Raw genomic sequence first — 57671 nt, 5'->3', positions numbered from 1 at the left:
TTAATTATTATTTTTTTACAATGAACATTTTTATTGCAGGGTTGAGCTACAGCATCAACGACAATGATTTGAGAGATCTATTCACAGAATATGGAGAAATCTCTTCAGCAAAAGTTATTATGGATAAGGCTACAGGCCGTTCAAAAGGCTATGGCTTTGTTGAATTGGCTGATGATGCAGCTGGCCAAAAAGCTATTGAAGAACTAAATGGTGCTGAATACGACGGAAGAACTATTTCCGTATCTGAAGCTCGTCCTCGTACAGAAGGTGATCGTCCTCGTAGAAACTTCGATAACAATCGTGGTGGAAACGGCGGTGGATTCAGAAGACGTGAGTATTAATCAGAATCACAGATAAAATAGAAAAAGAGTTGTAATTATGGATTACAACTCTTTTTGTTTTAGACTGTCTGTAATAATACTTGCTGCATGTTCGGATGCGCCGGGTTCCCCTAATGTGTTAATTATACAATCATAATTGGATAACATATTATTCCGGTATGCTGCGTTATTTAACAATTTATCCGTTTCGTTACGGATTGCTTCTATAGAGAAAAATTTAGCGAAAAGTTCCTGTACTACAACTTTATCAGCAATTAAATTTACTAGCGATATATATTTGGTATGTAATAGATTCTTAAATACCCAATAAACTACATGGGGAATAGGGGTTTTGTAGCATACTACTTGTGGAACTCTGAATAAGGCTGTTTCAAGAGTTGCCGTGCCCGATGTTACTAAAGCTGCTTCTGCATATTGGAGAACACGATACGTTTGGTCAAAGACTATTTTACAGGGATTTGTACCCATGTATTTCTTATAATAGTCCGCTTCTATAGCCGGAGCACCTGCAATTATCGGTTGATAATCAGTGAATTGTTCTATCGCTTTTAGCATGGCAGGGAGATTATCTTTTATCTCTTGCTGACGGCTACCTGCCAATAAGGCTATGATTGGTTTATCATCCAGCATATTTTCTGTTATAAATTTCTCCCGCGAATCTTCTTTGTTTTTTTCTCTGAAATTTGCGACAGCATCTACCACCGGGTTACCTACATAGTCGATTTGATAATTGTGCCTTTTATAGAATTCAACCTCGAAAGGCAGTATTGAAAGCATCTTATCTACATACTTCTTAAATGATTTAACCCGATACTCTTTCCAAGCCCATACCTTTGGAGATATATAATAATATACGGGTATCTGTGTATGAGTTTTTATATATTTAGCGACTTTCAGATTAAAACCGGGATAGTCGATCAGAATAAGAACATCAGGCTGAAATTTAATGATTTCTTCATTACACATTTTCATATTGCGAAGAATAGTCCTAAGATTAAGCAATACTGGTATAAAGCCCATGAATGCCATTTCCCGATAGTGTTTTATCAGTTTGCCGCCTTGAGCCGCCATGAGGTCTCCTCCAAAAAAACAAAACCCAGCGTCAGGATCTTGTTCCTTTAATGCTGCCATCAGGTTAGACCCATGTAGGTCGCCTGAGGCTTCTCCTGCAACTAGAAAATATTTCATATTTATACTAAACTAAATTTTCCCATCTTTTTATAGGCTCTATAAGGTCATGATTGGTCATATCAACTTTTACCGGAACTACCGAGACATAACCATGAGCCAAAGCCCACTCGTCTGTATTTTCATCATGAGGCTCATCGTTCGAAAACTCACCTGTAAGCCAGTATATTTGCTTGTTTGCACCATCTTTCGATTGCACAAACTCAGCAACCCATTGCCCTAAAGTTTGACGACAGATCCGAAGACCTTTTATATCGTTTCCTTTTGGTATATTTACGTTGAGACAAGTTCCAGCAGGCAAACCTTCTTTCAGTACTTGTTCTGTAAGTAATCTTATGTATTTATGAGTCTCCGTGAAATCCGCATTGTGACTATGGTCTAAAAGAGAGAAGCCGATAGAAGGAATCTTAAATACTGCACCTTCTATTGCAGCTCCGATTGTTCCCGAATATAGAACAGATACAGCTGCATTCGAGCCATGATTGATACCCGAAAGAACTATATCCGGCTTTCGTTTGCAAAGTTCATTTATTCCAAGTTTTATACAATCGACCGGAGTGCCGGTACAGGTGTATATCTTCAGATCGGGTTCTTCTTCGATCAAATGTACGCGCAGTGGTTGTAAAGATGTTATGGCACTCGACATACCCGATCGTGGGCCGTCAGGTGCTACAACTATTACTTCTCCTAATCCTCTTACACTTTCTATGAGTGCTTTAATTCCTTTAGCCAGATACCCGTCGTCGTTTGTTATCAGTATCAAAGGCTTTTGATTCTCCATTATTTTCGTTTAAAGGTCTGAACCTATTTTATTAATTATTCAAGTAAATATAAAAAAGCTATTGTATTTTGCCGCTTTGGAAGTATAATTAAATAGCCTCAATAGCTTGCTCTTGTAACTTTTTTGTTAAGAAGCAAAGATACATGAATAATTTTAATTCTCTTGCTGTACTTTTGTGTTGTCAACTTAATAATTTGTAACTTTGAGTTCCTAAATTAACAAAATCTAAAAACGATGAGAAGAATATATTTGAGCTTGTTGCTCTTCTTTGTATTTTCGGCAGCCATGTTTGCGCAGCAATATCGCAGGCCGGTAAAGCCGACCAAGAATTTGATAGTGATGATTCCCGATGGAACATCTATAGGTGTAGTTTCAGCTGCACGTTGGTATCAGATTTATAATAAATTAGGAGGGGATAATCTGGCAATTGATCCTTATCTCTGTGGAACAGTAAAGACTTTCTCATCAAATGCCCCTATTGGAGATTCGGCCCCTACAACATCTTGTTATATGACTGGGATGCCTCAACGTTCGGGAAATGTATCTATTTATCCGGAAGCTGATCCTGAAAAGGATTTAGTTCCTGTTGATCCGGAAATGGCATATCAGCCCTTATCTACAATCTTGGAAGCTGCTAAATACCAGCAAAATAAAGCAACAGGTTTAGTTGTCACAGTTGAGTTTCCTCATGCAACACCTGCCGATTGCTCTGCGCATCATTATGCTAGAGGACGATATGATTATATTGGTTCTCAAATGGCATATCAAAATCTGGATGTAATGTTTGGTGGCGGAAATTCAATTTTGACAGACGATATAAAAGAACATTTCAAGAATACAGGTACTAAGCTTTTTCAAAATGATATAAAGGCTTTTAAAGAATTTAACGGAAAAGAGAAAGTTTGGGCACTGTTTGGTGAAAGAGAGCTACCTTATGATTTAGATAGAGACCCCAATATAGTTCCCTCTTTGCAGGAAATGACAGAGAAGGCATTAGACCGATTGTCTCAAAATGAAAACGGCTTTTTTCTAATGGTTGAAGGCAGCAAAATCGATTGGTCGGCACATGGTAATGATGCCGTTGGTTGTATTACCGAATACTTAGCATTCGATAAAGCGGTAGCTTCTGTAATGGAGTTTGCCAAAAAAAATGGAGAAACAACTGTTGTTATTATGCCCGATCATGGTAATAGTGGATTTACCATCGGACGTCGCGATCTTAAAGGTTATGATAAAGCTTCTTTATCTGACCTGTTTAAGAATGTATCTAAATTTAAGAAAACAGGAGAAGGTTTGGAGCGTATATTATTAAAATCTAAACCGGAAGATTTTAAGGCTATCTTTAAAAAATATACAGATATAGACCTGAATGAAGAAGAATTAAATTTGCTATTAAGCTCGAAAAACTATAAAGAGGCCGATTATATGAAAGTGAGCAATAGTGTAAATATGGGATCTAGTATTATAAATATTATGGATTCTCATACATATTTTGGCTTTACTACAGGCGGTCATACCGGTGAAGAAGTATTTTTGGCTGCTTATCATCCCAATGGAGATATTCCGGTTGGTATGAATACAAATGTGGAAATCAATCATTATCTGCGTGCGGCTTTAGGTTTATCTACATCGCTCGAGGAAATGACAAGTGAAATCTTTGCGAAACATACAGATGTTTTTAAAGGAATGGAGTATACAATAGATAAATCAACTGATTTTCCTGTTTTGAAAGTGAAGAAAGGAAATACCACATTAACTATTCCGGCATTTAAATCGGTGGTTTATCTCAACAATCAACCAATTGCATTGTCTTCTGTAGTCGTATATATCGATAAGAATGATACATTCTATTTGCCAAAAAGTCTGGCTAATAAACTTTGATAATTGAAATAATTCTTATTAGGAATAAAAAAAAGGACTGATTTACTCAGTCCTTTTTTATTATTTTCTTTATTCTATCGCCCAAGGCTTATCATATTTACAGAATCGAGAACAGTAGCCATCGTTCCTTTATGCAAATAGTACCATACAGGGTTTTTTGCTACGGGTTTTACCGAAGGATCAGGCTTATAGAATGTTCTCTCTATTTCGTTGTCACATGAGAAATAATCTCCAAGATCTATATCAGAATCATCTTTACTGGTTGCAATAAACATTCGACCGTCTACTACAAAATAGCCATATGGCTTTTCTCCGGCACAAAACATATTACTCCATGAATTATCTATAGCAGTAACATCGAAATACAGTTGGCCTCCTTTCTTAAAAAAGGCTATTTTAGTTGCCGGCCACAAGAAACCCTTGTTTTTACGCAATATCATATTGTGTATATCGAAGGCTACAAATTTGACAGCTTCATCTTTGATTTCAATATAAGTAAGAGTTACATTCTTATCTTCTATTTTTGTTTTAGGAGGATTAGCAAACACTTGTAATGTGCTAAATATTATGAAAATAAAGAGGATTTTAATTTTAATCATATTTAATATAGGCTAGTTTGGATGCAAAAATATAAAACTTTTTAGTTTAAGCAATGAGAGACGTAAATTTAAAAGGATGTTTAAGGAAGTTTTATAGTCAAGTTTATCTATATATGGATGATAAGGTCGGATATATTTTATGAGACATTTCAATAATAGATTAAAAAGAGTACAAGTTTGTCATTTTTTAGTTAAAAAAGGAATGGCCGAAATATAATAAGTTAACTGATTTCTTTTCTTCAAACTAATATTTTAAATTTGTGGCGAATAAAAAAAGGGAATCGTAACTACTTAATAATATGGTTGAAATATGACTGATTTTATACAAAATATAAAAAAAATTATACTTTTCCTATTCGGAGTCATTCTTATCATTTGGGGCTATAAAGCTAATGCCACAAATAATGAGGCAAAGATTGAAGATGAGAAAGAAAATACGTCTCAGGAAACTGAAATTGTTCCTCTTGTTCCAATAGAAGAAGAGATAAATATAAAAACAGAATCAGAGCCAGAACAATTAGAGAAAAAAGTAGTGGAGGAAACAAAGCAAACTACTCCGCTGCAAACATCTCAACCTGTTTCTGTTAAACCTTCACAGAAGAAGACTGCTGAACCAAAAACTGAAGAGCCGAAAAAGGTTGAAGAGACTCCACCGATAGTGATAGAGACTGCTACACCAGAGGAATCTTCCGGAACTGAATAAGAGGGAATGGATTTGTTATACAAGGCTCAAACACGATTTTTATTCCATGCACATATAAAAATAAAGATATCAGCTTTTTATAGTGATGATATCTTTGACGAACTGTTTGCTGTATTGGAGAATATCGATAAAAAATACAATTCATATCAGGCAGGATCATATTTTGATCTGATAAATAAACACTCTGGCATCTTTGTAGATGTAGATGATGAAACTATAAGGATACTAGATAAAGTTATCGAACTGTCTAACTTTTTTGACGGTAGATATGATATCACCATTATGCCCTTGATTCGGTTGTGGGGATTTTATAAAGATGTTCAGCGTACCATTCCTGCAAGTCACGAAATAGAACGAGTGAAGCCCTTGGTCAATTATCAAAATATCGAGATAGAACAAAATAAAGTACGTATTGCTAAAAATCAGGAAATAATAACCGCTTCATTTATTAAGGCGTACGCTGTAGATCGGTTAGTAGAAAAAATGATACAAATGGGTATTTCTGATGCGATAATTAATGCAGGAGGAAGCACAATAAGAGCAATTACTAATGAGTTACATCCGACTTGGTCGGTTATAGTAAGAAACTCAGAGGATGATGAACACCTATTCAGCCTGGATATTAGTAATCAGTGTTATTCTACATCATCGCAAGTGAAAACATTTGTAGATATAAATGGTCATAGATATGGCCATATATTAAATCCTAAAACAGGATTTCCTTCCGAAGTAAAGCAAGTAGGTATAATAAGTGACGATTGTATGATTGGAGACATTCTGTCTACAGCATTATTTAATGAAACAAAAGAGGGCTTTATTAAAAAGATGAATCTTTTATCTGCAAATTATCATGTCGGAGGCTTTATGATTGATAGAGATAGTGAGATAGTGTATACACAAGGTTTTCTAAATCCATAATATAAAATTATGATGCACATTTTTTCGATGAAGAGGAAGACGAAAAAGATGAAGATTCGATCTGTCGAAGATGCTCCCATTTTTTATATTCCTCTACAGAAATATTACGGAAGTTTGCCGGAGCCTGTAATAAAGGTGGGTGATAGAGTAAAAAAGTATCAATTGATTGGACGCAGCAGCAATCTCATCCCTGCTAATGTGCATTCGCCAGTGTCAGGTACAGTTATGGATATAAAGGAAATGTTACAATCGGATGGACTCTTGACCCTAACAATTATAATCAGTAATGATTATCAAGAAGAGTCTATTATACCCCCCAATGATACAGTAGAAGACTATTCTGTTAGGGAATTGATACAACTGATAGAGGATGCAGGAATAGTAGGAGAGGGTGGTGCTCAATATCCGGCTTCATTGAAATATAAGCTTGAGGGAAAGGCAATTCATACATTTATAATTAATGGAACGGAATGTGAACCCTATCTGACCGCCGACTATGCTCTGATGGCAGAACGGACAGAAGAATTATTTAAAGGTATCAATATTGTAAATAAAATACTTTGTGCAGATGATGTTGTGATCTCCATTGAAGAGCAGAATAAAGACCTGCTAAAAGTATTTACACCTTATTTGCACAAAGAAGAATATAGGCACTTTCGTGTAGTTATACTACCAAACGAATATCCGCAAGGAGGGGAGTTACAATTGATAAAATCTGTAACAGGTATAGAAATGCCACGTGTGCAACGGCCTCGTGATGTAGGAGTTATTGTAAGTAATGTAGGTACTGTTTATGCGGTATATAATGCAGTCGTTAATCGTTACCCGGTTATAAGTCGTATAATAACAGTCTCGGGAGAACAAGCCGATAATACCGGTAATTATGACGTTAAAATAGGAACTCCTATAAGCCATTTGGTAAATATACTTGGAATATCTCTCTTAGATAAAACGGTTGTACTTGGCGGTCCGATGATGGGGCGCAATATTGCAGATTGGAACATTCCAATATCTAAAGGTTCATCAGGCGTTTTGCTTTTTCGGAAGGAGAAAGTAAAACGCAGCAATTGTATTTCGTGCGGATACTGTGTCGATGTCTGTCCAATGAATTTAATGCCGATGAAGTTTGAAGAAAATTTTCGGCAGAAGAAATATTTCAATCTAGAGAAGTACAGCATTAGTAATTGTATCGAATGTGCTGCATGTGAATATATTTGTCCAAGTAACGTCTCTTTGATCGAAAGTATAAAAGAGGGAAAAATAAAACTAAAGCAATTAGCCGATGCAATACAATAAAATAGTTTATGCTCCTTTTGTAAGAAAAGGTATTAGTACAAGTCAGATAATGACAGATGTAATAATTTCATTATTACCTTGTGTTGCAATATCGTATCTAGCTTTTGGTTTTGTACCCTTGATGGTTATTTTAGTTGCTGTAGGCAGTGCAGTAGTCGCCGAATTCTTTTTTTCTACAATATTCTTCAAAAATACCGATTCTATTGCAGATGGCTCTGCTATTATAACAGGAATATTGTTGTCTTTTACTATTGCTCCTTTCACGCCACTCTATGTTGTTGCATTTGGAGGTGGGATGGCGGTTATATTCGGTAAATTGTTGTGGGGAGGCTTGGGATTAAATATTTTCAATCCAGCCTTGGTTGGTCGTGAGTTTATGGCTGTGTTTTTTCCTGCAATAATGACCTCAAGAACAATCTGGTATGATAAGACCGCTATTAATGTGAGTGAAATTAATTTGTTTGGAGATAAGTTTTTCGATCAGTTAATATATAAAGCATCGGGTGCGATAGGTGAATATTCAGTATTGTTATTGATATTAGGAGGACTGTTCCTTTTGATTCGCAGGAGAATTAGCTGGCATATACCAACAAGCCTATTAATTGCTTTTTCGGTTCTGTTATTGTTTTTTTCTTATTTCACTGATTATAAAATTCAATTTTCTCTCGGAGGATTGTTATTGGGGGCAATCTTTATGGCGACAGATATGCCTTCGAGCACATCTACAAAGTATGGAAAATTATACTATGGGGCTATGATCGGTATTGTGGCTATTATTTGTATACTCAATGATGTTAAATATGAATATATGTCTTATTCTATTTTACTGCTCAATGCTTTTGTTCATCCTATAAACTGGGTGTTTCGGCCGAAGGTATGGGGCGAGAAACTGGATATATATGCTCGTTTGTGGCAGGGAGTGTCTGTAACGGGAGCAGTTTTGATTACAACTTTCTCTGTGATATATTTACATCATCTCGGAGCTATCATGTATTTGCTATTTATTTATATTCTATATTGTATTATTCGTTTTATCGCAAGGAGTAGTAAGGTTGATAATTATTAATCAGCTCAAATATTCTTAAATTTATAGGTGATATATTTGTCACGTCTATAAAAAGTGATATATTTGTCACGGTATAACAATAAATAAATATTATTATGAAAAATACAGATAAACAAGTAAGGTATCCAGCCAGATGGATGTGGATCTTAGGTTTCTGGGGATTTGGCGGATTAAGCTATTTTCAAACGGGTGATACTAGCAAATTATTTATGCTATCATTTTTTGCATTTTTCACTTACTACTTTATAAATAAGATTACAAAGGAGAAACATGATGAAAGAATGTTAGAAAATCATAATAAGGCTGTTTCTAGATCAAATAAAATACCTTTACTCGCTTTGTTTATAATAGGTATAGCTCCTTCTTTTTCTAATTCTGTTTCAGGAGAATTCTTCATATGGATCAGTGCTATAGGGATCGCTGTCTATGTGCTTACTTATGCTAGCTTTTTCTATTATTATGAACGTTATACTTAAAAAATGTCAGAATTTATAAGTCATCTCAAAGAATACCGTTTAATAGCAGGATTAACTCAGGAAGAACTTGCAGATAAGGTGAATGTCCGCCGCGAAACGATTATTCGTCTCGAAGCGGGAAAATACAACCCCTCGCTTAAGTTGGCAATTGATATTTCCCGTATTCTAGAAACTCCGATAGAAGAAATCTTTGAATTTGAATAAATGAAAAAGAGCAGACTTATTAGCCTGCTCTTCCTATATTTCTGAAGATTGTTAGTTATAAACTCAATCCCATAATAAGATCAGGGAAGACTCCTAGCAATATATTAAGAGCAATTGCAATAACTCCAACAGCTTTATATTCGAAAGGAACTCTTAATCGCTCAGTGGTTTCACCCTCTTTAGTAATCATTACATTGGCCACTCCAAGATAGTATGTTACTGCTATCACAGAGTTTAATATACCAAATATAACCAGTATCAAATGACCTGTTTCTAACATTTGGTTGAATACAAAGAATTTGGCGAAAAATCCGGCAAAAATAGGAATTCCACTTAATGAAAGAAAAGCACATATAAGTGTTCCTGTTAGAACCGGCTGACGTTTTATCAGGCCATAGAAATTGGAAATGTCTTCATTATCTTTACCTCTGCATACTCCTAATATGACAGCAAAAGCAGCTATCCCAGCTAAGCCGTATGCCGCAGCATAATAGAGTACTGTATTTGCTGAACTTCCTACAGCGAGTAAGGTCATCATCATGAATCCGGCGTGTGATATACCCGAATAGGCCATCATGCGCTTAATACTAGATTGTTTTAGAGCGGTGAGGTTACCTACTGTCATAGTGAGTATAGATAATATTATAATAGCTGTTTGATACGCTGGTGTAATGCCTGCAGATAAGATACTTACTAGTTTGTATAATGCTCCTATTGCAGCAACCTTAACCAAGGTACTCATCATCGCTGTAACCAATGTTGGTGAACCTTCATATACGTCAGGCGCCCAGAAATGGAACGGTACGACAGAGGCCTTAAACAGCATACCTACTGAAATCATTAGAAATCCTATGTTGAACCAGATTGGAGTATTAGAGAGCATAGAACTGATTTGAACTTCTCCAATATTAAAAGATCCAGTTGCTCCATATACTAATGCGATTCCAAAAAGAATGAAACTGGAAGCAAAAGCACCCATGATGAAATATTTCATTCCGGCTTCATTACTCCTCAAACTTTTAGGTTCACTAGCAGCCAATACGTAAGCTGCAATAGATAGTACTTCTAATCCTATAAAAAACATAGCAAAGTTTCCGAAAGAAACCATGGCAATAGCTCCAGCAAGCATAAATACCTTGAGTGCTATATAATCGGCTATTTTTATAAACTTATCCTGATAAAATTTAGGACTCATTGTAATAATGAGGATGGCAAGGACGATAAACAAAATGGAAAATCCTTGTGAAAATCCAGTCGTTATCACCATGTTGTACTCATCTGCGTCTATAAAAGGTGAACCCAGATAAAATTCGGTAACAGTCATACCTAATACTGCTATCAGTCCTAGTAGAGTGACAGGTATAAGGATTTTTCTTAAATTGAAAATCTCTAATAACAGGCAAATTATTCCTAATCCCGAGATGGCTATCAATGTACTCATTATATTTCTGACTAAATTTTATCTATTAATATACATTACAATTTCCTCTAAGCTAGAAGATACTAAATCTGTAACCGGTTTCACATATACACCGAACAATAGTAATACTGCTATAATAATGGAAAATACGAATATTTCAGTTTTACTTAAATCAATGAAAGGTGTTTTAGATGGTTCACCTAACATTACATTTTGGAACATACGTAGCATAAATAATGCTCCAAGGAAAAGAGCTGTTCCAATTGCTAAGGCATACCAAAGGTTTACTTCGTAAAGTCCATACATTATCGTAAATTCTCCGATGAAGTTAAATGTCAAAGGAACTCCTATCGAAGATAATATTGCAAGGAAGAATGCCACTGTGAATTTAGGCGTATGCGACGATAGTCCTCCTAGCTGATTTATTGATAATGTATTAGTTCTGTTTTGTATTATATCTACAGAGTAGAACAATCCGACAATTCCAAAGCCGTGCGCTAAAATAAGTACAACTGCTCCTTGAAGTCCATCGTATGTCAAAGCATATGCTCCGGCGGCAATAAATCCTACGTGCGATAACGAAGCATAAGCCATAAATCGCTTAAGGTCATTTTGTCTAAGAGCCATTATTGCACCGTATATAACCCCGATTATACATAGGATGACAACTACATTTCTTAGCTCTTGAGCAGCGTAAGGAGTTGTTGGCAATTGCCAGCGGATAACACTGTATGCTCCCATTTTGGACATAAGGCCAGCAAGTAGCATTGTGCCTACAGCAGGAGCCTTCTGATATACATTCGCCTGCCAAGTATGGAACGGGAAAATAGGTATCTTAATAGCGTAAGCCAGAAAGAAGGCCAGAAATATCCATATCTGTTCCGTATTACTTAGATTAGCATTATAGAATGCTTCGAGTTGGAAACTTCCTGTTTTTACGTACATATATATAATTGCGGCCATCATAAACAACGAGCCTGCAAAAGTAAAAAGGAAGAATGTCATGGCTGCCTTACGACGTTTGGCCATCTCTCCATTTCCCCACAATATAATAATGAAGTATATAGGGATAAGTGACATTTCCCAGAACACATAATACAATAGTGCATCGCTGCTCAAAAAAGCTCCTGTCATGGCAAAAGCCATAAACATAATGAGACTGAATAACAACTTCTCATTCTTAAACTCGCGATTGTGAGCTGCTAGTATAATTATAGGCAGCAGAATCGTTGTTAGTAATATCATGGCTATTGCTAATCCGTCAGCTTTCAATGAAAATGAAATGCTTGGATTGCTAATCCATTGTATACTGTAATTTGTTTCAGCTGCTCCAAATTTAAGACAAAGGGCTACTGAAAAGATCGCTGCTGCAATACTAAAAAGTATGGCTACCTTAGAAGCAAATCTGTTTCCTGAAAAATAAGTAAGAATTGCACCTACTAATAATATGATTAATATAATAGCGATATTCATGTTTCTTTAAAATTTTATACAAGAAATAAACAGATTATTAGAGCACTAAAACCTAAAACAAAGAAGAATAAGTAAAACCCGAGACTTCCGTTTTGCAATTTCTTAGCCGAAGGTGATAGTGATTCTACCAGGCTACCTCCTCCTTTGAATATAGCTTTGATGCCTTGCTCAATATATTTATCAAAGAAATCAGCTAAAGAATAAAGAGGTTTTACAAACAAAGCATTGTATATTTCATCTATATAATACTTCTTGTAAAGTACCTTAGCAAAGCCGGTAATCTTATTATCTTCTTCGGGTGTTTCGGATTTTTTTATGTATTTGTTGTAAGCCAATCCTAAACCAATAAAAGCAATAATGGTGGATATAACCATCGTTGTGATTTGTGTACCCAATGAAGGATGGTCTGCAGTGGCGATTCCCGGTAGAACAGGCTCTAAATATCCGTTTAGCCAGCTAAGTCCAAATGGTAAACTGATAGCCCCTCCTGCAAAAGCAAGGAATGCTAATATAGTTAATGGCGTAGTCATTGATTTTGGTGACTCATGCAAATGTTTCTTTTGTTCCTCAGTACCTCTAAATTCTTTGAAAAATGTAAGGTAAAGTACACGGAACATATAGAATGCTGTGAGCAAAGATGCTAGAGCGGCTATTACCCAAAGTATTTTGTTGTGCTCGAATGCGGTCAACATAATTTCGTCTTTCGAGAAGAATCCGGCAAAAATAGGTATTCCCGAAATAGATAATGTCGAGATTAAGAATGTGAGATATGTAGTTCGCATCGAACCTTTAAGTCCTCCCATTTTACGCATATCCTGTTCACCTCCCATGGCATGTATAACAGAACCTGATCCGAGGAATAAACAAGCTTTGAAAAAAGCATGTGTTATTACATGGAATACAGCAATATGATATGCTCCTAGTCCTAATGCAAGAAACATGAGTCCTAGCTGTGAAACAGTGGAGTAGGCTAACACCTTTTTTATATCTGTTTGCGCAATAGCTATTGAAGCTGCGAATAAAGCAGTTATCGCTCCAACGATGGCTATTAATGTTTGGATATCTGGAGTTAGGTCAAATAGGAAGTTTAACCGAGTCACCATAAATATACCTGCTGTAACCATTGTTGCGGCATGTATCAGCGCTGATACAGGTGTAGGACCTGCCATTGCATCGGGGAGCCACGTATATAAAGGTATTTGCGCACTTTTTCCTGTAGCTCCGATAAATAAGGCAAAAGTAGCGACACCAAGCAATGCTGAAACTTCTGGATTTGAAGTTGTCGATACTGCTGTTTTAAGGGTGTCGTAATCTACAGTTTTAAACAGGTAAGCTAATGTAAATATACCGATGAGGAACCCAAGGTCTCCGATACGGTTCATTATAAACGCCTTCTTCGCAGCATTGTTATTTTCATGATTTCTTGACCAGAATCCTATCAAAAGATACGAACATAGACCTACACCTTCCCATCCGATAAACATTACCAACAAGTTGCTGCCCGCAACAAGTATAGTCATGAAGAAGATGAAAAGATTGAGATATGCAAAATAACGATCTATATTCCTATCATCGTGCATATATCCTGTAGAGTAGATATGTATTAATGCTCCTATACCGGTCACAAATAACAACCATATAAGGGATAGTTGGTCTAGAGTAAATGACAAATCGGTCGTAAATTCATTTAGGGATATCCATTGAAAGAGGTCTACCCTGATGGCTTCACCCGTAGAAAGTATCCGAATGAAAAATATGAGGGATATAACAAAACTGATAAATACGGCCGTAGTGGCAATTATACCGGGTAATGTTCTTCCCAAAAATCTTTTACCTACCAGTAAATTGATTAAAAAACCAATAAACGGACTAAGCAGAAGTAGTAGTACTAATATTGTTTCCATCCAGATTTATCCTTTTAAGTTTTTTAATTCATCAATATCGATGGTGCCAATATTCCTGTAAATTGCTACAAGAATGGCTAGTCCGACGGCAACCTCGGCAGCAGCTACTGCCAGCGAGAAGATAACAAATACCTGTCCGCTGCTATCCTGATGATACACAGAGAAGACGGTGAGCAGCATATTTGCCGCTGCAAGCATTAACTCTACCGACATTAGCATCACAATGGTGCTACGACGGTACAACATACCAACTACACCTACACAAAACAACAGTGCGCAGAGATAGATGTAATTGTCGATACCTACTTGTTCTAATATATTATTCAGCATAGCTTAAGCTTTTTTTTCTCTTTTTGAAATCAATACGGCTCCTATCATTGCTGTGAGCAATAGTATAGAAGCAAACTCAAACGGAACAAGATATTCGTTGAGTAATACCTCACCAATAACATTTACCGATTGGTAATCAAAACCCTCCGCTTTGTATGTTTCTATAACGGGAGCTGATTTTAGTAGCGATGCCAGCAATACTATTCCCATCAGACATGCTGATATGGTAGCTGCTATACGGCTTATCACTTTCTTTTTAGGTTCGTGTTGCTCACTCAGATTCATTAGCATCAGGGTGAACAGTAATAAAACCATAATTGCTCCGGCATAAACAACAACGTTTACTACTGCCAGAAATAATGCATTCAGCAACAGAAAATGTCCCGAAATAGAAAAGAAACAGATAATCATATACACTGCACTATGTACAGGGTTTTTTGACATAACAGTCAAAATAGCTGTTCCCAGTGTTATGGCTGCCAGAATATAAAAAATTATTGTAATCATATTATATTAGTTATCTCGTAGCTCTTTATTAATCATATTTTCTAGCTTTGGCATCTTCTACGGATATCACAAGTTTATCTTTTCCGTAGATAAAGTCATTCCTTTCTAGTTTAGGTTTTACCAGAAGCTTCGATTTGGTAAGGAAGATAGCCTCTTTCGGACACGCATCTTCGCATATACCACAGAATATACAGCGCAACATATTTATTTCATAAGTAGAAGCATATTTCTCCTCCCTGTATAAATGCTCTTCACCTTTTTTACGTTCGGCTGCAACCATAGTAATAGCTTCAGCTGGGCAAGCTAAAGCGCATAAGCCACAAGCTGTACAACGTTCCCGCCCTTCTTCGTCACGCATCAGCACGTGTTGCCCACGGTATACGGGGCTGAACTCGCGTTGTTGTTCAGGATACTGGATTGTATTTTTCTTTGCGAAAAAATGTTGAATCGTAATCCAGAGGCCTTTTACTATAGACGGTAGATAGATTCGCTCCATAAAAGTCATCTTTTTGTTGGTGACCTCCGTTTTTCTTCCTGATAATGATATATCTTTTATTGATGACATCTCAATTCCATGTTTTATTTAAAAATAAGAACACCTATTCCGACAAGGAATATATTCACTATAGCCAGAGGGAAAAGCATTTTCCATCCTAGTTTCATTAGCTGATCATATCTGAATCTTGGTATTGTCCATCTTACCCACATATAGAAGAATATGAAGAACAATGTTTTAGCCATTAGTGCTAATACTCCGATGCCGTTAGCTAGATTTACGTTCTTTTCAGCGACCCAATCTATTCCCGGATAGTTGTATCCGCCGAAGAATAAGACAGAAATAAATGCTGAGGAAAAGAACATACTGGCATATTCAGAGAACATGAAGAATCCCATTCCTAAAGAAGAATATTCAGTATGGTGACCATTAACCAACTCTGATTCACATTCTGCAAGGTCGAACGGGGTACGGTTACATTCTGCAAAAGAACAAACAAGAAAGATGATGAAAGTCAGAGGTTGATAGATAACGTTCCATTGCATTCCGTGCCAGCCGCTTTGTTGTTCTGTTATTTCTACAAGGCTAAGGCTACCTGTCATCATTACCAAAGCAATCAAGGATAAACCCATTGCTATTTCGTAAGAGATCATCTGGGCGCCTGCACGAATACTTCCCATCAGGGAATATTTATTATTAGAAGCCCATCCACCTATCACCACACCGTAGACACTTGTTGATAATACGGCAACTATGTAAAGTATTCCAATATTTACATCCCCAATGTATGGTTTTACGACTCCATAACCATCTATTACAAACTCTTTAGCCCATGGAATGAGTGCTACTCCCAAAAGAGAGATTGACATTGCAATTGCCGGAGCAGTTATAAAAAGAATTTTGTTGGGCGTGTTGGGCATAAATTCTTCTTTCGAAAAAAGTTTAGCCCCATCGCAAATTGGCTGTAGCAATCCGAATATTCCCGCACGGTTAGGTCCATATCTATCTTGCAGGAATCCGGCTACTTTACGTTCCGCATAAGTTGAGTATAATGCGACAAGCATTGTTACTGCAAAAACAAGAACGATAAGAATCAATTTTTCTAAAATTAAAGCAACTTCCATTATCTTATTTTATTCTTCTTTTATTTTCTGAATAGCCTTCAACTCATTTTCATCATAGGGTGAGCCTGACATACTTATTTTCTTCTGATCCTCTTCTCTACCTTCGAGTATAAGTTCATCTGCTTCTATTTTTACTTTTTTCGTCTGTTTTGTATAATTGTTCACATTGATTACAGATGGTTTCTCGAATTTGCGAGGTCCCTCTATAACCCAGTCTTCAACATTTTTATGTTCAAAACGGCATTCGTTACAGATAAATTCTTCGACTTCGTGCCACTCATCTTTGCGTGCTGTTACACGTTGAACTGTGTCTCCAAACATCCAAAGGACAGTTTTTCCCGAACATTTAGTGCAATGGCGATGTGCGTTGAATGGTTTATTAAACCATACACGTGATTTGAAACGGAATGTTTTATCAGTCAATGCTCCTACAGGGCAAACATCAATTACATTTCCCGAGAAATCATTATCTATTGCACGTTCTATGTAGGTGGATATTTCAGCATGATCGCCTCTTCCTATCACTCCATGAACACGCTCAGGTGTTAATTGATCGGCAAGTTTTACGCAACGATAACATAGAATACAACGATTCATATGCAGTTGGATATACGGACCTATATTTTCCGGTTCGAATGTGCGCTTCTGCTCTATGTAACGTGATTTGAAATTACCATTTCCATATGCAAGATTCTGTAAATCACATTCTCCAGCCTGGTCACAAACGGGGCAGTCTAACGGGTGATTAATAAGTAGGAATTCAGTAACTGCTTTACGAGCCTCCAAAGCTCTTGGTGAAGTTCCGCTTTTAACTTCCATTCCATCTTGTACAGCTGTAACACACGATGGCTGAAGCTTTGGCATTGGACGTGGGTCTCTCTCGCTACCTTTGCTTATTTCCACAAGACAGCAGCGACATTTACCTCCACAATCTTTCAATTTGGAGTAATAGCACATAGTAGGAGGGACGCTGTCTCCGCCAACAATGCGAGCTGCTTCCAGAACGGTAGTTCCGGCTTCGACTTCTACTGTATGTCCGTCTATTGTAATTTTCATATTTTTTTAGCTGTTAGCTGTTAGCTTGTAGCTATTAGCCTTTTTATAAATATTCAATTCTATTTCACACTATTAGCTGTTGCTAATAGATGTCTGACTTTTTCCATTGGTTCGTTCGCAAAGTGATTCCTGTCTTTAATCTTTTCAGGGAAGCGAACATGATATTCAAATTCTTCGCGGAAGTGACGGATTGCCGCAGCCACGGGCCACGATGCTGCATCACCAAGCGGACAAATTGTATTACCTTCTATTTTGCTTTGGATACTCCATAGCAGATCTATATCTTCTTCTCGTCCATGGCCGGTTTCAATACGTTGAAGTATTTTATCCATCCATCCGGTACCTTCACGACAAGGAGAACATTGTCCACAGCTTTCGTGATGGAAGAAGCGTGAGAAGTTCCATGTATTTCTAACTATACAAGCAGTGTCGTTATATACTATAAAACCACCAGAACCAAGAGATGAACCAGTTATAAAACCTCCATCGGCTAATGACTCATAAGATATTAAACGATCTTCTCCGTTTGCCGTTTTAAAAATATATTGAGAAGGCAAGATAGGAACGGAACATCCACCCGGAATAACAGCTTTGAGAGGACGGTCGTCCATCATTCCACCGCAATATTCATCGGAGTTGAAAAATTCATCAACGGATAAGCCTAGTTCGATCTCATAGACACCGGGGTTTTTGATATGCCCCGAAGCAGACATTAGTTTTGTTCCTGTCGATTTGCCGATTCCAATCTTGGCATATTCGTCTCCGCCATTATTTACAATCCAAGAAACGGTAGAAATAGATTCCACATTGTTTACCACTGTCGGCTCATTCCACAATCCGCTTACAGCAGGAAATGGGGGTTTAATTCGTGGATTTCCACGTTTACCTTCCAGTGATTCGATAAGAGCAGTTTCTTCACCACAAATATATGCTCCTGCTCCACAGTGTACATATAGATCGAGGTTATAACCTGTTCCTAATATATTTTTACCTAGCCATCCATTGGCATAGGCTTCTTTAATAGTTTTTTCCAATATCTTGAATATCCACATGTATTCACCACGGATATAGATATACGATAAATTTGCTTCTAATGCATAACTGGAGACAATAGCCCCTTCAATAAGCAAGTGGGGGATATGGTGCATAAGAAAGCGGTCTTTAAATGTACCAGGCTCCGATTCATCGGCATTTACTACTAAATGGCGGGGTTTTCCGGATTTCTTATCTATGAAACTCCATTTCATTCCCATAGGAAAACCTGCACCTCCACGACCACGCATGCCGGAAGCTTTCACTTGTTCAACAACTTCATCGGGAGTCATTGTTTTCAATGCTTTCTCAACAGATGTATAGCCACCATTTTTGCGATAAACTTCGTATTCCTGTATTCCGGGAATATCTAATTTTTCAAATAATATTTTTCTAGCCATCGCAATTAATATAGGTTTACTTTTCCTTGTTTACAATCCTCTATCAGAGTATCGATCTTTTCCTTTGTCAGATTTTCATGGTAGTTATCTCCTAATTGTAACATAGGACCATAACCACATGCTCCAAGACATTCAACTCCTACAACACTAAACATGCCGTCAGGTGTTATTTCACCTTGCTTGACTCCTAATTTTTGGCAAGTATAATCCATCAAATCTTCCCCTCCACGTAAACCACAGCAGGCAGTACGACAAAATTCGAACATGTATTTTGCTATTGGCTTTTGGTTGAACATTGTATAGAATGTAACAACTTCATACACTTCTATAGGAGTTATTTCTAATATTTCGGCTACTTTGTCCATTAGTTCAAGGCTCAGCCAGTTGTCGTGAGCATCTTGTACGGCATGAAGAACAGGCAGTAATGCCGATTTCTTTTTGTCGGCAGGATAATGGCTCAATAGTTCGTTGATACGCGCCATCAATTCCTCCGACATATTTATTATTTGTTTATATTCTCTAGTTTCCATTGACATTATGCATCTAATTCTCCCGCAATGACATTTATACTTGATAGTGTAGCTACAGCATCCGAAAACAGTCCGCCTTTTATCATTTCAGGAAATGCCTGATAGTAAATAAAGCAAGGTCTGCGGAAGTGAACTCTGTAAGGGACACGTGATCCGTCTGTTATTAAATATATACCTAATTCCCCGTTTGCTCCTTCTACCGAATGATATACTTCTCCTACAGGAACAGGTACCTCACCCATTACAATCTTAAAATGTTGAATGAGCGCCTCCATTTCAGTATATACTTCAGTTTTTGGCGGGAGGTAATAATCCGGCACATCGGCATGGTATGAACCTTCTGGCATGTTGTCTCGTGCCTGACGAATTATTTTTAAGCTTTCTTTTATCTCGGCAGCACGCACACACCAACGGTCGTAAGTATCTCCGGATTCGCCTACGGGAACAATGAAATCAAAGTCTTCATACGAACTATAAGGTTTTGCTACGCGTACATCGTAATCGATTCCTGTAGCACGTAGGTTAGGTCCTGTGAATCCATAATTCATGGCTTTCTCTGCCGAAATAGGGCCTACTCCCACGATACGATCCATGAAAATACGATTGCGAACGAAGAGCTTTTCCAGTTGATCCCATGCTTTAGGAAAACCTTCAAGGAATTCATCAAGTTTACGCCATGCAACTTCACTCCAGTCGCGTTCAAAACCTCCAATACGTCCCATGTTGGTTGTTAGGCGTGCACCACAAATCTCTTCATATATTTCATATGCTAATTCGCGATATTTCATTACATATAAAAATGGAGTGTAAGCTCCAAGGTCAACGCCTAATATAGAATTACATATGAGATGGTCAGTTATACGTGCAAGTTCCATTACTATTACGCGCATATATTGTGCACGTTTGGGAACTTCTACGCCAAGAGCTTTTTCTACAGTCATCCACCAAGCCATATTATTCAATGGGGCGGAACAGTAGTTTAGCCGGTCGGTAAGAGTTGTGATTTGATAAAATGTTCTATGTTCAGCAATTTTTTCAAATGCACGATGGATATAACCGACTGTGGTGTCGGCATCCAGAATGTGTTCTCCATCCATTAATAATATGTTTTGGAACACACCATGAGTAGATGGGTGTGTGGGGCCAAAGTTCAGCACATTTAGCTCTCGTCCATCTTCAAATTTTTGTTCTCTTACTATTTTCGCAAAGCGATGTTCTGGATTTATTAGTTGATCTGACATTTCCTTAACTTTGCTTTATTTAGTTGGTTCATAATTATTCGGTGTCCTTCCGAAGAAACGATCGTCTTTATCTGTACGTCCAGGATCTTCTAAAGGGTACTCTTTACGCATAGGAAACGAAGACATGCCTTCATCGTTTAGTATTCGTTTCATATTGGGATGCCCCTTGAATATAATTCCGTAGAAATCATAAGTTTCACGCTCCATCCAGTTAGCTGCCGCGAAGATATCAACCGTCGTGTCAACTTCCAGTTTATTTCCGTTAAGGAATGTTTTCACGCGTACACGTATATTGTCTATCCAATTGTGTAATAGATAAACAACTGCGAATTGCGAATCCTTTTCATTATCAGGATAATGTACACCACACAAATCTGTCATAAAATTAAAGTGTAACGTTTCATTTTCTTTCATAAAACGTATTACATCTTTAATAACAGCAGGAGTAGCTTCGAATGTAAAGATATCCTGTTCCATTCTGAAGTTTGAAACTTCAGCGCCGAACTTTTCACTTATCTTATTTTCAATAACTGTAGATTCTAGTGCCATTATTCCTTATTTATTATTCAAATTTATATGATTCAAGTAATTTTTCGTATCTGTCCGAGCCTCTTCGATGTATTGACTCGTGTTTTACTAATTCTTGTAATTGCATGACACCGTCTAATATTTGTTCGGGGCGAGGAGGGCAACCAGGTACATATACATCTACAGGAATAACCTTATCTATTCCTTGCAATACCGAATATGTATCGAATATTCCTCCTGATGATGCGCAGGCACCAACTGCAATCACCCATTTAGGTTCAGCCATTTGTTCGTATACATGACGAAGAATAGGAGCCATTTTTTTAGAAATAGTCCCCATTACCAATAGCATATCAGCTTGACGAGGTGAAAAGCTGTTTCGTTCTGCTCCAAAGCGGCCCATATCATAGGTTGAAGCCATTGTTGCCATAAACTCAATTCCACAGCATGAGGTTGCAAATGGTAGAGGCCAAAGCGAGTTTGCACGCGCAAGACCTATTGCATAGTCGAATTTAGTGGCAAAGAATCCATGACCGGTATATCCTTCAGGGGCCGGTACTATATTTATATTAGAAGAATTGCTCATAGTCTTGTATATTTATTTTTCCCATTCCAAAGCCTTACGTTTCATTTCATAGAAGAAACCTACGACAATGACTCCGATGAAAATTCCCATTTTGCCAAAACCTTCCCAGCTAAGCTCTTTGAAATTTACAGCCCAAGGATACATGAATATGATTTCTATGTCAAATAAGACAAAGAGAATTGCTACTAGGAAATATTTAATAGGAAATGGTGATCGAGCATTGCCTATCGGGTCGAGTCCGCATTCAAAGTTAGCATCTTTTCTTGCGTTTTTGCGTCTTGGACCTAGCATGTTTGATGCCAGTACAGTTGCAAATACAAATAAGAAGGAAAATGCAACTTGTATTAATATCGGTATAAAATCATATAAGTTTGAATTCATGATCTTGATTTTAACATACTTTGTTTATTGCTACAAAGATACTTTTTTTATTTGTCAAAAAAGAACAAAATGACTCATATATTTTATCAATATTGTCAATTAAAATGAGTGTAAATGTATGAAGGCGTCATTTTGTTCACTGAAGATTGCAAAATGATATTGAAGTGTTTTTTTTGTTGTCAGGGTGTTGGCGAATATCTATTGAAAACAATATTTTTGATGGTGTTTTGTAAATGTTAATTAATATTTGAGTGTTATTATGTATTTTTATTTGTGAATATATGTTTAATAACATTTTTGTATGTCTTTTTGCTCTCTTAGAGGTCTTGGTTGTTCCTGTAATTATTTGTTTATTAATTGATTGGGTTTGTGTTTTGTGTTTGGAGTTAACGCTGGCTCTAGATTTTATTAAAATGTTAATTAACACTTTGAGTGTTTCTTTTATGATTTTCTCTTATACATTTGCACAATACATTAAATGTGCTGAACCCTTAAATAAAAAAAACTATGATGTGTAAATTTAAAAGAAAAAGGATTAATCCTTTTGGGCAAAGTGTCCACGTTTCCATCTTTCTTCTTGCTTTTCTCTTTATGCTGAGCAGTCTTGTATACTCTCAGTCAGGGAATAAGATTACAGTAAAAGGTATTGTTACGGATATGCTAGGAGAACCTTTGGTTGGGGCTACTGTTTCAGAGAAAGGAACGACGAATGCGAATATGACTGATATTGATGGCAATTTTACTTTGTCAGTTGCTTCTGATGGTGTATTGTCTGTGACTTATGTTGGTTTTCTTCCGAAAGAAGTTGCTGTTAATGGGCAGACAACCATTAATATTTCGTTGACTGAAGATTCTAAAGTTCTTGATGAAGTTGTTGTAACAGCTTTAGGAATTAAACGGGACAGAAAATCACTTGGATACGCTTTGTCTGAAGTGAAAGGAGATCAGTTGACCGAAACGAGAGATGCTAATATAGCAAACTCTTTATCAGGAAAGGTTGCGGGATTGCAGGTTAAGCAATCAGGTACCGGTGCAGCCGGCTCTAGTAGAATTGTTCTTCGCGGGAATAATTCTATTGATGGTAATAATCAACCACTTGTCGTTGTGGACGGGATACCTATTAATAGCGAAACTGGCGGTTCTGATGACTATTGGGGTAACCAGGCGGTAGATAGAGGTTCTGGTATGGCAGATATTTCACCCGACGATATTGAGTCTATCTCGGTATTGAAAGGGCCTGCTGCAGCTGCTCTTTACGGATCGCGTGCTGGTAATGGTGTTATTATGATTACTACAAAAACTGGTTCTGGATCAAAAGGTATTGGTATTTCTGTAAATTCAAATCTAACATTCGATTCTCCGATGCAAAGTCCAAAGTATCAGAATGAGTATGGGCAAGGCACAGATGGAAAGTATAACTCTACTGCAGCAAGTAGCTGGGGGGAAAGAATGACCGGGCAAACATTTAAAAATCTTGTTGGAGATAATATAACATATTCTCCTGCTGATAATGATTTAAATAGTTTTCTTCGTACAGGTACAACATGGACCAATAGTGTAGAGTTGACAAGTGCCAATGATAAAAATACATTCCGTGTTGGGGTTATGAATCTATCTAATAAGAATATTGTACCTAACAGTGGTTTTGGTCGAACTTCATTTACTATGCGTGGAACCGCAGAATTGACTAGTAAGTTGTCAATGGATGCTAAGATATCCTATATTAATCAGAAAACAGAAAATCGTGTAAAGTTGGCGGGAGATCCGGATAATATTTTCCTTAATTATCTAAGAATGCCTCGTTCTATACACTATAGTGATCTGAATAAACCAGGGCAAGATTATGCTTATGTAGATGGTACAACAAGTGTTGGCGGTACAGATCTTTCAGGAAAGCCAGTCGCTTGGACAGATTCGTATGGTGGTATGGTTCGAAATCCATATTGGGGTGCTTATAAAAATACGAATGAAGATAGAAGACATCGTTTTATAGGTTTTGGCTCATTAAAATATGAATTTACGGAGTGGTTGAATATACAAGGGCGTTATGGTATGGACTTCACAACTGCGCAATATAAGATGCGTCAGGCAACAGGAACTCCATATTGGTATCAGGAAGGTGAGTATATTATTCATAAGGATCAGAATTATGAGATAAATGCGGATTTCCTAGTTACGTTTAATAAACAGCTTTCAGATAAGCTTGGGTTAGTCGCTACAGCTGGTGGTAATGTTATGTATAAGCGTATAGATAATATGATGGGACGTACCAATGGATTGATAGCAAAAGACTGGTTTACTTTAGCTAATGGAAAGACTAAGGATGTATCAGATTTCTTATCAAGGAAACAAATCAATTCATTGTATGCTACAACCTCTTTTGCTTGGGATAATATGTTGTATCTTGATTTAACAGCACGTAACGACTGGTCTTCGTCTCTTAATTCTTATAATAATTCATACTTTTACCCATCGGTAAGCGCTAGCTGGTTGTTTTCAGAAACATTCAAAAATTTAGGCCCTATAAACTATGGGAAAGTACGTTTGTCTTGGGCTGAAGTAGGAAACGATACTGATCCATTTAACTTGATTAATACAAGGATGTTGTCTACCAGGTATATAGTGAATGAAAAAACGGGGCAGATAGAAACCATTCTTAATGGAGATAAAGGTGATACGCGGAAGTTGTATAATCTAAAAAATGAAACTGTTAATTCTTATGAGTTAGGATTGGAGTTACGAGCTCTAAATAGTCGTATTGGATTAGATTTTGCTTTTTATAATAAGGATGCTAAAAATCAGATTTTAAAAATGAACACACCTTCGTCAACGGGTTACTCATATAAATATGTAAATGCAGGAAATGTTCGAAATTCAGGTGTTGAGATTATGTTGACAGGAACTCCAGTGAAAACTAAAGATTTTACATGGGATATAGCATTGAACTTCTCTAAGAATAAAAATAAAATAGTAGAACTAGCAGATGGTATAGAGCAACAAGTATTGAGTGATCCATCTTATGCAAGCATGGTAGATATAGTAGCAAAAGAAGGCGGTTCCTATGGCGATATCTATGGTAAACCATATAAGAGGAACGATAAAGGAGAGATACTATTGTCAGAAAAAGGACTACCAGAAGCATCCGGAGATAAAGTGAAATTAGGAAATAACAATCCGGATTGGATGGGTGGACTGACAAATACATTCCGATATAAAGATTTTGATTTTTCTTTCCAGATTGATATGCGCTATGGAGGAGAAGTATACATGGGGTCTATACAAGCAGGTTCATTGGCAGGAACATTAGACAATACATTGGCTGGTCGTGAAAAAATGGTTGCGCCGGGTGTTGATGCTAGTGGAAATCCGGGTGTAGAAACTACCGCTCAAAAATATTGGACTGCTTTAGGAGATATTGCTGAGGCTTGGATGTATGATGCGACAAATGTAAGATTACGTGAATTGAGTGTAGGTTATAAATTACCGCGCAAATTATTACACAAAACACCGGTGCAGGGTGTGAAAATAAGTTTCGTAGGACGTAATTTATGGATGATACATAGCAAAACTAAAGGATTCGATCCTGAAGCAGGTTTCTCTACAGGTAATGCTCAAGGGTTTGAATATGGTTCTATGCCTACTTTACGTAGCCTTGGATTCAATGTTAATGTTACATTCTAATTTTATATCAGAAACAATTATGAAAACAAAAAATATATTTATTTCATTTTTATTGGGGGCCACCTTGTTTAGCTCAGGGTGTACCGATGGTTTTGATGCACTCAACTCTGATCCGAATAATCCGGATGATAGTCGCTATGATTTCTCATACTCCGATATTGCTGCGTCTATAAGAAATATAGCAACTTATGGAGGTGCGGATGTTCATCAACGGGCAAAGGCCTTGAGTATAGATGTGTATGCTCAATATACCGGGGGAAGTGGAACGTCTCGTACGTATGCTATGAATGATGAATGGCAGGCTAAGTATTGGAATAGTTATTATAATACCTGGCTTACAACACTAAATATTGTAATTAAGAATTCTGCCCAATATGAGGGTCGAGATAACTCTATAGCAATAGCACGTATATGGCGAGTATACGGGCAAGCTCAATTTACAGATTATTTTGGTCCGGCTCCATTTCCGTTTTCTCCGGATGACGAGAATCCTGATTATATGCCATTGGACAAGCAATATGAGTTGTATTTTAAAGAACTTGATGAGGCTGTAAAGCAATTCGATCCAAAACTCAAATTTATGTCTGGTGAAGATCAGATTTACTGGGGAGATATGGCTGCATGGAAGCGTTTTGCAAATACATTAAGATTAAGATTGGCACTTAAATTATCTGAGATAGATGAAGAGGCTTGTAAGAGCCAAATTCAGGCAGCGCTAGCAGCTGATGGAGGTATTATGACAGCTAAGGATAATGCGGCAATAGCAGGTACTACCGGGTGGGGTAATCAGTACCCATATTACTTATATCAAGTTGGTTGGGGAGAAAAGCAAGTTTTAGTAAAATCTATGGAGAAAGCGCTTACCAATATTGGTGGAATAGCATTAAAATATACCGATAAGGAAGGAAATCCCGTCCTAGATAGTAAAGGTAAGGTTATAACTCCTACTGGGCCGGCAAAAATAGATCCTCGTGGGCTAAGAATGTTTGATCCGGGACCTGCTGACTTTGGCTATAAATGGGCAGGTTTAATAGCTGGACAACAGACTGAAGATGGGGATGCCAGAAATAATGTAGGTAAGATGAGTCAAATTTTTGTAATACCGAATGATTCTAGGAAAACAGATATTTTCCTTTATTCAGAAGTTTGCTTTATTATGGCAGAAATAGCTGAGCGCTTTGGTATAAATGGAGGCAAGTCAGCTAAAGAATGGTATGAAGAAGGAGTAAAACAGTCGTTCTTGAAGTGGGGATTGGTTGATGAAAACGGAGCTTTGGATACTAATCTTGTGAATGCTTATTTAGAATCTACAGATAAGAACTCATGGGGTACTTCGGCGAAATACGATGATGTTGTAGGAGCAGGTAATACTGAATTGGAGAAAATTATAACTCAAAAATATATTGCCTCATATCCGGATATGTCATTACAGATATGGAACGATAAGCGGAGATTGAATCTTCCGGCATTAGATATACCTCAATATAGGAATGAAGGATATGGTACTTATCCTGGGGGAGGAGATATATATAATCCATTAAATTATATACAAAGAACAGTTTATCCTCAAAACGAGAAATTGATAAATGAAAGTAAATACAATGCGGGAGTAGCTCAATTAGAAGGAGGCGATAAAACTTCAGCTCCTTTATGGTGGGCTTCTAAAAAAAGTAATTATTGCACATCAGCAAAATAAAGAAAGGCTCCATTTCACAACTACACGTAAGACCGCTCATTTTGGGCGGTCTTGTTTTGTTGATTTATACCTGAGTCGTATTCGGATAGGGTGCAGTACTTGTGTTTACGGGTTTGTAAAATGTTTTTGCCATAGTTGGATATCTAGCGATTTGCAGATCGTGAAGGATATAAAGATAAAACGACCTTAAAATATTTATTTATTCAAAAAAACTTTATACCTTTGCAGCCGTTCTTTTTAGAGTTATATATATAAGACGTGGGAAAATTTAGCCTATATAATATACCTCTCAGAGGTTTGTCGGAAGGGAAGCATGAGTTCAAGTATGACTTGGATAAAGGTTTTTTTTCGCTTATCGATGACGGTACAGCTGATGTAAAGAAGGGAGATTTGAATGTAATAGTGTCTCTAAAAAAGACAGCGGTTACATTTGAATTGAATTTCGCTATTACAGGTGTTGTACTTGTTTCGTGCGATAGATGTTTGGATGACATTGCAATGGATGTCGATACGAAGAATAAATTAATCGTGAAGTTCGGAAAAGAATATTCGGAAGAGAGCGATGAAATTGTTATTATACCCGAAGAAGACGGTGAGATAAATATTGCATGGTTTTTATATGAGTTCATAGTATTGAGCTTGCCTGCAAAAAGAGTACATCCTGCCGGGACATGTAATAAGGCTATGTCTTCAAAATTAAACAAGCATAGAGCTAAAAGTGTCGATGAGGAATCGGACGATGATGTAGATGATGATATGTCGTTAGACGAAGATGATTCATCTTTCACAGATTCACGTTGGGATGCCCTAAAAGATGCACCTATAGACGAAGATTAAACTATAAGAGGAAACTAAAATTTTCTAATTTAGATAAATAAAATAACTAAAATAAAACAAAAAAATGGCACATCCGAAGCGAAAACAGTCAAAATCGAGAACAGCTAAAAGAAGAACTCATGATAAAGCAGTAGCCCCTACATTGGCAGTGTGTTCTAATTGTGGTTCTTGGCATGTATTTCATACAGTTTGCCCTGAATGCGGATATTACAGAGGCAAATTAGCTATCGAAAAAGGAGCTGCGGTTTAATTAGATTATACCTAAACTCTAAGCCCTATATTAGGGCATTTTTTTTATTAAATACTCACAAAAGCAGAAATAACAATGATTCGAGCCGCAATAACCGGTGTTGGTGCATATATTCCTGAAGATATTTTGACAAATGAAGAATTGTCGAAAATCGTTGATACTACAGATGAATGGATAATATCGCGAGTAGGTATTAAGGAGCGTCGTGTGTTAGGTGAAGGTAAGGGAACTTCTGTAATGGGTGCTGAAGCTGTAAAAGAGTTGTTGAGAAAAACAAATACTAAGCCAGAAGAGGTTGAAGTAATTATTTTTGCTACAACTACCCCCGATTATATATTTCCTTCTACGGCAGCGATGACAGCCGAAGCATGTGGTATAAAAAACGCTTTAGGTTTTGATATACAAGCTGCATGTTCAGGTTTCTTATATGCTTTGGAAACAGGGTCAAATTTTATCAAGTCGGGACAATATAAGAAAGTTGTGATAGTAGCCGGAGATAAAATGACTTCTATTACAAACTATAAAGATCGTACTACTTGTCCATTGTTTGGTGATGCTGTGGGAGCAGTCATGCTTGAGCCTACAACCGAAGAATACGGTGTAATGGATTCTATCTTGCATGTTGATGGCGTAGGGATACCTCATTTGCATATGCATGGAGGAGGCTCTGTTTATCCGGCTTCATACGAAACTGTTGATAAAGGTATGCATTATGTATATCAGGAAGGGCAGGTTGTATTTAAACATGCCGTATCTCGTATGGCCGATGTATCCGTTGAAATAATGGAGCGTAATCACCTTACCAAAGATGATGTTTCATGGTTAGTACCGCATCAGGCAAATATTCGTATAATAGAAGCTGTTGGTAACCGAATGGGGCTTTCGGCAGATAAAGTTATGGTAAATATCCAAAAATATGGAAACACCAGTGCAGGTACAATTCCGGTTTGTCTGTATGAATGGGAATCTCAACTTAAAAAAGGAGACAACATTATCCTGACTGCTTTCGGAGCTGGATTTACATGGGGTTCTGTATATTTGAAATGGGCGTATTGATAAATAGATTTATTTAAATCGAGATATAAAAGGATAACAGCTAGTTATCCTTTTTCTTTTTTTAATGATTATCTTTAAAGGCTTAAATACAAAAACAAGATGAAAATACCATTCAAAACATCCTTATTTATTATTCTTTTTCTAGGATTGATTTTTTCGTGCAAGAACGAAAAAGGCCTAATACCATATGGAGCTCTACCCTCTCCAGATCAATTGAAGTGGCAACAAATGGAATATTACATGTTTATTCATTTTGGGCCTAATACATTTACAGATGTAGAATGGGGTGATGGAAAAGAAGACCCCAAGGTATTTAATCCAACAGATCTTGATTGTCGCCAATGGGCTGCTACGGCTAAGGCTGCTGGGATGAAAGGTATAATAATAACAGCAAAGCATCATGATGGTTTTTGTCTGTGGCCAAGTAAATATAGTACACATACTGTAAGAGAAAGCCCTTGGAAGGACGGTAAAGGAGATATATTGAAGGAGCTGTCCGAAGCTTGTCGGGAATACGATCTGAAATTTGGGGTATACCTATCGCCATGGGATCAAAATCATCCTGCTTATGGGACGCCAGAATATAATCAAGTTTTTGCCAATACATTGAATGAAGTTTTATCGAATTATGGAGAGGTTTTCGAACAGTGGTTTGATGGAGCTAATGGAGAGGGTAAAGACGGTAAGAGACAAGTCTATGATTGGAGCTTATTCCATAATATTGTTTATCGTAATCAGCCTCATGCTATTATCTTTAGTGATGTTGGTCCCGGATGTCGTTGGATGGGCAACGAAAGAGGTATTGCAGGCGAGACCAACTGGTCTACTTTGAATATTGAGGGTTTTGAGCCTGGAGCAAAAGCACCTTCTACAGAAGTTTTGAACAGAGGAGAGCAAGGCGGAAAAGCATGGGTCCCGGCAGAAACTGATGTGTCTATTCGTCCGGGATGGTTTTACAGTCCATCTACAGATGACAAAGTGAAAACAGTAGATGAATTGATGAATATCTATTATACCTCCATAGGACGAAACTCTAATCTTCTACTTAATGTACCGCCAGATCGTCGTGGGCGTATACATCCTACTGATTCCATAAGGCTGATGGAATTCCGTAAAGCTATTGAGGAAGAATTCAAAGATAATCTGATGAAAAAAGCAGAGGTGAAATCTAATGCTGATTCTCAATACGATATTTCGAATATTAAAGATGAAGATTATGATACATATTGGGCTTCGGCAGATGGTGATCAATCTCCTTCAATAGAGATAAATTTTAAAACCTCAACTTCTTTTAACAGGCTTCTTTTACAAGAATATATACCGTTAGGTCAGCGAGTGTCATCTTTTAATGTAAAATATTGGAGTGATAAGAATAATGATTGGTCTGATTTAGTAGAAGCTACAACTATCGGGTATAAGCGAATATTGCGCTTTCCGACTGTTGAGACAAAGAAAATAAAAATAGATTTCAATGCATTAGCATCTCCTGTAATCAGTACAATTGAGGTCTTTAAGGCCTCGGAGCAATTATCTGCACCTATCATAGAGCGTGATAAGTCAGGAATGGTTGTCATTAAATGTAAAACGCCAGATCCGTCCATCTATTATACAATAGATGGGTCAAATCCATCTGTTTCGTCCGTGAAATACAATAAACCGTTTCTATTGTCGAAGGGAGGCATTGTAAAGGCAATAGCGATGGTAAACGATGGTGGGGAAAAAAGTGATATAGTTAGTGAATCTTTTGATATTGCTCCGGAGAAATGGAGTGTTGTATCACCTTCTTCTGAAGGTGTTTCAAAAATAATAGATGGAAATAAAAATACATCTGTTGAAGTTGGAATTAATGATGCTTTAGTGATTGATTTAGGCGAAGTCCTCAATCTAAAAGGCTTCACATATACTCCGGTGGCAAATGTACAGGCATCTAATATATCGAGGTATGATTTTCTTATTAGTATCGACGGGAAGAACTGGGATAAAGTGAAGAGTAATGCAATATTTAATAATATGAAGAACAATCCTGTGATACAAAATGTCTGGTTCGACAAAGTAGTCAATACCCGCTATTTAAAATTGAGCCCGACTCAATTAACGACAGGGGGTGATAAATATAAAATAGCAGAGTTGGGGATCATAACTCGATAAGATAATTTTTATTTATCTTTATAGCCAAAATAGAAATATATAATGAAGAAATTTATATACTTAATTTGTCTTATTGTCGTTTTGTTTGTTGCTTGTAATAGTGACAATGAGAATGATGTTAGGACTATGAGAGTTCAATCTATAGATTTATCAGATTTTAATCTTTATCAAGGAATAGATACAACTGCCGTTAATTTTAATAACTTGAAAAAAAGAGATTTAATTGTTCGATATTTCACCGCAGGTGGTCGATTGGCATTTAATTATGCTTTATATGATAGTATTACTTTCCAATTTAACGCAGATCGCCTGACTTATACTCATGAGAAAAAATTCAAAATTTTATCAACCTATACTTTTAGAAATGATTCTCTTTTTATCAACAAGAGTGATGGTTCATCTCTATTTATAGCATTAGGCTCATCACCAGAAAATCTTTATAGACGCAAAAGTTTAATTAGGTTTCCGTTGACGGAGAAAAAAGATACTGCATTTGCATTAGATGAAATATTGAATTTAGAGAAATCATTGAAAATAGCCAAGGATATTAGTAATCGTGATTTTGTAAATCCAACAGACACAATTGCTTGGTGTAATATTATTTACAATATTGAATAAAGCAACTTTGATTTTTCAATTTAAAGAAGAAAAAATGAATTTGAGATACATATATTTATTACCTATTCTATTATTAGCTTTTTTTGCTTGTGGTAGTGATGATAGTACGTCGACCGGAGTGTTACGCTACGCAGAGTCAAAAATAGAAGAACCATTCAAACTGTATACTGGTGGTTCTGCTGGCGCTATAGAATGTGATACAACCAATAAACTAAAAATTGTAGATTATATCAGTTCATCCATTTACGAAAACTATTCTAATACAACAATTGCCTTTCCTGCCGAAAATCAGATACTGATTACTTTAGCACAAGGAGGTGTAAAGCCGGAAAAAAGCCTTTGTAAGTTCGAGAATGGCTCTCTCTTTATTCATACGGGAGAAAAATATCAGTATTTTGGCGAAGGTGGTATAAATAGTTTAGCTATCAGGCAGCATTATGTAGGATATAAAACCGGAGAAGGAACTTTTCGCTTGAGGCAGATTGAACCACAAAAAGAAGTTACAGCTGAGGAGGTAGCTTCCTATTCTTCTTTTGGTTCACTCGAAAATATGAAATTGGAAGAAGATACATTGGTTTGGTGCACACGTGTTTCTTATTTTAGATAGAACTGATAATCAGTCAAGAAAAAATAGAGGTTCACTAATTGTGAACCTTCTTGTTTCTATACATTTCGATAAAAATACGTACCTTTACGCAAAATTTAGAGTACATTATAATTTATGGGAAATTTAGTAGCTATAGTCGGTCGTCCAAATGTGGGCAAATCTACCTTATTCAACCGTTTGACCGAAAGCCGGCAAGCTATAGTAGATGAGACGTCAGGAACAACACGCGACCGCCAATATGGAAAGGTACAATGGGGAGGACAAGAGTTTTCCCTTGTAGATACAGGGGGATGGGTCGTTAATTCAGATGATGTCTTCGAAAGTGAAATAAATAAACAAGTTTCTATAGCTCTTGAAGAAGCCGATCTGATTCTTTTTGTAGTAGATGTAATGAATGGTCTTACCGACCTTGATGCGGGTGTAGGTAATATGATGCGCCGGACTAAGAAGCCTATTATATTGGTTTCTAATAAAGCAGATAATTTTAATCTTCATGCTCAATCCGCCGAATTTTACGGTTTAGGAGTAGGTGATCCGGTTAATATATCAGCTATTAATGGTGCAGGTACAGGGGATTTGTTAGATATAATCGTTTCCAAGCTGACCAAGAAAGAGGACGATGCACCACTCGAAGAAATACCACGTATAGCTATAGTAGGACGTCCTAATGCAGGTAAATCATCATTTGTAAATGCATTAATGGATGAGGAGCGTAATATTGTAACAAATATTGCAGGCACAACGCGTGACTCTATCTATACACGTTTCGATAAGTTTAATATGAACTTTTACCTTGTAGATACTGCTGGTATACGCAAGAAAGGCAAGGTTACCGAAGATTTGGAGTACTACTCGGTTATACGTTCTATAAAGGCTATTGAAAATTCGGATGTTTGTGTGCTGATGCTCGATGCCACACAGGGTATAGAGAGTCAGGACATGAATATATTTTCTTTAATACAGAAAAACAGAAAAGGCCTTGTTGTATGTGTCAATAAGTGGGATTTGGTAGAGAATAAGGAACAAATAGTAATTAAGACTTTTGAGAAAGCTATTCGTGAACGTTTAGCTCCTTTCACTGACTTTCCTATTGTTTTTGCTTCAGCCGAGACAAAGCAAAGGGTGTTGAAAGTGTTGGAGATTGCAAAAGAAGTATATGAACGCCGCAAAACAAAGGTACCTACTCATAAGTTGAATGAAGTATTGTTGCCAATCATAGAACATACTCCACCACCTGCAAATAAAGGGAAATATATTAAGATAAAATATATTACGCAGTTGCCTAATACACAGGTTCCTACGTTTGTGTTTTTCTGCAACTTACCACAGTGGATCAAAGACCCTTATAAGCGATTCTTGGAAAATAGAATTCGTGATAATTGGAATTTGTCTGGAACACCGATAAATATTATCATAAGAGAAAAATAGTATTATATTATGTGATAAAGTAAAAGCCGGTTTTTTGAAAATCGGCTTTTCTCTTTATAAAATATAGTTCATAGATCTTTTAACACTACTATTATTTCATATCTATAGTTTTCTGATAATTATTATAAATTAGTTATTTTTGTATACTTTATTATATACCAATTGGATATTAAATACAATGAGTCAGTTGACGATCAATATAAAAAACAAAAGGGCTAGTTTCGATTATGAATTCATAGAAACATATACAGCCGGAATTGTACTTACCGGTACTGAAATAAAATCTATACGACTAGGTAAAGCTAGTTTAGTAGATACATTTTGTATATTCGAGAAGAATGAATTGTGGGTTCGTAATATGTATATTGCCGAATATTTTTACGGGTCTTATAATAATCATACAGCAAAACGCGATAGAAAGCTGTTGTTAAACAAAAAAGAGCTAAAAAAGATAGCACGTTTAGTAAAAGAGACTGGTTATACCATTGTTCCCACACGTATGTTTCTTAATGATAGGGGACTGGCTAAAGTTAATATTGCGGTAGCTAGGGGTAAAAAACAATATGATAAACGTCAAAGTCTTCGAGAGAAAGATGATAAGAGAGCTATGGACCGGGCTATGAAACAGTAGCTTATTAAAAGTAATATGGCTAATATAGAACGAATGGATGTATGACAGACAATAGACTACAAAAGTTAACTCTCATTGGTTTAGCATGTTTGTTTTTCGTCTTTGTTTTCGTGCTGAATCGATTATATCCTTTATATGCTGATGACTGGGGATATATATACTCGAATGATAGTTTTATACCTCTGTGTAAAGAGGTTTTAGGTCGTTTGTATAGTCAGTATATGACATGGGGCGGGAGGTCTGTAGTTCATGGTATTGCTCATGTATTATCGAATATAGGACATAACGGTAAAGTTATTGTCAATAGTTTGGCTTTTATCGCATACATATATATGATATATTGTATTAGCAATAAAGGGAAAAACCCAAATTGTATTTTTTTCTTACTTCTCGGCCTTATTCTTTGGTTGGTTTTGCCTGCATTTAATAGTACTGTATTATGGTTGGTCGGATCGGCTAATTATTTGTGGGGTACCTTCATTGTAATACTTTTTTTATACCCTTATTATTCTTACTATATTTCCGGAAAGTTTAAAGATAATTATCTGAAAGCTATGTTTTTCTTTCTCGTTGGGATCTTTTCTGGTTGGACCAATGAGAATATGTTTGCGGCTCAAATATTTTTTATTATTGGTTGGGGTTTATTACTTCGATACAATAAGATGAAAATACCCGTGTGGGCTATTCTGGGTTTCTTAGGGGTCTGTATAGGCGGATTGATAATGATTTTAGCACCGGGTAATTATCTTCGATCGGAAGTTGTAAATGAAAGCTTGGGGCTAGTGGATAAATCTCTATTGGAAAATATTGCATATAGGGTATTAAAAGTAGGATATAGATATTTGGTTTATATATTTCCTATATCCATCGTATATGTAGTGTTATTATACTTTTTCAAAAAGAGATTGGGCAGACAGGCGAAAGATAGTAAAATTTTATTGGGTTCATTATTGTTTTTCGCTACTGCGCATATTGCATGGATGTCGATGGTAGCGTCCCCAATCTTTCCCCCTCGGGCAGCTTTTGGGATTGTTAGCTTATTAATAATAGCCTTGGGAGTTTTGTATGCAGATATGGACAAAAAAAGACTTCGAAATATCAATATAGGAATGGTCTCTATTCTTTTATTAGCTTTTCTGATAAATTTTTATTTTCAATATAGGAGTATCAATTATTTGTCTGAAGAGTTTGGCAAAAGAGAACTATATTTGGAAGAGCAGAAAGCTAAAGGGCATAAGGATATATCATTCGATAATAAGATTGAGTTACCATCTAGATATGATTTTGAAGATTTATCAGATGACCCCGAATATTGGTTGAATGAAATGTATGCAAAATATTATGGGATAAATTCGGTAAGAGTTATTTATGATAAATAGAGAGACGCGAGATGATAATAAGTAGGATTGTGATCTATATATTTAATACATAAATTAATACATAAAACTTTTAACGAAAGAGAGATTTCATTGAGAGAGCAAAAGGATAGGGGAATAGAGGATATAATATTTAAAGGCAGAATAGGAATTCATTATAAATTTGGATTTATGGATTTAGAAGAAGATCCTTGTGCTTCTTTGAATCAGCAATATGCTCGGTTTTATAATGTGCGTTCAGTCAGAATTCTTCCTACTGATTGATAGACAAAGACGTAGATTTATTTAGGATATATCCTTCTATTTATTTAATTTTGAAGACTTTTGTGAAATAGAGAAAATTCTCTTAGAACATTTATCCATATAATGTTGTTATTTCGCTGATTTACAAAATATTTATATTCTAAGGTCGTAGAATCTTGAAATATAAATAATACATAATAATTTATTGTCGATGCAAAAAATACAAGATATATTAAGAGATAGGATACTTATCCTCGATGGTGCGATGGGTACCATGATACAACGATATAAATTGACCGAGGAAGATTTCCGGGGTGAACGTTTCGAAGATTCGGTTACTCTGTTGAAAGGGAACAACGATTTGTTGTGCCTCACACGTCCCGATGTCATAGAAGCTATCCATCGTGAATACCTCGAAGCTGGAGCCGATATAATAGAAACTAATACATTTAATGCCAATTCTATATCTATGGAAGACTATAATATGTCTCACTTAGTAAAAGAAATGAATATAGAAGCGGCTAAGTTAGCAAAGAAGGCTGCAGTTGATTATACGATGCAAAATCCCGACAAACCTCGTTTTGTTGCCGGTTCGATAGGACCTACAAATAAGACAGCATCGATGAGTCCGAAAGTAGAGAATCCTATTTTTCGGGCGGTTACATTCGACGATCTTTATTTTGCATATAAAGAGCAGATTGAAGGATTGATCGATGGAGGTGTTGATTTACTACTTATTGAGACAATATTCGATACATTGAATGCGAAAGCAGCTTTGTTTGCTGCAGATGAAGTGCGTAAAGAAAGGAATATAGATTTACCGATAATGATCTCAGTAACTCTTTCCGATAAAGGAGGGCGTACTCTATCTGGACAAACGGTTGGTGCGTTTTTAGCATCAGTAAGTCATATAGATTTTCTTTCGGTAGGGCTTAATTGCTCTTTTGGAGCATCTGATATGAAGCCATTCTTGAAAGAGTTGGGACGTCTTGCTCCAAGCTTTGTTTCTGCTTATCCTAATGCCGGACTACCTAATCAGTTTGGAGAATATGACGAAACGCCGGAAATAATGGCTAACCAGATAAAAGAATATGTAGACGAAGGATTGGTTAATATATTAGGCGGTTGTTGTGGTACAACTCCGGAGCATATTGCAAGATATGTTGACTTGATAGAAGGAGCCACACCACATAAACCTGTAGAAAAGCCTCAATATATGTGGTTGTCGGGTTTGGAGCTATTAGAAGCTAAACCTGAAATAAACTTTATAAATATTGGGGAGCGCCTCAATGTCGCTGGTTCTCGTAAGTTTCTCCGCTTGATAAAGGAGGAGAAATATGAAGAAGCTCTTACTATTGCCCATAAACAAGTAGAGGATGGGGCTCAGGTGCTTGATGTTAATATGGATGAAGGCCTGTTGGATGGAGTAAAAGAAATGACTACATTCCTTAACTTAATGGCATCTGATCCGGATGTATCTCGTGTCCCTGTCATGATAGACTCTTCGAAATGGGAGGTAATTGAGGCTGGACTCAAGTGTGTACAAGGCAAGCCGATAGTCAATTCCATTTCACTAAAAGGGGGAGAGGAAGAATTTCTTCGTCAGGCTCGTTTGGTAAGAGCGTACGGAGCAGCTGTAATTATAATGGCTTTCGATGAAACAGGACAGGCTGATACCTTTGCTCGTAGAATAGAGATTTGCGAAAGGGCCTACAAAATACTTGTCAATGATGGATTTAATCCACTGGATATTATCTTCGACCCTAACATTTTGGCTATAGCTACAGGTATAGAGGAACATCGCGGATATGCTGTCGATTTTTTGGAAACAATCACTTGGATTAAGAAGAATTTACCACATGCTAAAATTAGTGGAGGGGTTAGTAATCTGTCTTTTTCATTCCGAGGCAATGACTACGTTCGCGAAGCTATGCATGCTGTATTCTTGTATTACGCTATTCAGCGGGGTATGGATATGGGGATTGTGAATCCCGGGCAATCTGTAGTTTACGACGATATTCCTCTCGATTTGAGAAACCTTGTGGAAGATGTGATTTTCAATCGTAGGGCTGAAGCTACGGATGAACTGATCGAGTATGCCGAAAAAATAAAGAACGAATATACTGGGCAGGCAGAACAGAAGGTCGAAGAATGGCGTTCTTTCTCTCTCGATGAACGTATTCAGTATGCATTAATGAAGGGTATTAGCGACTACTTGGAAGAGGATTTGGCCGAAGCATTGAAAATATATCCCAAAGCAGTAGATATTATCGATAAGCCTTTAATGGATGGAATGAATAAGGTTGGAGATCTATTTGGTGCCGGTAAAATGTTCTTGCCTCAAGTTGTAAAGACGGCTCGTACTATGAAACGGGCTGTAGCTATCCTTCAACCTACATTAGAGGCACAAAAATCATCTTCTGCTGGAAGTAATAAGGCTGGAAAATTAGTTATTGCCACAGTAAAAGGAGATGTACACGATATAGGTAAAAATATTGTATCCATAATTCTCGCTTGCAACAATTACGAGGTCATCGATCTGGGAGTTATGACCCCACCGGAGGTTATCATACAGAAAGTAAAAGAAGAACAGCCCGATATCCTTTGCCTTAGTGGTTTGATAACTCCTTCTCTCGAAGAAATGAGTATTGTAGCTCATGAGATGGAAAAAGCAGGATTTACTATTCCTTTAATGATAGGTGGTGCAACTACATCTAAGTTGCATACAGCTATTAAGATAGATCCTAAATATAATAATGGTTCGGTAGTATATGTAAAAGATGCATCTCAGGCTCCATCGGCTGTAGGTAAGTTGATAAATCCGAACACGAAAGATAATTATATAAAAGATATTCGTAACGAGTATGCCTCTTTACGCGATACGGCAGTAGATAAGAGAATAGGATTACTTCCTTTATCAGGAGTTATAAATAAAGGAATGGGGATTGATTGGACTAATTATCAAACTCCTGAACCGAATGTGGAGGGACGTCAGGTACTGAAACATATTCCTATTGAAACGATTATACCTTATGTCGATTGGAAGTTTTTCTTTCATTCGTGGAACCTTTCAGCTCGTTATGCTACAGTTCAAAATATAGATGATTGTCCTTCATGCAAAACTGCATGGCTAAATACTTTTCCTGAACGGGAAAGGGAAAAAGCGGCGGAAGGAATGCAGTTGTATAAAGATGCAAAATCACTATTGGATCAGCTTGTATTTAATAAAGCTGATTATATTAATGCGGTATTTGGGGTTTTTGAAGCGTATAGTGAGAATGAATGTTTGTATATCAATAATATTTGTTTTCCTATGTTGCGTCAGCAAAAGCAGAATGAGAAGCGTGAATATCTTTCATTATGTGATTTTGTAGCACCTAAATCGTCAGGGAAGAAAGATTATGTTGGCGGATTCACCGTAACAGCAGGCGTGGGTGCTAATGAGTTGATGAGTAGATATGAGAATGAGGGTGATGAATATAAGGTATTGCTTCTCAAATCCGTTTTAGACCGTTTGGCTGAAGCTACTACGGAATGGCTTCATGCGGAGATAAGACGCAACTATTGGGGTTTTGCTCCGGATGAAGATATAAGTGTCAATGAGATGTTTACATTGAAGTATCAAGGTATTCGACCAGCGGTAGGTTATCCTTCTATTCCCGATCAGTCTATTAATTTCTTATTGAATGATAATTTGCTGCAATCAACAGAAATAGGTGTTGAACTTACTGAAAATGGAGTAATGTTACCAAATGCGTCTGTCAGTGGCATTATTATATCACATCCCCAATCAAAATACTTCAATATAGGTAATATTCTGGACGATCAACTGGAATCATATATAGAAAAACGAGGTGAAGATCCTGGATTGATGCGTAAGTTTCTAAGTGCAAATTTGATATAGGTTTAGATGAAAGCATTATCTTTTTATGTTGAAAGAGGCAATAGGATAACGTTGTTATTGACGTTAGTAAGTATCCTATGTGTATTTGTTCTGATATATGGGTTGAACTATCTTTATCCTTTGTTTGCAGATGATTGGACTTATAGTTTTATATATGGAAGTGATAATGTAAGAATTGGGAATGTAGTGGATATACTGGAGTCTCAATATAATCACTATTATACATGGGGCGGGAGGTCTGTTGGACATTTTATAGCTCAACTCTTGTTAATGTTAGATTTTCGATTGGCTTGTTTTATTAATACAATAGCTTATGTGATTTTAGTGTATTTGTTATATCTTATAATAAATAAATGTAATAAAGTTAATCCTATTTTATTTTTTCTTCTTCATATTGCGATCTTCTTTTTTCAACCAGCGTTTTACGATGCTGTTATATGGAAAACGGGAAGTGCTAATTATTTGTGGGGGACTCTATTTTGTTTCATATTTATTTACCGGTATTACTCTTATTATCGTATGGGGGCGAGGTCTGATAACTTAGCTAAATCGGTTCAAATATTTGTTCTAGGCCTTATTGCTGGATGGACAAATGAAAATATGAGTGTTGCCATAATAATTTACGTGGTTCTATGCTTATTTCTTTTATTTCTAGAGAAAAAACAAGTTCCGAGATGGGCGATTGTAGGTCTTATTGGGGTTTCTATAGGCTGTATCCTTTTATTAACAGCACCTGGTAATTATATAAGATTAGAAGTAACTAAGAGAGGACTTGCAGAAAGAGGGTTAGTAGGGTATGATTTGCTTTATTTATCCATAAGAAATACAATGAAATATTTGTGGCATTATGTTTTGCCTTTATTATTTATATATCTAGTTTTTCTCTTTCTCTATTATAAGTCTCCAAAGAATTTATTGGTTAGGAGGCAAATAATAATAAGTTCAGTACTATTAATATTAACAGCTATTATCGCCCACTTGGCTATGATTGTATCTCCGATGTTTCATCTTCGTTCTTTATTTGGTATTATTATATTATTAATAGCCTCGATAGGACTTATATATGCTAATATTGATTATAGAAAAATTCATATAAAAGTTTTGAATTTCCTGATGATCAATATATTATTTTTAATATTTGGTTGGACATATTATAAACAGTATAATGATGTGTCAACGATATCTTCTTTTTGGCATAATAGAGAAGATTTTATCAAAGAACAAAAAAATAAAGGAATAGATACAATTGTTTTTACCGAACGTTCTCCAATGGAACATAAATATTTTATTTACGAAATGTCAACCGAACCGAATGTTTGGGAAAATATAGAATATTCAAGGTATTATGGTGTTAGATGGGTAAAAGCACCTTCAAAACATAATTAAATAACTCATATGCAATTTTTTGATCTCCTATCATATACATTTTTTCAGCATGCTCTACTGGGAAGCCTTTTTGCGAGTATAGCCTGTGGAATTATAGGTTCTTATGTTGTTATCCGCCGTTTGGTGTTTATTAGTGGAGGTATAACGCATGCTTCATTAGGGGGAATTGGTATGGGCTTTTATTTCGGATGGAATCCGATCTTTACGGCAATGATATTTTCTATTTTATCAGCCTTTGGTATAGAATGGTTGTCATCACGTCAGGGTGTTAGAGAAGATTCGGCAATAGGCTCTTTTTGGTCACTAGGTATGGCTGTGGGTATTATATTTATTTATCTAAAGCCTGGATTTGCACCGAATCTATCCGATTATCTTTTTGGGAATATACTGACTATTACCAAGCCTGACATAATTTATCTGGCTATCTTATCTCTAGTGCTGACCTTTGTGTTTCTATTGTTTGGTCGTCAGATCCTTTTTGCCGCTTTCGATCCTGACTTTGCAAAAACGAGGAACCTTCCGGTCAACCTTATCAAATATGTAATGATGATGGCCATTGCTATTACGATTGTTCTTTCTATACGCCTAGTAGGTATTGTACTGTTGATGTCTATACTAACTGTGCCTCAGATGACAGCAAATTTGTTTACTTCTAGCTTTACGAAAATGATATTATTATCTATTCTTATAGGCTTCCTTGGCTGTATAGTAGGCCTTTTCCTGTCTGCAGTTTTAGATGTACCTTCAGGAGTATTTATAATTTTTACTCAAATAATCGTATTCCTTATTTCACGGTGGATAGTGAAAATTATGCAAAAGAGTAAACGTCATAAAGTAGTTGTTGTATAAGAAACTATCTTTTGCCTATCATATCTTTAAGGGAAATATTCTTTACACTCGATTTACGGAATAATAACGCACCGATACAGATACCTATCGCCAGCGTGAACAATAAAGACATGGTCAGCATCAGATTGTGCGACATCTCTATAAGAATATGAGGATTTTGCTCCACTGTAGGTAGGTCGGTGACCTTAATTCCGGCTAACATTGTTTTGTATGCAAACATTCCGGGAATCATTGTTATACAAGCGGGCATTGTGAATACTACAGGTGGGCTATCTACCTTATGGGCTGCAAATATACCGACCAATCCTATTAATACCGATCCGGCCAAAGTTGCAGTAATCAACCCAAAATCGAGTTGAATAAGAATAAAGCGTATACTATGACCCATACCCCCCAAGAGTCCGGCTACCCACAATAGACGTTTAGGCGATCCGAATAATATGGCCCAACAAAAGCCCACAACAAAGGCAATTATAAAATCACGGAATATATTTAGTATCGTTAATTCTTCCATTCTGGCTTCCTTCTAAAAATTACTAATTCCCATAAGTGTAATACACAATGTCATGCCAGCAGCAATACACAACAGGATGAAACCTCCAAATAAGGCCCTATTGATGGCAGAAGGCAGGTAACCTTCGATAAGGTCTATCACGCAATTTATTAATGGTACACCCGGTATCAGGTAGAGCACAGCTGTCGCCATAGCTGCTTGCGGATGTTCTCCAAAACCATATAATCTGCCTAATCCTGTAATGAGAGTTGTAACAAACGCTGCAGTTGTAATACCTATCATCGGGTTAAACTTCATTTTTGTAAAAAAACATTTGACAAGAAACCCTATGAATGCCCCGATAAATGCGACTAAAGCATTCTTTTCGTCACCCATTGAAAATAAGCAAAGTCCGGCGCATGAGAACCCAACGGCTACAGCCACTACAATGTCTTTGTAGTTTGGTTTTCCTTTTATCTTGGCAAACTCTTTTTCAACCTTCGATATGGTCCAATTTTCTTCCTGTACTTTCCACGATAGATGCGAGATCTGTGTCAAGACGGCAAGATGGACATTATGAGTAGGTGAGTTTTTATAACATGTTACCGAGTTTCTGGGATCGTTCTTATCTTTAACTGTCACTAACAGCCCTTTAAAAGAGGGACTCATATCCATCTCAAATTCCCATGTTGTAGCAAGTCTTCCCAAATTACTATTCAGACGGCCGCAATGAGCCCCTGAAGCAAGCATAAATGTTCCTATCTCCAATATTAAGTCGGCAAATCGTTGTGCCGATATTTTTTCTCTTTCTATAATATCTCTTAGTTCCGGCATTTTGATATGCAAGTAAAATAGGTCTGCGACCGTAATTCATTTCAGATACAAAGATAGATGTTTTTAATTATAAGTAATAACCATTTTTATTTTAACTAAAAGGTGACAAACTTGTACAGAATTTCATTGTTTTTTTACTTGCTATTTTTATTCTATTAAAGTATAACAGTAATACATATAGATAAATATAGAAGCTCCGCATTTGATTTTTTACCAATAAACTTAGTTCTATACTATTATTATAGCGTATCATGCAATCGTTTGCAGGTTAATTCTTACTGAAACTAATATGTATTGATCTTATCCTAGTTTATAAATACGTAGATTTGTTAGATATAAGTAATACATATACTTACAAAAATGAAAACAGGTCAGTAATTTTACTCCTTTTTTTGAGAAAAGCATAAATCTAAATTGAACCATAAAAGCATCAGCAATGAAAATAAAACTACTTGTTGACTATTTTACCAGTTGGGGGCAAACTCTATTTGTTTGTGGATCTACTCCTGAATTAGGAAATTGGGATGAGAATAAAGCTATTGAGATGATAAATGTCTCGCCGTCTCTTTGGTCGCTTAATCTAGAAATTAAAGATGTAATAGAGTTAGAATATTATTATTTTGTAAAAGATACTAACGGGATAGTTGTCAAGGAATGGGGTAATCCTCATTTTTTGAGACTTAATTCTGGTAAATATTTTGATATTCGGGATACATGGAGAGGTGTTCCTGAGCAGAAATATTTTTATACTTCCGGATTTTCTGATAGTTTTTTTGCACATGAGAATAAAGCTAAGCTAAAATATACGAAACAAACAATCGTGTTAAGTATAGTTTGTCCGTATGTAAAGAAAGGTCAACGATTAGTACTCTGTGGGACATCTAAACTATTAGGCGAATGGAATCTCGAAAGAGCTTTACAGCTTATACCGGCTAAAGATGGAAATTGGGAAATAGCATTTAATGCTACTCAGATAAAAACACCGCAGGAATATAAACTTGCCATCTATGATGAAACTTCAAGGGGAATAGTACATTGGGAGGAAGGAGAAAACCGTATATTAAATCCTTTGAGTGTTGATATAAAAGATAGCTATATAAGAGTAGAATCGATAATTTATCGTCATGGATGGATGAATTGGAAAGCAGCGGGAGTTGCAATTCCGGTCTTTTCGTTACGGACTGATGATAGTTTTGGAATCGGGGAATTCTCCGATTTAAAAAAGATGATAGACTGGGCAAAATTGACTGGGCAAAAAATCATACAGGTTCTACCTATTAATGACACGACAATAACTCATTCGTGGACAGATTCATATCCTTATAATGCAATCTCAATATACGCCCTGCATCCTATTTATTTAGGGTTGAAAGCTTATCCTCTGAATGATGGGGAGTTGTTTAAGGTGTATTTAGACGAGGCTGCAGCACTTAATGTACTGAAAGAAGTAGATTACGATAAGGTTCTCGACCTGAAACGTAGATATATAAATGATCTTTTTAAGGAGTCGGGAACGATTGTTTTGAAAAGTAAAGAATATAATGATTTCTATAAGCAAAACGAAGAATGGCTCTTCCCTTATGCCTGTTTTTCTTATTTACGTGACGTATATAAAACAGCAAATTACAGAGTCTGGAAGACTCATAAAATATTCGATAAAAAGAAATTAGCGAAATTTGCTCAAACTGATAAAGACGCAAAGAAAAGTATTGAGATCTCATGTTTCACTCAATATTTATTACATAAGCAGCTTGTCGATGTTAAAGAATACGCACACACTCACGATGTAATACTAAAAGGTGATATTCCAATTGGTATTAGTCGCGATAGTGTAGAGGCGTGGGTTGAACCTCACTTGTTTAATCTGGACGTTCAAACTGGAGCTCCACCTGATGATTTTTCTTTTTTTGGACAGAACTGGGGGTTTCCCACATATAATTGGGGCGAAATGGCCAAAGATGGTTATCAGTGGTGGGTAAAACGTTTTCGAAAGATGGCCGATTATTTCGATGCTTACCGTATCGATCATATTTTAGGTTTCTTTCGCATATGGGAGATACCTTTGTCTTCGGTTCAGGGACTGTTAGGATATTTTAGTCCGGCTTTACCTTTTACTGTAGATGAAATACGTTCGTCAGGTATGTGGTTTGACGAGTATCGGATGACTAATCCTTATATTCACGAACACTTTCTAGGGGATATATTCGGGGAGTATAGACAAGAAGTAATAGAACAATATTTGAGGGCTATTTCTTGGCAACGATATGAACTGAAAGAAGATTACAATACTCAGGTAAAGATAAAAACCTTATTTGAAGGGAAGAATGACGAAAGAAGTCTTCGTATACGGGATGGCTTATATAGTCTATGTAATGAAGTATTATTTGTAAGAGACAAACGGCAGCCCGAAAAATTCCATCCAAGGATTACTGCTCAATATAGCTATTCTTATAAAGATCTGGATAAGGAAGCCCAAGATTGTTTCAACAGATTGTATGACGACTTCTTTTATAACCGTCACTCTCAATTTTGGCGTGACGAAGCAATGAGGAAGCTTCCTAGCCTTATATCTTCTACCTCAATGCTCGTTTGTGGTGAGGATTTGGGGATGGTTCCGGCTTCAGTTCCTTCGGTAATGAACGAACTGCAAATATTAAGTCTCGAAATAGAACGTATGCCTAAAGAACGTGAAGAATTATTTAATAATTTGCAACATTTACCATACTTAAGTGTTTGTACTACATCGACACATGATATGTCGCCTTTGAGATTGTGGTGGAAAGAAGATAAAAATGTTACCCAAATCTATTATAATCAAATATTATGGAAGAATGGAATTGCTCCTGAAGAATGCACATCAGATATCTGTTGGCAGATAGTTAGCAATCATTTAAATGCTCCATCAATGCTTACTATACTTCCACTTCAAGACTGGTTGTCGATTGATGATAAATTGAAACGTCCTAATGCAGATCAAGAGCGTATAAATATTCCGGCAATATCGCAACATTATTGGAGATATCGGATGCATATGACTTTAGAGGAATTGATTGAATCAAAAGAGTTTAATGAACGATTATTGTCGATGGTAGAATCTTCCGGCAGAAAATAAAAATAATATAAAAGCATGAAGAAAATATCCTTAATTCTATGTTTACTTATTTCATTCAGCCTTTCAGGCTTGGCTGCAATAAATGTAAAAACTGTAGAGCCTGCATTCTGGTGGGCTGGTATGAAGAATCCCGAACTTCAGGTCCTGTTGTATGGTGATAATATAGCAAGCTCGACTGTCTCCATTACATCCAAGACTACATTGGTGAAAGAAGTGGTAAAGCTCGAAAATCCTAATTACTTGTTACTTTATTTAGATTTGTCGAATGCCGTACCCGAAAGGTTTGATATAATACTACAACAGGGAAAAGACAAGAAAGTAGTACCTTACGAAATAAAACAGCGCGAAAATGGATCCTCTCAAAGAAAAGGGTTTAACGCAGAAGATGTATTATATCTGATCATGCCTGATCGTTTTGCCAATGGAGACCCTTCTAATGATGAGATTTTTGGTTATCCCATTAATCGGAGTGTTTCTAATGCACGACATGGAGGCGATTTTAAAGGAATTGAAAACCATCTTGATTATCTTCAACAGTTAGGAATAACAGCTGTATGGCTAAATCCTGTATTGGAAAATAATATGAATGAGAATGAATATCCTGCTTATCATGGATATGCAGCTACTAATTTCTACAAAGTAGATGCTCGTTTTGGAACAAATGAAGATTATCGTAATCTGATAGATCAGATACATGCTCGAGGAATGAAGATTGTGATGGATATGATATTTAATCATTGCGGAAGCGATCATTTTCTATTTAAGGATATGCCTGCTAAAGATTGGTTTAATCACGATGGAAAATATGTGCAAACTTCGCATCGTACATCTGTACAATACGATCCGTATCGTTCAGACTACGATTATAAAGCGGCAGTAGACGGATGGTTTGTGGAGTCGATGCCGGATTTGAATCAGCGTAATCCGTATGTAGCTAAATATCTTATACAGAATAGTATATGGTGGATAGAGTATGCAGGGTTAAATGGCATCCGACAAGATACACATCCTTATGCCGACTATGATATGATGTCGCGCTGGTGTAAAGAAGTGGCTGATGAATATCCGGATTTTAATATTGTAGGCGAAACATGGTATCACAATAACGCCGGGCTTGCTTTTTGGCAGAAGGATAGTAAATTGGCTAAACCTAAAAACTCATACCTCAAAACGATTATGGATTTTCCGCTTGTAGACATTAGCGAGAAATGTTTCGATGAAGAAACTGGAGAATGGGGCGGAGGTTTTATGAATGTACATGATTATCTTTCACAGGATTTTATATATGAAGATCCCATGAATCTTTTAATTTTCTTAGATAATCATGACACATCTCGCTTCAATAAGAACGAGCAGGATACAACAAATATCAGTCGTACAAAGCAAGCTCTTGCTTTTATCCTTACAATGAGAGGAATACCACAGATATATTATGGAACCGAAATTTTAATGACCGGCTATAAACCTGATGGAGATGGATTTTTACGGAAAGATTTTCCAGGAGGATGGAAAGAAGATAAAGTAAATAAGTTTGAAAAATCAGGACGTACTGCTAAAGAAAACGAGGTATTTGAATATACCAAGAAATTATTAAACTGGAGAAAAGACAACAATGTCATCTCAAAAGGTTCATTAAAACAGTTTGTGCCATCGAATAGTGTTTATGTATATGAACGTAAATATGAAGGTCGGTCTGTGGTTGTGTTCCTATCCGGCTCAGATAGCGAAAAAACTATTGAACTAGCAAGATACAAAGAGGTTTTACCAAATAATCAGGCTAAAGATATTATTAGTGGAGATATTGCAAATTTAGGTAACGGAACTTTGACAATCACTCCTAGAAGTGTCTTGATATTAGAATTTTGATTACTTTTATAAGAAGTAAAATCAAACTCTTATAGCATGAAAAAAGGGCCGCTTACCATTAAAGATATAGCCAGAGATCTTAATATATCGCCCTCGACAGTGTCGAGGGCTTTGAAGGATAATCCTGATATTAGTCCCGAAACGAGGAAAATAGTGCAAGACTATGCTAAAGAGCATAAATACAAACCGAATGCATTGGCTTTAAGCCTGAGAACTCAACATACTAATATCATAGGGGTAATTGTACCCGAGTTGGCAAATCATTTCTTTTCCGGGGTTTTATCAGGAATGGAAACAGTTGCAGAAGAAAAAGATTATCATGTTATTGTGTGTCAGTCTTCCGAAGATTATCAGAAAGAGATACGGAATGTGCAAACGCTTATAAAAGCACGTGTTTGCGGTGTTCTGATTTCACAATCGAAGGCAACGATGAAATATGATCATTTTCAAGAATTGATAGATAATGATATTCCGGTGATATTTTTTGATAGGATATGCACAGGCATAGATTCTGATAAAGTTGTTGTAGATGATTATTCAGGTACATTTACAGCTGTCGAATACATGATAAAAACGGGTTGTAAACGTATAGCCTTTTTTTCAGCGCCACTACATCTTGAGATCTCTAAAAATAGGAAAAATGGATATTTGGATGCACTTCGCAAATACCATATTCCGGTGGATGAATCGCTTATGCGTATAGCTGATACTAAACAATTGGGTTATGAAAAAGCCCTCGAAATATTGAAGGAACCCAATTATCCTGATGCTTTTATGGCTATGAACGATTATACAGCTTCCGGCATTCTGCTAGCGACTAAGGAGTTGGGACTGAAAGTGCCCGCTGATATATCTATTTGTGGATTTTCTAATTCGAATATTTCTCAGGATACAGATCCTATGTTGACTACAATGGATCAACATCCCAAAAAAGTTGGAGAAGAAGCTATGAGCTTAATGTTGGAGAAGATAGAAAATCCGGAGAGCTCTTCACGTAAGAATAGAATAATAAAAACATCTCTGATTGTACGGCAAACCACAAAGCCTTTGATCGATGGAACTATTATATAGAATGATCAAAGATCGATGATCTTAAAATAGAATATTATACCATGAAACAAAAACCAACACTTACCTTTTGGCAAATATGGAATCTTAGTTTTGGATTCTTAGGCATTCAAATAGGGTATTCATTACAAAGTTCGCAAACTAGTCGGATTTTATCGGCTCTAGGCGCAGACCTAAGTCATCTGAATTATTATTGGTTGGCAGCGCCTATCGCAGGCTTGATAGTACAACCTATTATCGGTATGTCGAGCGATCGTACATGGACCCGGTTTGGACGACGTATACCGTTTATATTGGGCGGGGCCATAGTATCGGCGATAGCGATGTTCTTTATGCCCAACTCTGAGTTTGTCGCACATATAATGCCTCCTTTTATTTTTGGTGCTTTTATGCTACTGTTTATGGATTGTGCTTTCAATGTTTCAATGCAGCCATTCAGGTCGTTGGTGGGGGATATGGTAAATGATAAGCAGCGTAATTTGGGCTATTCTACTCAGAGTTTTCTTACAAATGTAGGGGCGGTTGTTGGGTCTTTCTTGCCTTTCATCCTTACTTGGATTGGAATAAGGAATATCCCAAATGAAGGAGAGATGGTTCCACCCTCAGTGATTACAGCATTCTACTTTGGAGGAGGAGCATTGTTATTGACTGTGTTGTGGACCTCCTTTAAGGTAAAAGAATATGCTCCGAAGGAGTATGAGCAATATAATAACATCACAGATATAGAGAAGGAACGAAGATCTTTTATAAGTATTTTGAAGAGTACTCCTAAAACTATGTTGCAACTCGGAGTTGTACAATTCTTTTCTTGGTTTGCTTTGTTCATTATGTGGGTATATGCAACAGACGGTATTGCTGAAAATGTATGGCATACCAAAGATCCTCTTTCTAAGGCTTATAATGAGGCTGGAAACTGGAATGGAGTATTGAGTGGAATATATGGAGTATTTGCTGCTGTTTTCTCTATATTCATGGCTAAGATGGCAGATAAAGTAGGTCGTAAAAAAGTTTACTCTTTTGCCTTAATGATGGGGGCATTAGGACTTGTTTCGATGTATTTTTTTGATGATAAGAATATGCTTCTTTTATCTATGCTAGGTGTTGGAATTGCATGGGCAGGTATTTTGGCAATGCCATATGCTATCTTATCTGCGGCATTACCACCTAGTAAAATGGGCGTCTATATGGGAATTTTTAATGCCACAATTACGATACCTCAGATTGCCGCAGGATTAACGGGCGGTTTATTATTGAAGCATGTGGCTGGTGGTAGTTCGATTACAATGCTTGTTGTGGCAGGTGTGTCTATGTTCTTAGCTGCTGTTTCGGTTGTATTTGTACAAGATTCAGATCGTCAACTGAAACCGGAAACTATTGATTAAACCAGAATTTATTATTCAAATTATAATTTATGAGAAATAAAGTATTTTTTATTATTGCTACGATAGCTTTGATTGGTTATTCATGTAGCAAGAAGCCTCAGGTTTCAAATGGGGAACCTATTGAGAAATGTACTGTTAAGCATTTAGATTGGACTCGTAATGCGGTTATATATGAAGTAAATGTAAGACAATATACAAAAGAGGGTACTTTTGCTGCATTCGAGGATCATCTTCCTCGATTGAAAGAATTAGGAGTTGACGTGTTGTGGTTTATGCCAATACATCCAATTTCGGAAAAGAACCGCAAAGGAGCCTTGGGCAGTTATTATGCAGTAAAAGATTATACTGATGTAAATCCTGAGTTTGGTACTAAGGAAGATTTTAAACGCCTTGTTGATAAAGCACACGGAATGGGATTTAAAATTATTCTTGACTGGGTTGCAAATCATACCGGATGCGATAATGTGTGGACAACCGAGCATCCTGACTGGTATGTAAAAGATAGCATTAGTGGCGATTTTAAAAGCCCCTACGATTGGACAGACACATATGAATTAAATTATGACAATAACGATTTACGCTTAGGAATGATTGAGTCAATGAAATATTGGGTAAAACATTTCGATATTGATGGGTATCGCTGCGACATGGCTCATGAAGTTCCAACTGATTTCTGGAACCAACTGCGTCCTGGCTTAGATAGTATTAAGCCTGTATTTATGTTAGCTGAGTCCGAAAACTACGATTTGTTGGAACATGCTTTCGATGCTAATTATTCATGGGAACTAATGCATATGATGGCTGATGTTAACAAAGGGGTAAAAACAGCAGAAGATATCATTTCCTATATTCAAAAATTGGATACAATTATGTGTCCGGATGCCTACAAAATGAATTTTTTGACCAATCATGATGAAAATTCATGGAATGGAACAGAGTATGAGCGCTATGGGAAATGTACCGATGCTTTTGCCGTACTTACATATACATTGAATGGCATGCCAATGATATATACAGGACAAGAAGTGGGAATGAAGAAACGTCTTTCATTTTTTGAGAAAGATATGGTTCCATCATGGACAACCAATGCCACTACTACATTTTATAAGAAATTAAATGAATTGAAGCATACTCATCCCGCTCTTCGTGCAGGAGAAATAGGAGGGAAGCTAAGATTTTATACATCGTCAGCCGGGAAAGAGTTGTTGATTTTTTCAAGGGAAAGTGCAGGTAAAGAGATAATGGTAATGTTGAATCTATCGGGTAAAAGAATTACATATACAAGTAATGATGCTTTGAACAGATCTGATTATACCGATTATTTTTCCGGAAAGAAAGTAGATAAACTACCTGATACATTGCAGGCTTGGGAGTATCGAATATTTACAAGATAAATTAAAAAGGGAGATTTTAAATAACAAAATCTCCCTTTTTTATAATCCTGTTTATATCTTTTTTAAGAAATTGTAGAGGAGTGTGGAGGTATATCCAATCTGAATTTAATTGTTTGTCCTGAAAAGGTGCTCTGAGTGGAAATGTGAGATTTCTATTAGAGCATATTATAGTATGTATTAAATGCAAAATGCTGCATGGCGTTTCTACCATACAGCATCTTATTCTGATTGTATTCTTATCCGATAGTGAGCAGAACTACTCCTTCAAGAACAGAGTCTCCTGTATTTACACATATTTCGGTTACTTTACCATCTACAGGTGCTTGTATAGCATTTTCCATTTTCATGGCTTCAAGCATGGCTACTGTTTGACCTTTTTTCACTTCGTCACCCACATTTACTTGAATTCCGATAACAATACCAGGTAGAGGTGATTTTACTGCACCGGCACCACCTCCGGTAGGTCTGTTTGCACTAGGCGTCGCTGTTGCGGATTTTGGTGCAGCAGGTGCGGGAGCAGCTTTAGCTGCTGGGCGTGTAACAAGGCTTACTTCCTCGTCACTATTTACCAATTCTACCTTGTAGTTAGCTCCGTTTACGGCTACTTCAGCAAGGTCGCCCTCCATTTTATTCACGGCAACTATATATTCTTGACCGTTGATTCTGTATATGAACTGTTTCATAATGATTTTCCGAATTTTATTTTCTTACTGGCATTTGAAGCATAGCCTCCCTTTTGTCGGCCCAAGGCAAATAATCTTTCGATACATGTTTTATAGTTAGTACATTACTCTCTATATCATGTTGATGTTGCGCATCATATATAGCCATCGCTATAGCTGCCAATACTTCTTTTGATATATTCTGATCGCTCATTGTTATATTTATTTTGAAGGATTACAAAGGCAGATTGTCATGCTTTTTAGCAGGATTAACTTGCTTTTTAGTTCTCAACTGTTCCAACGCACGAATTACACGGAAACGTGTATTACGCGGTTCGATAACGTCGTCGATATATCCATAACGAGCAGCGTTGAAAGGGTTACAGAATAATTTGTTATATTCTTCTTTCTTAGCAGCAAGTGCTTCAGCAGGATTTTCGGAGTCTTTGATTTCTTTAGCATACAATACTTCCGCAGCTCCGTCAGCACCCATTACTGCAATTTCTGCAGTTGGCCATGCGTAGTTGATATCCCCACGAAGTTGTTTACAACTCATCACGATGTGAGAACCTCCATAAGATTTACGTAAGGTAACAGTTACTTTAGGCACTGTCGCTTCACCATAAGCATAAAGGAGTTTCGCTCCGTGAGTGATCACACCACCGTATTCTTGTCCTGTTCCAGGAAGGAATCCAGGTACATCTACCAATGTTACTAATGGAATATTGAAAGCATCGCAAAAACGTACAAAGCGTGCTGCTTTACGAGAAGCATTGATATCTAGTACTCCGGCAAGATATTTAGGTTGGTTTGCTACAACACCCACAGACTGTCCGTTCATACGAGCAAAACCGATAATGATGTTTTTAGCATAGTTGCCATGTACTTCAAGGAATTCACCATTATCCACAACAGCACCGATAACATTAAGCATATCGTAAGGCTTGTTTGGATTATCGGGGATGATTTCGTTCAACGAATCTTCCATTCTGGCAATAGGGTCAGTGCACTCTTTGCGAGGAGCTTCTTCCATATTGTTTTGTGGAAGGAAACTATATAGATGACGGATAAGAGAAAGTCCATCGTCTTCATTTGCTACAGAGAAGTGAGCTACACCCGATTTTGTAGTGTGTACACTAGCGCCACCAAGATCTTCTTGAGTAACGTCTTCACCTGTAACAGTTTTTACAACCTTAGGACCAGTAAGGAACATATAAGAAGTGCCTTCAGTCATCAGAGTGAAGTCGGTAAGAGCAGGAGAATATACAGCACCACCAGCACATGGTCCGAAAATACCTGATATTTGAGGTATTACGCCCGATGCAAGAATGTTACGTTGGAATATTTCAGCATAACCGGCCAAAGCATTTACTCCTTCTTGGATACGTGCGCCACCCGAGTCGTTAATACCGATCACAGGAGCACCTACTTTCATAGCCATATCCATTACCTTACATATTTTCAATGCCATAGTTTCGGAAAGAGATCCGCCGATTACAGTAAAGTCTTGAGCGAATATATAAACCAAACGGCCATCGATAGTACCGCATCCGGTTACTACACCGTCACCAAGAAATTTTTGTTTGTCCATACCGAAGTTTGTACTACGGTGTTCTACAAACATATCGAACTCTTCGAAGCTGCCTTCGTCAAGCAGGATAGCTATACGTTCGCGTGCTGTGTATTTGCCTTTTGCATGTTGAGAATCAATTCTCTTCTGACCTCCACCAAGACGAGCTTTTGCACGAAGTTCCATTAGCTCTTTTACCTTTTCAAGTTGGCTCATTTTTTAATATTTTAAATTCTAAAAAAAATTTTAATCTGTTTTTATACAAAAAATGACTTTACTGCATCGTTTAAGAGCGTAAAGTCATTTTCTTTATTTTTTTGGAGTTTCACAGAATTCAGTAAGTACGCTGCCTGTTGTTTTAGGATGAAGGAAAGCTATATCCAAGCCTTCGGCTCCACGGCGAGGTGCTTTGTCGATAAGTTGAACACCTTTTGCTTCTACTTCTGCCAAAGCGTTGGCTACTCCGTCCTGAACACACCAAGCGATGTGATGGATGCCTTCTCCTTTTTTCTCAATGAATTTAGCAATTGTACTGTCAGGGCTTGTAGGCTCAAGAAGCTCAATTTTAGTTTGTCCTACTTTAAAGAATGCAGTTTTTACTTTTTGGTCTTCTACAACCTCTATGTTATAACATTTTAAACCTAAAACACCTTCATAATATGGAAGTTGTTCTTCAATACTTTTTACAGCAATACCTAGATGCTCAATGTGTGAAATATCCATGATTTTATTTGAATAAAAGTTATTATTTAGTTCGGCGCAAAGGTACTACTAAAATATAAGACAACGAAATTTATATTGTAAAAAAACACAGTTTTTGCACAAAGTGATAAAAAGTGTGCAGTCGGCTGTTCTTTTTTCTAAATGGTAGTATTTTAACATAGTAATATCCTTTTTGTCAGTCTGATATGAAAATATAAATATCAATGTAGAGAGTCCGGTTATTACTTTTTATCATTTTTGTCTGTTAAAAGAAATGAATTTAGTGAACAATTTATCAATCTCAATCCTTTAAAATCATGCACTATTATGTCTAACTTTTAAAGTGAATTGCTATGAGTCTAAAAGTTGCTTTAAAGGTTGGGGATATTCTATATAGGGTAGACCCCAGAAAATTGTCGATAAAGGTTTTTAAAATCATTTCTCCTGATGAAAAAAGAGACGTTGTTACCACCTACGAAAACTTTAATTTGGAGAAGGATGAACGAAAACGTTTTATCCAGCTTGCGATTGAAAAGTTTCCATTCGAGTTTAAAGGTTTATTGTACTTCTTAACTGAAGATGAAGCTAATCGTTATATTAAAACTCAAATAGGTATGTGATGCTTTTACAAATTTGGGATATCTATATATTTTGAATCTAAGGTATATAGATATCCTTTAAATGATAAATTGAATATAGAGATATAAAAGAAATAAGGATGGAGTAGACCCCATCCTTTTTTAATTTATATTAGTTTATTTGCATTACTTTGCCCGATCCTGAGATTGATTTGTCTATATTAGGGTTTCCTTTGTATCTTACGTTACCACTACCCGAAACTTTTATCTGCAAATATTTATCGGCCCAAACATCGAAATCTCCACTGCCTGAAACTGTACAATATACAGAGTCAGCCTGTATTGCTACGGTATTTACTTTTCCACTACCTGATATAGAGCTTTCTATAAGTGAAACTTTACCTCCGTTTATTGTAATGTCAGCCGAACCGGAAGCTTTTGATTTTAAAGTTTGGCATATCAGGCTATCGATGACTACGTTTCCACTACCTGACAGAGAAAATTCTAAGCCGGAAGTTTCTAGTTTTCCTTTTACCTGAGCTTTTATAGATCCACTAGCGCTTAATTTTTCCAAAGCGGTAGAATTGGTATAGATCATGAATTTTGTGGGGCGTATATTTTTCTTGCTATCAATAGTAAGAACCCCATTGTTAGACTCGATAGTCAATAATGGATAAATGTTCTCATCTGTTTCTATGCGTAGATACGGGGCTTCATTCGGCTTCTGTTCATAAATGAGTGTGGATGATCCGCTAAATTCCAATTGCTTGTAGTCGGATATATTTACTTCGTTGTTCGTAATATTTCCATTTCCTCTAACCTGTCTCTTATACACACT

At 36.7% G+C, this 57671-nt stretch carries 52 protein-coding genes; 28 read left to right on the top strand and 24 right to left on the bottom strand.

The features are described 5' to 3' along the window. Positions 1–20: 20 nt before the first annotated feature. Positions 21–341 (top strand): RNA-binding protein, encoded by a 321-nt coding sequence (locus JGH11_RS03800; protein ID WP_201110240.1) that lies wholly within the window; start codon positions 21–23, stop codon positions 339–341. A gap of 42 nt (positions 342–383) precedes the next feature. Here JGH11_RS03800 and lpxB read toward each other — a convergent pair whose 3' ends face one another. Together lpxB and surE are read right to left on the bottom strand one after the other, a co-directional pair. Next, positions 384–1529 carry a lipid-A-disaccharide synthase gene (gene lpxB, locus JGH11_RS03795; RefSeq protein WP_201110239.1) on the bottom strand — a complete coding sequence of 382 codons (1146 nt, stop codon included), beginning with the start codon at positions 1527–1529 and terminating at the stop codon, positions 384–386. Positions 1530–1536: 7 nt separating this feature from the next. Further along, positions 1537–2310 carry a 5'/3'-nucleotidase SurE gene (surE, locus tag JGH11_RS03790; RefSeq protein ID WP_201110238.1) on the bottom strand — a complete coding sequence of 258 codons (774 nt, stop codon included), beginning with the start codon at positions 2308–2310 and terminating at the stop codon, positions 1537–1539. Positions 2311–2544: 234 nt separating this feature from the next. Between surE and JGH11_RS03785 the strand changes: the two genes are divergently transcribed. Beyond that, positions 2545–4191 (top strand): alkaline phosphatase, encoded by a 1647-nt coding sequence (locus tag JGH11_RS03785; RefSeq protein ID WP_201110237.1) that lies wholly within the window; start codon positions 2545–2547, stop codon positions 4189–4191. A gap of 74 nt (positions 4192–4265) precedes the next feature. On the opposite strand, the gene JGH11_RS03780 is transcribed toward JGH11_RS03785, so the two are convergent. After that, positions 4266–4790: a hypothetical protein gene (locus JGH11_RS03780; RefSeq protein WP_201110236.1), complete on the bottom strand. Its 525-nt coding sequence runs from the start codon at positions 4788–4790 to the stop codon at positions 4266–4268. A gap of 310 nt (positions 4791–5100) precedes the next feature. On the opposite strand from JGH11_RS03780, the gene JGH11_RS03775 reads away from it, so the two are divergent. The 6 genes from JGH11_RS03775 (at position 5101) to JGH11_RS03750 (ending at position 9453) form a co-directional block, all read left to right on the top strand. Beyond that, positions 5101–5493: a hypothetical protein gene (locus JGH11_RS03775; protein ID WP_201110235.1), complete on the top strand. Its 393-nt coding sequence runs from the start codon at positions 5101–5103 to the stop codon at positions 5491–5493. Positions 5494–5499: 6 nt separating this feature from the next. Beyond that, positions 5500–6411, top strand: a complete 912-nt coding sequence (locus JGH11_RS03770; protein ID WP_201110234.1) for an FAD:protein FMN transferase — start codon at positions 5500–5502, stop codon at positions 6409–6411. 9 nt (positions 6412–6420) lie between these two features. Beyond that, on the top strand, positions 6421–7707 hold the full coding sequence (rsxC, locus tag JGH11_RS03765; RefSeq protein ID WP_201110233.1) for an electron transport complex subunit RsxC: 1287 nt from the start codon (positions 6421–6423) through the stop codon (positions 7705–7707). Continuing rightward, positions 7694–8773, top strand: coding sequence for an RnfABCDGE type electron transport complex subunit D (locus JGH11_RS03760; protein WP_201110232.1), 1080 nt, complete (start codon positions 7694–7696; stop codon positions 8771–8773). The genes rsxC and JGH11_RS03760 overlap by 14 nt, the downstream gene beginning before the upstream one ends. 95 nt (positions 8774–8868) lie before the next feature. Then, positions 8869–9249, top strand: coding sequence for a DUF3796 domain-containing protein (locus tag JGH11_RS03755; RefSeq protein ID WP_201110231.1), 381 nt, complete (start codon positions 8869–8871; stop codon positions 9247–9249). A 3-nt stretch (positions 9250–9252) separates the two neighbouring features. Continuing rightward, positions 9253–9453, top strand: a complete 201-nt coding sequence (locus tag JGH11_RS03750) for a helix-turn-helix transcriptional regulator (RefSeq protein WP_201110230.1) — start codon at positions 9253–9255, stop codon at positions 9451–9453. A gap of 55 nt (positions 9454–9508) precedes the next feature. Here the strand turns inward: JGH11_RS03750 and JGH11_RS03745 are convergent, their stop codons facing one another. The 14 genes from JGH11_RS03745 to JGH11_RS03680 are packed head-to-tail and all read right to left on the bottom strand — an operon-like array spanning position 9509 to position 22462. Further along, a complete protein-coding gene (locus JGH11_RS03745; RefSeq protein WP_201110229.1) occupies positions 9509–10894 on the bottom strand; it encodes an NADH-quinone oxidoreductase subunit N in 1386 nt (461 codons plus the stop codon). Positions 10895–10912: 18 nt separating this feature from the next. Continuing rightward, a complete protein-coding gene (locus JGH11_RS03740; RefSeq protein ID WP_201110228.1) occupies positions 10913–12346 on the bottom strand; it encodes a NuoM family protein in 1434 nt (477 codons plus the stop codon). Positions 12347–12360: 14 nt separating this feature from the next. Further along, complete coding sequence (gene nuoL, locus JGH11_RS03735; RefSeq protein WP_201110227.1) at positions 12361–14250, bottom strand: NADH-quinone oxidoreductase subunit L; 1890 nt, start codon at positions 14248–14250, stop codon at positions 12361–12363. 6 nt (positions 14251–14256) lie between these two features. Continuing rightward, complete coding sequence (gene nuoK / locus JGH11_RS03730; protein ID WP_201110226.1) at positions 14257–14580, bottom strand: NADH-quinone oxidoreductase subunit NuoK; 324 nt, start codon at positions 14578–14580, stop codon at positions 14257–14259. A 3-nt stretch (positions 14581–14583) separates the two neighbouring features. Then, complete coding sequence (locus JGH11_RS03725; protein ID WP_201110225.1) at positions 14584–15087, bottom strand: NADH-quinone oxidoreductase subunit J; 504 nt, start codon at positions 15085–15087, stop codon at positions 14584–14586. A 28-nt stretch (positions 15088–15115) separates the two neighbouring features. After that, a complete protein-coding gene (locus JGH11_RS03720; protein WP_201110224.1) occupies positions 15116–15652 on the bottom strand; it encodes an NADH-quinone oxidoreductase subunit I in 537 nt (178 codons plus the stop codon). 14 nt (positions 15653–15666) lie between these two features. Then, positions 15667–16707: an NADH-quinone oxidoreductase subunit NuoH gene (gene nuoH, locus JGH11_RS03715; RefSeq protein ID WP_201110223.1), complete on the bottom strand. Its 1041-nt coding sequence runs from the start codon at positions 16705–16707 to the stop codon at positions 15667–15669. Between the two features lie 9 nt (positions 16708–16716). Beyond that, positions 16717–17763 carry a 2Fe-2S iron-sulfur cluster-binding protein gene (locus JGH11_RS03710; protein ID WP_201110222.1) on the bottom strand — a complete coding sequence of 349 codons (1047 nt, stop codon included), beginning with the start codon at positions 17761–17763 and terminating at the stop codon, positions 16717–16719. Positions 17764–17822: 59 nt separating this feature from the next. Beyond that, on the bottom strand, positions 17823–19196 hold the full coding sequence (nuoF, locus tag JGH11_RS03705) for an NADH-quinone oxidoreductase subunit NuoF (protein WP_201110221.1): 1374 nt from the start codon (positions 19194–19196) through the stop codon (positions 17823–17825). Positions 19197–19201: 5 nt separating this feature from the next. Beyond that, positions 19202–19726: an NAD(P)H-dependent oxidoreductase subunit E gene (gene nuoE, locus JGH11_RS03700; protein WP_201110220.1), complete on the bottom strand. Its 525-nt coding sequence runs from the start codon at positions 19724–19726 to the stop codon at positions 19202–19204. Between the two features lie 5 nt (positions 19727–19731). After that, a complete protein-coding gene (gene nuoD / locus JGH11_RS03695) occupies positions 19732–20967 on the bottom strand; it encodes an NADH dehydrogenase (quinone) subunit D (protein ID WP_201110219.1) in 1236 nt (411 codons plus the stop codon). A 15-nt stretch (positions 20968–20982) separates the two neighbouring features. Beyond that, positions 20983–21516 carry an NADH-quinone oxidoreductase subunit C gene (locus JGH11_RS03690; protein ID WP_201110218.1) on the bottom strand — a complete coding sequence of 178 codons (534 nt, stop codon included), beginning with the start codon at positions 21514–21516 and terminating at the stop codon, positions 20983–20985. Between the two features lie 13 nt (positions 21517–21529). Continuing rightward, positions 21530–22081: an NADH-quinone oxidoreductase subunit B gene (locus tag JGH11_RS03685; protein WP_201110217.1), complete on the bottom strand. Its 552-nt coding sequence runs from the start codon at positions 22079–22081 to the stop codon at positions 21530–21532. Between the two features lie 12 nt (positions 22082–22093). After that, complete coding sequence (locus JGH11_RS03680; protein ID WP_201110216.1) at positions 22094–22462, bottom strand: NADH-quinone oxidoreductase subunit A; 369 nt, start codon at positions 22460–22462, stop codon at positions 22094–22096. Between the two features lie 507 nt (positions 22463–22969). Between JGH11_RS03680 and JGH11_RS03675 the strand changes: the two genes are divergently transcribed. From JGH11_RS03675 to JGH11_RS03610, 14 genes are all read left to right on the top strand, one after another. Then, positions 22970–26143 carry a SusC/RagA family TonB-linked outer membrane protein gene (locus JGH11_RS03675; RefSeq protein ID WP_201110215.1) on the top strand — a complete coding sequence of 1058 codons (3174 nt, stop codon included), beginning with the start codon at positions 22970–22972 and terminating at the stop codon, positions 26141–26143. 19 nt (positions 26144–26162) lie between these two features. Continuing rightward, complete coding sequence (locus JGH11_RS03670) at positions 26163–27839, top strand: SusD/RagB family nutrient-binding outer membrane lipoprotein (protein ID WP_201110214.1); 1677 nt, start codon at positions 26163–26165, stop codon at positions 27837–27839. A gap of 258 nt (positions 27840–28097) precedes the next feature. Next, on the top strand, positions 28098–28676 hold the full coding sequence (locus JGH11_RS03665; RefSeq protein ID WP_201110213.1) for a DUF177 domain-containing protein: 579 nt from the start codon (positions 28098–28100) through the stop codon (positions 28674–28676). Between the two features lie 64 nt (positions 28677–28740). Then, entirely contained in the window at positions 28741–28926 is a 186-nt protein-coding gene (gene rpmF, locus JGH11_RS03660) for a 50S ribosomal protein L32 (RefSeq protein ID WP_006798555.1), read from the top strand. 75 nt (positions 28927–29001) lie between these two features. After that, complete coding sequence (locus JGH11_RS03655) at positions 29002–29982, top strand: beta-ketoacyl-ACP synthase III (protein WP_201110212.1); 981 nt, start codon at positions 29002–29004, stop codon at positions 29980–29982. A gap of 99 nt (positions 29983–30081) precedes the next feature. Beyond that, positions 30082–32130 (top strand): alpha-L-fucosidase, encoded by a 2049-nt coding sequence (locus JGH11_RS03650; protein WP_201110211.1) that lies wholly within the window; start codon positions 30082–30084, stop codon positions 32128–32130. Positions 32131–32172: 42 nt separating this feature from the next. Then, complete coding sequence (locus JGH11_RS03645) at positions 32173–32748, top strand: hypothetical protein (protein WP_201110210.1); 576 nt, start codon at positions 32173–32175, stop codon at positions 32746–32748. A 34-nt stretch (positions 32749–32782) separates the two neighbouring features. Further along, entirely contained in the window at positions 32783–33355 is a 573-nt protein-coding gene (locus JGH11_RS03640; protein ID WP_201110209.1) for a hypothetical protein, read from the top strand. Positions 33356–33469: 114 nt separating this feature from the next. Next, positions 33470–34783, top strand: coding sequence for a ribosome biogenesis GTPase Der (gene der, locus JGH11_RS03635; RefSeq protein WP_201110208.1), 1314 nt, complete (start codon positions 33470–33472; stop codon positions 34781–34783). A 178-nt stretch (positions 34784–34961) separates the two neighbouring features. Further along, positions 34962–35414, top strand: coding sequence for an SsrA-binding protein (gene smpB / locus JGH11_RS03630; RefSeq protein WP_201110207.1), 453 nt, complete (start codon positions 34962–34964; stop codon positions 35412–35414). 41 nt (positions 35415–35455) lie between these two features. Then, on the top strand, positions 35456–36793 hold the full coding sequence (locus tag JGH11_RS03625; protein WP_201110206.1) for a DUF6056 family protein: 1338 nt from the start codon (positions 35456–35458) through the stop codon (positions 36791–36793). Positions 36794–37244: 451 nt separating this feature from the next. Further along, a complete protein-coding gene (gene metH / locus JGH11_RS03620; RefSeq protein WP_201110205.1) occupies positions 37245–40937 on the top strand; it encodes a methionine synthase in 3693 nt (1230 codons plus the stop codon). Positions 40938–40943: 6 nt separating this feature from the next. Continuing rightward, positions 40944–42323, top strand: a complete 1380-nt coding sequence (locus JGH11_RS03615; protein ID WP_236263850.1) for a DUF6056 family protein — start codon at positions 40944–40946, stop codon at positions 42321–42323. A gap of 9 nt (positions 42324–42332) precedes the next feature. Next, positions 42333–43172 (top strand): metal ABC transporter permease, encoded by an 840-nt coding sequence (locus tag JGH11_RS03610; protein WP_201110203.1) that lies wholly within the window; start codon positions 42333–42335, stop codon positions 43170–43172. Between the two features lie 4 nt (positions 43173–43176). Here the strand turns inward: JGH11_RS03610 and JGH11_RS03605 are convergent, their stop codons facing one another. After that, a complete protein-coding gene (locus tag JGH11_RS03605; RefSeq protein ID WP_201110202.1) occupies positions 43177–43686 on the bottom strand; it encodes a threonine/serine exporter family protein in 510 nt (169 codons plus the stop codon). 12 nt (positions 43687–43698) lie between these two features. Beyond that, positions 43699–44499: a threonine/serine exporter ThrE family protein gene (locus JGH11_RS03600; protein WP_201110201.1), complete on the bottom strand. Its 801-nt coding sequence runs from the start codon at positions 44497–44499 to the stop codon at positions 43699–43701. A 436-nt stretch (positions 44500–44935) separates the two neighbouring features. On the opposite strand from JGH11_RS03600, the gene JGH11_RS03595 reads away from it, so the two are divergent. Genes JGH11_RS03595 through JGH11_RS03575 form a run of 5 tightly spaced genes read left to right on the top strand, consistent with a single transcriptional unit; the run spans position 44936 to position 53321 of the window. Further along, a complete protein-coding gene (locus JGH11_RS03595; RefSeq protein ID WP_201110200.1) occupies positions 44936–47611 on the top strand; it encodes a 4-alpha-glucanotransferase in 2676 nt (891 codons plus the stop codon). Positions 47612–47626: 15 nt separating this feature from the next. After that, positions 47627–49477, top strand: coding sequence for a glycoside hydrolase family 13 protein (locus JGH11_RS03590; RefSeq protein ID WP_201110199.1), 1851 nt, complete (start codon positions 47627–47629; stop codon positions 49475–49477). A gap of 36 nt (positions 49478–49513) precedes the next feature. Continuing rightward, entirely contained in the window at positions 49514–50548 is a 1035-nt protein-coding gene (locus tag JGH11_RS03585) for a LacI family DNA-binding transcriptional regulator (RefSeq protein ID WP_201110198.1), read from the top strand. Positions 50549–50589: 41 nt separating this feature from the next. Then, complete coding sequence (locus JGH11_RS03580; RefSeq protein WP_201110197.1) at positions 50590–51927, top strand: SLC45 family MFS transporter; 1338 nt, start codon at positions 50590–50592, stop codon at positions 51925–51927. Positions 51928–51956: 29 nt separating this feature from the next. Further along, positions 51957–53321, top strand: coding sequence for an alpha-amylase family glycosyl hydrolase (locus JGH11_RS03575; protein ID WP_201110196.1), 1365 nt, complete (start codon positions 51957–51959; stop codon positions 53319–53321). Positions 53322–53557: 236 nt separating this feature from the next. Here JGH11_RS03575 and JGH11_RS03570 read toward each other — a convergent pair whose 3' ends face one another. The 4 genes from JGH11_RS03570 to mce all read right to left on the bottom strand — a co-directional run bounded on the left by JGH11_RS03570 (position 53558) and on the right by mce (position 56276). Next, a complete protein-coding gene (locus JGH11_RS03570) occupies positions 53558–54004 on the bottom strand; it encodes a biotin/lipoyl-containing protein (RefSeq protein WP_201110195.1) in 447 nt (148 codons plus the stop codon). Between the two features lie 16 nt (positions 54005–54020). Then, complete coding sequence (locus JGH11_RS03565) at positions 54021–54197, bottom strand: hypothetical protein (protein WP_201110194.1); 177 nt, start codon at positions 54195–54197, stop codon at positions 54021–54023. Between the two features lie 21 nt (positions 54198–54218). Further along, positions 54219–55769 carry an acyl-CoA carboxylase subunit beta gene (locus tag JGH11_RS03560; protein ID WP_201110193.1) on the bottom strand — a complete coding sequence of 517 codons (1551 nt, stop codon included), beginning with the start codon at positions 55767–55769 and terminating at the stop codon, positions 54219–54221. A gap of 93 nt (positions 55770–55862) precedes the next feature. Continuing rightward, positions 55863–56276, bottom strand: coding sequence for a methylmalonyl-CoA epimerase (gene mce, locus JGH11_RS03555; RefSeq protein ID WP_201110192.1), 414 nt, complete (start codon positions 56274–56276; stop codon positions 55863–55865). 332 nt (positions 56277–56608) lie between these two features. Between mce and JGH11_RS03550 the strand changes: the two genes are divergently transcribed. Then, positions 56609–56875 carry a hypothetical protein gene (locus JGH11_RS03550; RefSeq protein WP_201110191.1) on the top strand — a complete coding sequence of 89 codons (267 nt, stop codon included), beginning with the start codon at positions 56609–56611 and terminating at the stop codon, positions 56873–56875. A 130-nt stretch (positions 56876–57005) separates the two neighbouring features. On the opposite strand, the gene JGH11_RS03545 is transcribed toward JGH11_RS03550, so the two are convergent. Beyond that, positions 57006–57671 (bottom strand): head GIN domain-containing protein (locus JGH11_RS03545; protein ID WP_201110190.1); only part of this gene is annotated, 666 nt, incomplete at its 5' end.

Origin of the sequence: Dysgonomonas sp. Marseille-P4677 (assembly GCF_016652235.1) — a bacterium.
Lineage (GTDB): Bacteria > Bacteroidota > Bacteroidia > Bacteroidales > Dysgonomonadaceae > Dysgonomonas.
The sequence above is the reverse complement of the archived record's forward strand: the minus strand, read 5'-3'. Positions and strand labels throughout refer to the sequence as shown.

What these genes read in the sequence shown, in the direction of transcription:
- JGH11_RS03690 (WP_201110218.1), bottom strand. Translation starts at nt 21,516, where the DNA reads ATGGCACTAGAATCTACAGTTATTGAAAATAAGATAAGTGAAAAGTTC.
- JGH11_RS03645 (WP_201110210.1), top strand. Translation starts at nt 32,173, where the DNA reads ATGAAGAAATTTATATACTTAATTTGTCTTATTGTCGTTTTGTTTGTT.
- JGH11_RS03575 (WP_201110196.1), top strand. Translation starts at nt 51,957, where the DNA reads ATGAGAAATAAAGTATTTTTTATTATTGCTACGATAGCTTTGATTGGT.
- JGH11_RS03755 (WP_201110231.1), top strand. Translation starts at nt 8,869, where the DNA reads ATGAAAAATACAGATAAACAAGTAAGGTATCCAGCCAGATGGATGTGG.
- JGH11_RS03565 (WP_201110194.1), bottom strand. Translation starts at nt 54,197, where the DNA reads ATGAGCGATCAGAATATATCAAAAGAAGTATTGGCAGCTATAGCGATG.
- JGH11_RS03550 (WP_201110191.1), top strand. Translation starts at nt 56,609, where the DNA reads ATGAGTCTAAAAGTTGCTTTAAAGGTTGGGGATATTCTATATAGGGTA.
- nuoD (WP_201110219.1), bottom strand. Translation starts at nt 20,967, where the DNA reads ATGTCAGATCAACTAATAAATCCAGAACATCGCTTTGCGAAAATAGTA.
- JGH11_RS03585 (WP_201110198.1), top strand. Translation starts at nt 49,514, where the DNA reads ATGAAAAAAGGGCCGCTTACCATTAAAGATATAGCCAGAGATCTTAAT.
- JGH11_RS03800 (WP_201110240.1), top strand. Translation starts at nt 21, where the DNA reads ATGAACATTTTTATTGCAGGGTTGAGCTACAGCATCAACGACAATGAT.
- nuoH (WP_201110223.1), bottom strand. Translation starts at nt 16,707, where the DNA reads ATGGAAGTTGCTTTAATTTTAGAAAAATTGATTCTTATCGTTCTTGTT.
- nuoF (WP_201110221.1), bottom strand. Translation starts at nt 19,196, where the DNA reads ATGGCTAGAAAAATATTATTTGAAAAATTAGATATTCCCGGAATACAG.
- surE (WP_201110238.1), bottom strand. Translation starts at nt 2,310, where the DNA reads ATGGAGAATCAAAAGCCTTTGATACTGATAACAAACGACGACGGGTAT.
- JGH11_RS03745 (WP_201110229.1), bottom strand. Translation starts at nt 10,894, where the DNA reads ATGAGTACATTGATAGCCATCTCGGGATTAGGAATAATTTGCCTGTTA.
- JGH11_RS03605 (WP_201110202.1), bottom strand. Translation starts at nt 43,686, where the DNA reads ATGGAAGAATTAACGATACTAAATATATTCCGTGATTTTATAATTGCC.
- nuoK (WP_201110226.1), bottom strand. Translation starts at nt 14,580, where the DNA reads ATGCTGAATAATATATTAGAACAAGTAGGTATCGACAATTACATCTAT.
- smpB (WP_201110207.1), top strand. Translation starts at nt 34,962, where the DNA reads ATGAGTCAGTTGACGATCAATATAAAAAACAAAAGGGCTAGTTTCGAT.
- JGH11_RS03625 (WP_201110206.1), top strand. Translation starts at nt 35,456, where the DNA reads ATGACAGACAATAGACTACAAAAGTTAACTCTCATTGGTTTAGCATGT.
- JGH11_RS03650 (WP_201110211.1), top strand. Translation starts at nt 30,082, where the DNA reads ATGAAAATACCATTCAAAACATCCTTATTTATTATTCTTTTTCTAGGA.
- JGH11_RS03750 (WP_201110230.1), top strand. Translation starts at nt 9,253, where the DNA reads ATGTCAGAATTTATAAGTCATCTCAAAGAATACCGTTTAATAGCAGGA.
- JGH11_RS03775 (WP_201110235.1), top strand. Translation starts at nt 5,101, where the DNA reads ATGACTGATTTTATACAAAATATAAAAAAAATTATACTTTTCCTATTC.
- JGH11_RS03610 (WP_201110203.1), top strand. Translation starts at nt 42,333, where the DNA reads ATGCAATTTTTTGATCTCCTATCATATACATTTTTTCAGCATGCTCTA.
- JGH11_RS03640 (WP_201110209.1), top strand. Translation starts at nt 32,783, where the DNA reads ATGAATTTGAGATACATATATTTATTACCTATTCTATTATTAGCTTTT.
- JGH11_RS03590 (WP_201110199.1), top strand. Translation starts at nt 47,627, where the DNA reads ATGAAGAAAATATCCTTAATTCTATGTTTACTTATTTCATTCAGCCTT.
- JGH11_RS03760 (WP_201110232.1), top strand. Translation starts at nt 7,694, where the DNA reads ATGCAATACAATAAAATAGTTTATGCTCCTTTTGTAAGAAAAGGTATT.
- nuoL (WP_201110227.1), bottom strand. Translation starts at nt 14,250, where the DNA reads ATGGAAACAATATTAGTACTACTACTTCTGCTTAGTCCGTTTATTGGT.
- JGH11_RS03725 (WP_201110225.1), bottom strand. Translation starts at nt 15,087, where the DNA reads ATGATTACAATAATTTTTTATATTCTGGCAGCCATAACACTGGGAACA.
- JGH11_RS03720 (WP_201110224.1), bottom strand. Translation starts at nt 15,652, where the DNA reads ATGTCATCAATAAAAGATATATCATTATCAGGAAGAAAAACGGAGGTC.
- JGH11_RS03770 (WP_201110234.1), top strand. Translation starts at nt 5,500, where the DNA reads ATGGATTTGTTATACAAGGCTCAAACACGATTTTTATTCCATGCACAT.
- JGH11_RS03740 (WP_201110228.1), bottom strand. Translation starts at nt 12,346, where the DNA reads ATGAATATCGCTATTATATTAATCATATTATTAGTAGGTGCAATTCTT.
- JGH11_RS03680 (WP_201110216.1), bottom strand. Translation starts at nt 22,462, where the DNA reads ATGAATTCAAACTTATATGATTTTATACCGATATTAATACAAGTTGCA.
- JGH11_RS03615 (WP_236263850.1), top strand. Translation starts at nt 40,944, where the DNA reads ATGAAAGCATTATCTTTTTATGTTGAAAGAGGCAATAGGATAACGTTG.
- der (WP_201110208.1), top strand. Translation starts at nt 33,470, where the DNA reads ATGGGAAATTTAGTAGCTATAGTCGGTCGTCCAAATGTGGGCAAATCT.
- rsxC (WP_201110233.1), top strand. Translation starts at nt 6,421, where the DNA reads ATGATGCACATTTTTTCGATGAAGAGGAAGACGAAAAAGATGAAGATT.
- JGH11_RS03780 (WP_201110236.1), bottom strand. Translation starts at nt 4,790, where the DNA reads ATGATTAAAATTAAAATCCTCTTTATTTTCATAATATTTAGCACATTA.
- lpxB (WP_201110239.1), bottom strand. Translation starts at nt 1,529, where the DNA reads ATGAAATATTTTCTAGTTGCAGGAGAAGCCTCAGGCGACCTACATGGG.
- JGH11_RS03685 (WP_201110217.1), bottom strand. Translation starts at nt 22,081, where the DNA reads ATGAGCAATTCTTCTAATATAAATATAGTACCGGCCCCTGAAGGATAT.
- JGH11_RS03600 (WP_201110201.1), bottom strand. Translation starts at nt 44,499, where the DNA reads ATGCCGGAACTAAGAGATATTATAGAAAGAGAAAAAATATCGGCACAA.
- JGH11_RS03710 (WP_201110222.1), bottom strand. Translation starts at nt 17,763, where the DNA reads ATGAAAATTACAATAGACGGACATACAGTAGAAGTCGAAGCCGGAACT.
- nuoE (WP_201110220.1), bottom strand. Translation starts at nt 19,726, where the DNA reads ATGGAAACTAGAGAATATAAACAAATAATAAATATGTCGGAGGAATTG.
- JGH11_RS03595 (WP_201110200.1), top strand. Translation starts at nt 44,936, where the DNA reads ATGAAAATAAAACTACTTGTTGACTATTTTACCAGTTGGGGGCAAACT.
- JGH11_RS03785 (WP_201110237.1), top strand. Translation starts at nt 2,545, where the DNA reads ATGAGAAGAATATATTTGAGCTTGTTGCTCTTCTTTGTATTTTCGGCA.
- metH (WP_201110205.1), top strand. Translation starts at nt 37,245, where the DNA reads ATGCAAAAAATACAAGATATATTAAGAGATAGGATACTTATCCTCGAT.
- mce (WP_201110192.1), bottom strand. Translation starts at nt 56,276, where the DNA reads ATGGATATTTCACACATTGAGCATCTAGGTATTGCTGTAAAAAGTATT.
- rpmF (WP_006798555.1), top strand. Translation starts at nt 28,741, where the DNA reads ATGGCACATCCGAAGCGAAAACAGTCAAAATCGAGAACAGCTAAAAGA.
- JGH11_RS03655 (WP_201110212.1), top strand. Translation starts at nt 29,002, where the DNA reads ATGATTCGAGCCGCAATAACCGGTGTTGGTGCATATATTCCTGAAGAT.
- JGH11_RS03570 (WP_201110195.1), bottom strand. Translation starts at nt 54,004, where the DNA reads ATGAAACAGTTCATATACAGAATCAACGGTCAAGAATATATAGTTGCC.
- JGH11_RS03580 (WP_201110197.1), top strand. Translation starts at nt 50,590, where the DNA reads ATGAAACAAAAACCAACACTTACCTTTTGGCAAATATGGAATCTTAGT.
- JGH11_RS03560 (WP_201110193.1), bottom strand. Translation starts at nt 55,769, where the DNA reads ATGAGCCAACTTGAAAAGGTAAAAGAGCTAATGGAACTTCGTGCAAAA.
- JGH11_RS03670 (WP_201110214.1), top strand. Translation starts at nt 26,163, where the DNA reads ATGAAAACAAAAAATATATTTATTTCATTTTTATTGGGGGCCACCTTG.
- JGH11_RS03675 (WP_201110215.1), top strand. Translation starts at nt 22,970, where the DNA reads ATGATGTGTAAATTTAAAAGAAAAAGGATTAATCCTTTTGGGCAAAGT.